General features: G+C 69.3%; 52 protein-coding genes and 1 pseudogene (1 of these 53 only partly in view). 16 read left to right on the top strand and 37 right to left on the bottom strand.

What is annotated here, in order from left to right:
- From LAO51_04010 to LAO51_03930, 17 genes are all read right to left on the bottom strand, one after another.
- A protein-coding gene (locus tag LAO51_04010; protein MBZ5637904.1) for a bifunctional (p)ppGpp synthetase/guanosine-3',5'-bis(diphosphate) 3'-pyrophosphohydrolase crosses the window boundary here: on the bottom strand, positions 1–1,416 show its 5' portion. It extends 738 nt beyond the left edge of the window; the window shows 1,416 of its 2,154 coding nt (coding positions 1–1,416); it begins with the start codon at positions 1,414–1,416; the stop codon falls past the left edge of the window.
- Positions 1,417–1,490: 74 nt separating this feature from the next.
- Positions 1,491–2,678 carry a protein translocase subunit SecF gene (gene secF, locus LAO51_04005; GenBank protein MBZ5637903.1) on the bottom strand — a complete coding sequence of 396 codons (1,188 nt, stop codon included), beginning with the start codon at positions 2,676–2,678 and terminating at the stop codon, positions 1,491–1,493.
- 37 nt (positions 2,679–2,715) lie between these two features.
- Positions 2,716–4,323 carry a protein translocase subunit SecD gene (secD, locus tag LAO51_04000; GenBank protein ID MBZ5637902.1) on the bottom strand — a complete coding sequence of 536 codons (1,608 nt, stop codon included), beginning with the start codon at positions 4,321–4,323 and terminating at the stop codon, positions 2,716–2,718.
- A 52-nt stretch (positions 4,324–4,375) separates the two neighbouring features.
- Complete coding sequence (gene yajC, locus LAO51_03995; GenBank protein MBZ5637901.1) at positions 4,376–4,690, bottom strand: preprotein translocase subunit YajC; 315 nt, start codon at positions 4,688–4,690, stop codon at positions 4,376–4,378.
- A gap of 115 nt (positions 4,691–4,805) precedes the next feature.
- Positions 4,806–5,621, bottom strand: a complete 816-nt coding sequence (locus LAO51_03990) for a polyphenol oxidase family protein (protein ID MBZ5637900.1) — start codon at positions 5,619–5,621, stop codon at positions 4,806–4,808.
- On the bottom strand, positions 5,618–6,874 hold the full coding sequence (locus LAO51_03985; GenBank protein MBZ5637899.1) for a tetratricopeptide repeat protein: 1,257 nt from the start codon (positions 6,872–6,874) through the stop codon (positions 5,618–5,620). The genes LAO51_03990 and LAO51_03985 overlap by 4 nt, the downstream gene beginning before the upstream one ends.
- An 86-nt stretch (positions 6,875–6,960) precedes the next feature.
- Positions 6,961–7,635, bottom strand: a complete 675-nt coding sequence (locus LAO51_03980; protein MBZ5637898.1) for a metal-dependent transcriptional regulator — start codon at positions 7,633–7,635, stop codon at positions 6,961–6,963.
- Positions 7,632–7,955, bottom strand: a complete 324-nt coding sequence (locus LAO51_03975) for a hypothetical protein (GenBank protein ID MBZ5637897.1) — start codon at positions 7,953–7,955, stop codon at positions 7,632–7,634. Before LAO51_03975 ends, LAO51_03980 begins: the two co-directional genes overlap by 4 nt.
- Entirely contained in the window at positions 7,952–9,940 is a 1,989-nt protein-coding gene (gene feoB / locus LAO51_03970; protein ID MBZ5637896.1) for a ferrous iron transport protein B, read from the bottom strand. The genes LAO51_03975 and feoB overlap by 4 nt, the downstream gene beginning before the upstream one ends.
- A 109-nt stretch (positions 9,941–10,049) precedes the next feature.
- Complete coding sequence (locus tag LAO51_03965; protein MBZ5637895.1) at positions 10,050–11,612, bottom strand: Rne/Rng family ribonuclease; 1,563 nt, start codon at positions 11,610–11,612, stop codon at positions 10,050–10,052.
- Positions 11,590–14,298 carry a TIGR03960 family B12-binding radical SAM protein gene (locus LAO51_03960; protein MBZ5637894.1) on the bottom strand — a complete coding sequence of 903 codons (2,709 nt, stop codon included), beginning with the start codon at positions 14,296–14,298 and terminating at the stop codon, positions 11,590–11,592. The genes LAO51_03965 and LAO51_03960 overlap by 23 nt, the downstream gene beginning before the upstream one ends.
- A gap of 90 nt (positions 14,299–14,388) precedes the next feature.
- Entirely contained in the window at positions 14,389–15,480 is a 1,092-nt protein-coding gene (gene rodA, locus LAO51_03955) for a rod shape-determining protein RodA (protein ID MBZ5637893.1), read from the bottom strand.
- Positions 15,455–17,335, bottom strand: a complete 1,881-nt coding sequence (mrdA, locus tag LAO51_03950) for a penicillin-binding protein 2 (GenBank protein MBZ5637892.1) — start codon at positions 17,333–17,335, stop codon at positions 15,455–15,457. The genes rodA and mrdA overlap by 26 nt, the downstream gene beginning before the upstream one ends.
- Before the next feature lie 4 nt (positions 17,336–17,339).
- On the bottom strand, positions 17,340–17,837 hold the full coding sequence (gene mreD / locus LAO51_03945) for a rod shape-determining protein MreD (GenBank protein MBZ5637891.1): 498 nt from the start codon (positions 17,835–17,837) through the stop codon (positions 17,340–17,342).
- Complete coding sequence (gene mreC, locus LAO51_03940) at positions 17,834–18,691, bottom strand: rod shape-determining protein MreC (protein MBZ5637890.1); 858 nt, start codon at positions 18,689–18,691, stop codon at positions 17,834–17,836. Before mreC ends, mreD begins: the two co-directional genes overlap by 4 nt.
- Positions 18,692–18,724: 33 nt before the next feature.
- On the bottom strand, positions 18,725–19,756 hold the full coding sequence (locus LAO51_03935; GenBank protein MBZ5637889.1) for a rod shape-determining protein: 1,032 nt from the start codon (positions 19,754–19,756) through the stop codon (positions 18,725–18,727).
- 146 nt (positions 19,757–19,902) lie between these two features.
- Positions 19,903–21,360 carry a hypothetical protein gene (locus LAO51_03930; protein ID MBZ5637888.1) on the bottom strand — a complete coding sequence of 486 codons (1,458 nt, stop codon included), beginning with the start codon at positions 21,358–21,360 and terminating at the stop codon, positions 19,903–19,905.
- A 172-nt stretch (positions 21,361–21,532) separates the two neighbouring features.
- Between LAO51_03930 and LAO51_03925 the strand changes: the two genes are divergently transcribed.
- Together LAO51_03925 and LAO51_03920 are read left to right on the top strand one after the other, a co-directional pair.
- Positions 21,533–23,446 (top strand): peptidyl-prolyl cis-trans isomerase, encoded by a 1,914-nt coding sequence (locus LAO51_03925; GenBank protein MBZ5637887.1) that lies wholly within the window; start codon positions 21,533–21,535, stop codon positions 23,444–23,446.
- Positions 23,447–23,591: 145 nt separating this feature from the next.
- A complete protein-coding gene (locus LAO51_03920) occupies positions 23,592–24,083 on the top strand; it encodes a hypothetical protein (GenBank protein ID MBZ5637886.1) in 492 nt (163 codons plus the stop codon).
- Here LAO51_03920 and LAO51_03915 read toward each other — a convergent pair.
- The 10 genes and pseudogenes from LAO51_03915 to LAO51_03870 form a co-directional block, all read right to left on the bottom strand.
- Positions 24,080–24,451 (bottom strand): response regulator, encoded by a 372-nt coding sequence (locus LAO51_03915; GenBank protein MBZ5637885.1) that lies wholly within the window; start codon positions 24,449–24,451, stop codon positions 24,080–24,082. The two genes, LAO51_03920 and LAO51_03915, sit on opposite strands and share 4 nt — an antisense overlap.
- Before the next feature lie 117 nt (positions 24,452–24,568).
- Complete coding sequence (locus LAO51_03910) at positions 24,569–25,597, bottom strand: zinc-binding dehydrogenase (protein MBZ5637884.1); 1,029 nt, start codon at positions 25,595–25,597, stop codon at positions 24,569–24,571.
- Between the two features lie 36 nt (positions 25,598–25,633).
- Positions 25,634–26,788, bottom strand: a complete 1,155-nt coding sequence (locus LAO51_03905) for a deoxyguanosinetriphosphate triphosphohydrolase (GenBank protein MBZ5637883.1) — start codon at positions 26,786–26,788, stop codon at positions 25,634–25,636.
- Positions 26,789–26,876: 88 nt separating this feature from the next.
- Positions 26,877–27,200, bottom strand: a complete 324-nt coding sequence (gene erpA, locus LAO51_03900) for an iron-sulfur cluster insertion protein ErpA (protein ID MBZ5637882.1) — start codon at positions 27,198–27,200, stop codon at positions 26,877–26,879.
- A 177-nt stretch (positions 27,201–27,377) separates the two neighbouring features.
- Positions 27,378–28,564 (bottom strand): annotated as a pseudogene (locus LAO51_03895) (glycine C-acetyltransferase).
- A 13-nt stretch (positions 28,565–28,577) separates the two neighbouring features.
- On the bottom strand, positions 28,578–30,005 hold the full coding sequence (locus LAO51_03890; protein MBZ5637881.1) for an aldehyde dehydrogenase family protein: 1,428 nt from the start codon (positions 30,003–30,005) through the stop codon (positions 28,578–28,580).
- A 32-nt stretch (positions 30,006–30,037) separates the two neighbouring features.
- Positions 30,038–31,285 carry a glycine C-acetyltransferase gene (gene kbl / locus LAO51_03885; protein MBZ5637880.1) on the bottom strand — a complete coding sequence of 416 codons (1,248 nt, stop codon included), beginning with the start codon at positions 31,283–31,285 and terminating at the stop codon, positions 30,038–30,040.
- A 1-nt stretch (position 31,286) separates the two neighbouring features.
- Positions 31,287–31,538 carry an acyl carrier protein gene (locus LAO51_03880; GenBank protein MBZ5637879.1) on the bottom strand — a complete coding sequence of 84 codons (252 nt, stop codon included), beginning with the start codon at positions 31,536–31,538 and terminating at the stop codon, positions 31,287–31,289.
- Positions 31,539–31,574: 36 nt separating this feature from the next.
- On the bottom strand, positions 31,575–33,278 hold the full coding sequence (gene acsA / locus LAO51_03875) for an acetate--CoA ligase (GenBank protein MBZ5637878.1): 1,704 nt from the start codon (positions 33,276–33,278) through the stop codon (positions 31,575–31,577).
- Positions 33,279–33,426: 148 nt separating this feature from the next.
- Entirely contained in the window at positions 33,427–33,666 is a 240-nt protein-coding gene (locus LAO51_03870) for a Fe(2+)-trafficking protein (protein ID MBZ5637877.1), read from the bottom strand.
- Between the two features lie 136 nt (positions 33,667–33,802).
- Here LAO51_03870 and LAO51_03865 point away from each other — a divergent pair, with 136 nt between their 5' ends.
- Entirely contained in the window at positions 33,803–34,144 is a 342-nt protein-coding gene (locus LAO51_03865) for an STAS domain-containing protein (protein ID MBZ5637876.1), read from the top strand.
- Between the two features lie 19 nt (positions 34,145–34,163).
- On the top strand, positions 34,164–34,442 hold the full coding sequence (locus LAO51_03860) for a DUF3467 domain-containing protein (protein MBZ5637875.1): 279 nt from the start codon (positions 34,164–34,166) through the stop codon (positions 34,440–34,442).
- A 47-nt stretch (positions 34,443–34,489) separates the two neighbouring features.
- Here the strand turns inward: LAO51_03860 and dxs are convergent, their stop codons facing one another.
- The 4 genes from dxs to LAO51_03840 form a co-directional block, all read right to left on the bottom strand.
- Entirely contained in the window at positions 34,490–36,493 is a 2,004-nt protein-coding gene (gene dxs / locus LAO51_03855) for a 1-deoxy-D-xylulose-5-phosphate synthase (GenBank protein MBZ5637874.1), read from the bottom strand.
- 36 nt (positions 36,494–36,529) lie between these two features.
- Complete coding sequence (gene nadA, locus LAO51_03850; GenBank protein MBZ5637873.1) at positions 36,530–37,663, bottom strand: quinolinate synthase NadA; 1,134 nt, start codon at positions 37,661–37,663, stop codon at positions 36,530–36,532.
- A 61-nt stretch (positions 37,664–37,724) separates the two neighbouring features.
- Positions 37,725–38,267: a dephospho-CoA kinase gene (locus tag LAO51_03845; GenBank protein ID MBZ5637872.1), complete on the bottom strand. Its 543-nt coding sequence runs from the start codon at positions 38,265–38,267 to the stop codon at positions 37,725–37,727.
- A 37-nt stretch (positions 38,268–38,304) separates the two neighbouring features.
- The gene (locus tag LAO51_03840; GenBank protein MBZ5637871.1) at positions 38,305–38,994 is read right to left on the bottom strand and encodes a hypothetical protein; all 690 of its coding nucleotides are present in this window, start codon (positions 38,992–38,994) and stop codon (positions 38,305–38,307) included.
- A gap of 237 nt (positions 38,995–39,231) precedes the next feature.
- Here LAO51_03840 and LAO51_03835 point away from each other — a divergent pair, with 237 nt between their 5' ends.
- Positions 39,232–39,609 carry a hypothetical protein gene (locus LAO51_03835; GenBank protein ID MBZ5637870.1) on the top strand — a complete coding sequence of 126 codons (378 nt, stop codon included), beginning with the start codon at positions 39,232–39,234 and terminating at the stop codon, positions 39,607–39,609.
- On the opposite strand, the gene LAO51_03830 is transcribed toward LAO51_03835, so the two are convergent.
- The 5 genes from LAO51_03830 to LAO51_03810 are packed head-to-tail and all read right to left on the bottom strand — an operon-like array spanning position 39,584 to position 45,595.
- Positions 39,584–40,627 (bottom strand): GHMP kinase, encoded by a 1,044-nt coding sequence (locus LAO51_03830; protein ID MBZ5637869.1) that lies wholly within the window; start codon positions 40,625–40,627, stop codon positions 39,584–39,586. The two genes, LAO51_03835 and LAO51_03830, sit on opposite strands and share 26 nt — an antisense overlap.
- Positions 40,624–40,917, bottom strand: coding sequence for a DUF2007 domain-containing protein (locus LAO51_03825; GenBank protein MBZ5637868.1), 294 nt, complete (start codon positions 40,915–40,917; stop codon positions 40,624–40,626). The genes LAO51_03830 and LAO51_03825 overlap by 4 nt, the downstream gene beginning before the upstream one ends.
- 53 nt (positions 40,918–40,970) lie before the next feature.
- The gene (locus LAO51_03820) at positions 40,971–42,167 is read right to left on the bottom strand and encodes a nicotinate phosphoribosyltransferase (GenBank protein ID MBZ5637867.1); all 1,197 of its coding nucleotides are present in this window, start codon (positions 42,165–42,167) and stop codon (positions 40,971–40,973) included.
- Between the two features lie 56 nt (positions 42,168–42,223).
- Positions 42,224–42,937 (bottom strand): PilZ domain-containing protein, encoded by a 714-nt coding sequence (locus tag LAO51_03815; protein MBZ5637866.1) that lies wholly within the window; start codon positions 42,935–42,937, stop codon positions 42,224–42,226.
- 57 nt (positions 42,938–42,994) lie between these two features.
- Positions 42,995–45,595: an insulinase family protein gene (locus LAO51_03810; protein MBZ5637865.1), complete on the bottom strand. Its 2,601-nt coding sequence runs from the start codon at positions 45,593–45,595 to the stop codon at positions 42,995–42,997.
- Positions 45,596–45,678: 83 nt separating this feature from the next.
- Between LAO51_03810 and LAO51_03805 the strand changes: the two genes are divergently transcribed.
- The 4 genes from LAO51_03805 (at position 45,679) to LAO51_03790 (ending at position 50,309) form a co-directional block, all read left to right on the top strand.
- Positions 45,679–47,286 (top strand): M20/M25/M40 family metallo-hydrolase, encoded by a 1,608-nt coding sequence (locus tag LAO51_03805; GenBank protein ID MBZ5637864.1) that lies wholly within the window; start codon positions 45,679–45,681, stop codon positions 47,284–47,286.
- A 272-nt stretch (positions 47,287–47,558) separates the two neighbouring features.
- Positions 47,559–47,795, top strand: a complete 237-nt coding sequence (locus LAO51_03800; protein ID MBZ5637863.1) for a 4Fe-4S binding protein — start codon at positions 47,559–47,561, stop codon at positions 47,793–47,795.
- Positions 47,796–47,818: 23 nt separating this feature from the next.
- Positions 47,819–48,892 carry a 3-methyl-2-oxobutanoate dehydrogenase subunit VorB gene (locus LAO51_03795; GenBank protein ID MBZ5637862.1) on the top strand — a complete coding sequence of 358 codons (1,074 nt, stop codon included), beginning with the start codon at positions 47,819–47,821 and terminating at the stop codon, positions 48,890–48,892.
- Entirely contained in the window at positions 48,870–50,309 is a 1,440-nt protein-coding gene (locus LAO51_03790; protein MBZ5637861.1) for a 2-oxoacid:acceptor oxidoreductase family protein, read from the top strand. Before LAO51_03795 ends, LAO51_03790 begins: the two co-directional genes overlap by 23 nt.
- Positions 50,310–50,408: 99 nt before the next feature.
- Here the strand turns inward: LAO51_03790 and LAO51_03785 are convergent, their stop codons facing one another.
- Complete coding sequence (locus tag LAO51_03785; GenBank protein MBZ5637860.1) at positions 50,409–51,047, bottom strand: CoA pyrophosphatase; 639 nt, start codon at positions 51,045–51,047, stop codon at positions 50,409–50,411.
- Positions 51,048–51,173: 126 nt separating this feature from the next.
- On the opposite strand from LAO51_03785, the gene LAO51_03780 reads away from it, so the two are divergent.
- From LAO51_03780 to LAO51_03750, 7 genes are all read left to right on the top strand, one after another.
- On the top strand, positions 51,174–51,434 hold the full coding sequence (locus LAO51_03780; GenBank protein ID MBZ5637859.1) for a hypothetical protein: 261 nt from the start codon (positions 51,174–51,176) through the stop codon (positions 51,432–51,434).
- The gene (locus LAO51_03775) at positions 51,434–53,176 is read left to right on the top strand and encodes an amino acid permease (GenBank protein MBZ5637858.1); all 1,743 of its coding nucleotides are present in this window, start codon (positions 51,434–51,436) and stop codon (positions 53,174–53,176) included. Before LAO51_03780 ends, LAO51_03775 begins: the two co-directional genes overlap by 1 nt.
- Before the next feature lie 290 nt (positions 53,177–53,466).
- Positions 53,467–54,309, top strand: a complete 843-nt coding sequence (locus LAO51_03770) for a hypothetical protein (protein MBZ5637857.1) — start codon at positions 53,467–53,469, stop codon at positions 54,307–54,309.
- 24 nt (positions 54,310–54,333) lie between these two features.
- Entirely contained in the window at positions 54,334–55,092 is a 759-nt protein-coding gene (locus tag LAO51_03765; GenBank protein ID MBZ5637856.1) for an energy transducer TonB, read from the top strand.
- A 44-nt stretch (positions 55,093–55,136) separates the two neighbouring features.
- Entirely contained in the window at positions 55,137–55,814 is a 678-nt protein-coding gene (locus LAO51_03760) for a MotA/TolQ/ExbB proton channel family protein (protein MBZ5637855.1), read from the top strand.
- Between the two features lie 28 nt (positions 55,815–55,842).
- A complete protein-coding gene (locus LAO51_03755) occupies positions 55,843–56,214 on the top strand; it encodes a biopolymer transporter ExbD (GenBank protein MBZ5637854.1) in 372 nt (123 codons plus the stop codon).
- A gap of 15 nt (positions 56,215–56,229) precedes the next feature.
- Positions 56,230–56,715 (top strand): biopolymer transporter ExbD, encoded by a 486-nt coding sequence (locus tag LAO51_03750; protein MBZ5637853.1) that lies wholly within the window; start codon positions 56,230–56,232, stop codon positions 56,713–56,715.
- Positions 56,716–56,826: the final 111 nt, after the last annotated feature.

Raw genomic sequence — 56,826 nt, 5'->3', positions numbered from 1 at the left:
CCAGGCCCGGATCTTGCTCCGCGCCCGGGTCGTCCGGGCCAGCGCGAGCCAGTCGCGGCTCGGGTTGTGGCCGGGCTGGGTCATGATCTCGACGATGTCGCCGTTCTGGAGCTGGCTCCTCAAGGGAACGATCCGCCCGTTGACCTTGGCCCCGACGCAGTGGTGGCCGACCTCCGTGTGAATCGCGTAGGCGAAATCCACCGGGGACGCCCCCCGCGGGAACGAGAGCACCCTTCCCTTGGGGGTGAACGTGTAGACTTCCTCCGGGTAGAGGTCCACCTTGACCATTTCGAGGAACTCCCGGGGGTCCTTGAGATCCTGCTGCCACTCGAGGAGCTGCCTGAGCCACGCGACGCGGTCCGAGTCCTGCCCGGAGAGGCGCCCACCCTCCTTGTAGTGCCAGTGCGCGGCGATCCCCTCCTCCGCGATGCGGTGCATCTCGTGGGTCCTGATCTGCACCTCGAACGGCTGTCCCTTGTCGGTCATCACGGAGGTGTGGAGGGACTGGTACATGTTCGGCTTGGGCATCGCGATGAAATCCTTGATCCGCCCGGGGACCGGACGCCACTCGGAGTGCACGATCCCCAGCGCGCCGTAGCAGTCCTTCACCGACGACGTCAGGATGCGGAAGGCCACGTAGTCGTAGATCTGCTCGACCTCGATCCGCTGCCGCTTGATCTTGCGCTGCATCGAGGCGGTGCTCTTGATCCGGCCGCGGATCTCCGCCTCGATCCCCGCCTGCTCGAGCGCCGCCGCGAGCTTCGCGCGGATTTCCTCGATGAAGTCGCCGGTGACCTTCCGCCGGGCCTCGAGCGCCTCGGTCAGCGCGCGGTGGGCGTCGGGCTCGAGATGCTGGAACGCGAGGTCTTCGAGCTCCGTCTTGATCCGGCCGATCCCCAGCCGGTTCGCGATGGGGGCGTAGATCTCGGACGTCTCCCGGGCGATCCTCTCCCGGCGTACCGGGTCCAGGAACTCCAGCGTCCGCATGTTGTGAAGACGGTCCGCGAGCTTGACGAGAATCACGCGGATGTCGTCCACCATGGCCAGGATCATCTTGCGGAGGTTCTCGGCCTCCGCCTGCTCGGCGGATGCGAACTGGAGCTTCGAGATCTTGGTGACCCCGGCGACGATGTGGGACACGTCCTCGCCGAAATACTCGCCGACCGTGTCGATGGAGGTGAGGGTGTCCTCGACGACGTCGTGGAGGAGCCCGGCGACGAGGCTCGACGTGTCCAGGCGCAGCTCCGCCAGCGTGTACGCGACCTCGAGGGGGTGGGTGAGGTACGGCTCGCCGGACTGCCTAACCTGGCTCCGGTGCTCGCGGGCGGAGAAGACATACGCCCGCCGCAAGAGCCCGAAGTCCGCGCCGGGATTGTACTCCTCGACGCGCTCCAGGATGTCCTCGAACCGCCGCACCATGGGGCCGTCGTCCTCCCGCTCGGGGGATTATAGCGAGCGGGCGAGCGCGGTGCGGGTCGTCCCGCCGGGGCTCAGGAGGCCCGGACCTTCCGGGCGCCCGGCCGGGCCCCGGTGGCCGCGAACTTCCCCTTCTTCTTGAAGTAGTGCTTCCAGACGACAAGGATCGGGCTGGCGATGTAGATCGACGAGTAGGTCCCGACGATGATCCCGATCGTCATGACGAACGAGAACGGTCGGAGCGCCTCGCCGCCCAGCGCGAGAAGGGCCACCACGACAACCCAGGTCAGGCCGGACGTGATGATGGTCCGGCTCAGCGTCTGGTTGATCGAGTCGTTGATGAGGCCGATCAGGTCCTCGCCCCCCCGGAGCTTCAGGTTCTCCCGGATCCGGTCGAACACGACGACGGTGTCGTTGGTCGAGTAGCCGACGAGGGTCAGGAACGCCGCGACCACCGGAAGGCTCATCTCGTAGCCGGAGAGCGAGAAGAGCAGCAGGGACACCGCGGTGTCGTGGACCAGGGCCACCACCGCCGCGAGCCCCCACTGGAACTCGAACCGGAACCAGATGTAGGCCAGCATCCCCACCATCGAGCCCAGGATCGCCAGCAGCGCCTTCTTGACGAGCTCGCGGCCGATCGCGGGGCCGATGTAGGACTCGCTCCGCACCGCGAAGGGACCGGTGAAGGCCCGCTGGCGCAGGACCTCCATCGCCGGGGGCTTCATTCCCGGCACCCCCGCGAGGTCGTCCACCGATCGGAAGATCGCCTTCTCCTTCCGGGCCTCCACGATGCCCGCGGCGATCTTCTGTGCATCCTCGCGGGCCAGGTCGGGCGAGGATTCGAGGAGGGTCTTGAGCGAAGACTCGTCGGCGTTGTTGAGGTCGACCCCGTGGGACTCGATCCGCCGCCTCACGTCCTCGGCCCTGAGGGCCGTGACCACCTTCGGGGTGAGGTTCTCCTCCTTCACCGCGGAGACCAGGCCCAGCCGGATGTAGACCTCGTTCTCCTCGGGCTTCCCGATGGTCGTCACCAGGTGGTTCGTGAACCCCGCGCGGTCCAGCTCCGACCGTATCGCGCCGAGATTGGGCGAGGTCGCGTACTTGACCTGCACCTCGGTCCCGCCGGTGAACTCGATCCCCATCTTGATGCCGTGGATCGGCACGACGATCGCCGAGCCCAGCACCACCGCGATGGACAGCCCCACCCAGAGGCTGCGCTTTCCCATGAAGTCGATCTTGGGATTCCTGAAGATCTGCAGCACGACCCACTCCCGGCTCCGCGCGTGGAGCCCTCCGGCATCAGATGCTGAGCGACTCGACCGGCCGGCCTTCTCCCAGCACCAGATCGAAGATGACCCGCGACACGAAAACGGCCGTGAACATCGAGAAGATCAGCCCGACGGTCAGCGTGACGGCGAAACCCTTGACCGGCCCCGTCCCGTAGGTGAAGAGGAAGAACGAGGAAACCAGCGTGGTCACGTGGGTGTCCACGATGGTCATGAAGGCCCGGCTGAATCCGAGGTCCACGGCCGAGCGCACGGTCTTCCCCAGGTGCAGCTCCTCCCGGATCCTCTCGAAGATGAGGACGTTGCTGTCCACCGCCATGCCCACCGTGAGGATCAGCCCCGCGATCCCGGGGAGCGTGAGGGTCGCCTTGAAGTACCCCATCGCTCCCATGACCAGCACCACGTTCAGCATGAGCGCCACCACCGCGTTGATCCCGGAGCCGCGGTAGTAGACCAGCATGAAGAGCATCACTCCCACGAAGCCGACGAGCGAGGCGACGATGCCGGCCTTGATCGAGTCCCGGCCCAGAGACGGGCCGACGGTCCGCTCCTCGATGATGGTCACATCGGTCGGGATCGACCCGGACCGCAGCTTGAGCGCCAGATCCTCCGCCGAGTTGGTGTCGAAGCTCCCGTGGATCTGCCCCCGGTCGCGGATCACGTCCTCGATCACCGGCGCGGAGATCACCTGCTTGCTCTGGACCCCCCCCAGCACGATCGCCATCTTCTTGTGGATGTTCTCCCGGGTCGCGGTCTCGAATCGCCTTCCGGCGTCCTGGCTCAGCTGGAAGCCGACGGTGGCCTCGCCCCACTGGTTCTGCTCACGGATGGCGTTCTTGAGGTCGTTGCCGACGATCGTGGAGATCTTGTTGAGCGGCCACCAGAGGGTGGTGGTGCCGGTGCCGTCCCGAGCCGCGACGCGCTGGGGGTAGAGCACCGTGTCCGGCGGAAGCTGCCCGCCGAACAGCTTGGTGGCCTCCTCCTGCGAGGTCGGCGGAATCCAGTTCTGGTAGTCCGTGACCCCGGGCGGGTAGATGACGGTCTTCCACTCGAGGACCGCGGGATCCTGCATCACCTCTTTCGCACGCTCGGGATCCTCGACACCGGGAAGCTGGATCAGGATGCGGTCTCCCTTGATCCCTTCTTTCTGGACGATCGGCTCACGCACCCCCAGCTCGTCGATCCGGTTCCGGATGGTGGTGAGCGTCGTCTCCACCGCGTTGACCTCGATGGTGTTCTGGATCATCGGGGGCATCGCGACCCGCCAGCTCCCCGAGCCGAGGTCTCGAATGTCCCACTGCCCGACGTAATCGTCGAGGACCCGGCGGACGTCGCCCCTGCGGGCGGGATCGGTGCCCTTGAGCTCGAGGACGCCCGGCGTCGGGGTCGCCATTCCGGCAAACGGAAGACCCTTGTCCTTGAAGGCCTGGCCGATCCGGCTGACCGTCAGATCCATCTCGTACTTGACCGCGGACTGGGTCTCCACCTGCATGATGATGTGGGACCCGCCGCGGAGGTCGAGCCCCAGGTTGATGCGGTCCTTGGGGGGGTAGAGGTAGAAACCCGCGAGCCCCACGACCACCACGATGAGGGGGACCTTCCATCTCATGTTCTTGGACATCGAATCGACCTCTCTCCCGCCGCCAGCCCTCGGGCCACGGGGCGTTGACGCCTCACTGCACCTTGTCCGTGATCGACCGCTTGTCCACCTCGACCTTGACCTGATCGGCGATCTTGAGCTGGACGACGGCATCGCTCACGCCAGAAATGGTACCGTGGATCCCCCCCTGGGTGATTACGCGGTCCCCCGGCTTGAGATCGTTGAGCATTTCCTGGTGCCGCTTCTGTTTCTTCCGTGCCGGCGCGATGAGAAGGAAATAGAAGATGACGAAAACCAGAACGACGGGGCCGAACGTCCACCAGAGCGGCTGCGGCTGCGCCCCGGGCGGCGGCGCGGCGGCCAGGAATCCAGAGAGGACTGGGCTCATGGGTGTTGATCTCCTCGGGCGCACTCGACCCTCTCGCGGAAGGGCGTCTTCGGCCCTCGCCGATCGCGGCATCTCGGGACGAAGTCGGGGATTGTGACGCACCGGGGCGTCGGCGTCAAGGATCTCCCCGGCGGGGGGCCTGGACGGCCGGTCCGATGCACGCCATCATTCGCCCTGCGTTGGCCCCTTGCCGCCGGTACGAGTGGAAGAGGTCGGCGCGACATCGGGTGCACCAAGGGGCACAGTGGATCGCCCCCTCGGGCACGCCGGACGCGACAAGTTGCCAGCGGATCGTGGCGTGGAGATCTGCCTTGATCCTCCCCCGTGAGTCAGTGCGTGACACGTCTCCGCCACGGCCGGCGGGGACCGAGGCGCCCAAGGCCTCCTCGACCTCCCATCCGATCTCGTAGCAGCACCCGAGGATCGCGGGGCCCAAGGCCGCTACCAGGTCCGAGGGTGGGATCCCCCCGGCCGCCAGCTCCTCGACTGCCTTCGAAGCCATCCCCGCCGCCGCCCCTCTCCACCCCGCATGAAGCGCGGCGGCGGCCCGACCCCGACGTTCGGCCATCAGGATCGGGACGCAGTCCGCGGTGCGCACCGCCGGGATGCGACCCACGGGCTCGCCCGAGTGCCACGCCACCCCATCGGCCTCCGGCTCGGAGGCGGTATCGGAGGCGCGGACCACCCGCGTGCCGTGAACCTGGCGGACGATCGCCGCGGTGCAACCCACGAATCCTGCCGCCGCCAGGAATCGCTCCCGGCGCGACTGGACCGAAGGATCCCCGGCGTGCGCGGTGCCGAGGTCGAACCCCGCGGAGACCCCCTCCCTCGCCGTCGAGAACGCGTGGAGGATTCCCGGGATGGCCGCGAGGGCGCGGCACCTGACGAGCAGGAGCCCGTCCACCTCCTCGAGCTCGAACGCGCCGGTCACTTCCTCTTCGTCAGGCTCTTGACGACGGACTGGATCTCGGCGGCGTCGGAGGCCTTCGGCTCCAGCTGCAGGTACCGCTCCAGCTCCTTGCGGGCGCCTTCCGAGTCGCCGGTCCTCAGGAACGCGTAGGCCAGCTCCCGGTGAGCCGCGGCGTAGTCGGGCTTGAGCTCGACCGCCTTGCGCAACGCCTCGACGATCTTCCGGTTGTCCGCGTCGGAGGGGTCGGGCTTGTTCGCCAGGACCGCGCCGATGTTGTAGAAGGTCTGCGCGGCGTTGGACGGATCGAGATCGACGACCTTCCGGAACGCCCGCTCCGATTTCTCCAGCTCGTTCTTTTGGGCGTAGAGGCTGCCCAGCGTGATCCACCCCTCCGGGTCGTCGGGCTTGAGACGCGTCAACGTCTCGGCGGCCACGATGGCCTCGTCCGTCTTTCCCATCTCGGACCCGAGCGATGCGACTCGCTCGAGAACGCCGACGTTCTCCGGCGCGAGCTTCGCCTCTTTCTCGATCGCGTCCCACGCCTTCGCGTTGTCCCCTTTCTTTCTGTAGATCTCCGCCAGGACCAGATTCGCCCCTGCCTTGTCGGGCGCGAGCTGCGCGGCTCGCGCGGCCTGCGCCTCCGCCTCCGGCAGGCGATCGAGCCGGACCAGCGCAGCGGCGAACAGGTAGCGCCGCTCCGCCTCCTCCGGCTTGGCCTCGATCGCTTTCTGGAACGGCTCGACCGCTCCCTCGTAGTCGCCGCTCTGGAACTTCGCCCGCGCGACGTCGAAGGGATCCTCGACGACCGCGGCGGTCTTGGAAGGCGCCTCCTGGAGCGCCTCCTTGGAAAGCGTGAAATCCACCGTCGCCTGGCCGAGGCCCGAGATGAGCACTTCCACCGGCAGGCCGCCGATGCGGATCTTCGTCTCGAACGGGTCGGCGACGAGGGTCCTGTCGGCGTGTCGGCTCTCGATCTTCACCTTCGCGGTCGTGTACCCGTCGGCGTTGATCGTCACCCTCCACTTGCCCAGGCCGCTCTTGTCGAACGGCTGGTGGAGGAGATTCGGCATCCAGAATCGACCCTTCTTGTCGGTTTTCTGGGTGTAGACGCGGTTCGGCGGCATGAAGTTGGTGAACACGATCTCCGCGCCGACGACCGGGTTGCCGTCACCGTCGACGACCAGCCCCTTTGCCTCCGAGACCCCCTGGGCGAGCGCGGGAGCGAGCGGCCACACCGCGAGTGCGAGCACGAACAGGATCGCTCTGGCTCTCATAGGCTTCTCTCGTCCCTCCCAACCCTTCTCGTCCGGATTATAGGGGCGAAGGTCGAGGCGTGGCAACGGCGGGGCTCGCGAGCAGCCTATTCCTCGAAGCGCTTGACGAAGATCTCCCCGGAGATCTCCGGATCGACGGCGAGAGTGGTCTCGCCGATCCTCAGGACCGTCGCCGGGGCTTTCTGCTGGAGCTTGAGCGTGGCGCCGGGGACGACGCCGAGCGTGGACAGGCGCACGAGGCGCTCGGCATCCCGGGGGACGATGTAGACGATCCGTGCCGTCGATCCGACCGCGAGTCGGGCCAACGGCTGGACCAGCGGCTCGATGGCGTTCGAGAAGGAGCGGCAGCATCGGCCCGACGGGATCGGCCTCCCGTGCGGGCAGAACTTCGGGTGACCCAGGAACGCGCAGACCGAGTCGGTGACCGCCGCGCCGAGCACGTGCTCCATCACGCAAGCGCTCCGCTCGACCGCCTGTTCGTCGCCGACCTCGAGGACCGTGGACAGGAGGAGCTCCGCCAGCCGGTGCCGCCGGACCTGTCGCTCCGCAAGTTCCCGCCCCTGCGCGGTGAGGATGACCCCGCCGTCCGCGACCTCGGCGAGGCCCAGTTCCCGGGCGCGCCCGAGGAGAGCGTCGAGGTCCGCCGCGTCGCTCTCGCGGCGGAGATCCTCCAGCCGATCGGTGCCCCCCTCCTCGAGGTGCCAGAGCGTCTCCGCCAGCTCCTCGATCTCGTGCCCGGCGAGGTCCTTGTGGTGGCTCACGATCGGTCTCCCCGGGCTCGCCGCAGCCAGCGGCGCGCCCAGTCGACGAGCCGCGACGAGCGAGGAAACTGGAAGCCGCAGTTGGGACAATGGACGATCTCGCAGCCGAGGTTCAAGGGGCAGGCGGAACAGGCGAGCCCTCCGTGGGCGAATCGCATCCCGCAGAGCGGACAGCCGAACACCGACGCGTTTCCTGGCTCGTCCGGCGCCGGCGAGAACGGCAGGTCGGCGGGGGCGGCCGCGTGGTCCAAGGCGGCGACGTCGAGAGAGGCCGGCTTTCCGACGATCCCGCCCGGGACGGGAGGGCCCGCGCTGCTCATCTTAGGGGGAGCGGGAACACGCGCAGCAGCCAGTTGAGCGCGGTCCCGACGGCGAGGGCGAACGGGAAAATGAACGACGCGATGGCGATCCCCGTTTTCCAGCCACGCTCCTTGACCATCATGAAGAAGTTCGCGATGCAGGGGATGAACAGGGTGATCGTGACCACCGCGACGAGGACCTGGGCCGGGGTGAGCTGGCCGGCCCCCGCCATGTGGTAGAGCCCGGCGGCCCCGAAGTCGCGGCGCAGGAACCCGATCACGAACGCCTCGGCGGTCTCTCTGGGAAGGCCGAGGAGCCCCGAGAGGACGGGCTCCGCCGCGCGCTCCATCGCTCCCAGCAGATTCAGGCGGTCCAGGGCGAAGAGGATCAGCGTCCCGAGGACGAACAGCGGGACCGCCTCCTTGAGGTACCACTCGATCCTCGCCAGCGTCTTCACGACGATGTTGCCCGGCCGCGGGATCCTGAGGGGCGGAAGCTCAAGGACGAAGTCGCTGCCCCGCCCCGGGAGGACCCGGGCCGCGAGCATCCCCACCAGGAAGATCACCCCCAGCACGACGCCGAGCCAGATCGCGGTCGCGAGAAGGGAGAGCGACCCGAGCATCGCGAGCACGACCGTCAGCTGGGCGGAGCAGGGAACCCCGAGCGCGAGGAGCAGGATGACGATGAGCCGCTCCTTGCGCGTCTCGAGAATCCGCGTCGTCAGGGTCGCCATCGTGTCGCATCCGAGCCCGAGGACCATCGGGAGGACCGCCTTGCCGTTCAGCCCCATCCGCTTGAAGACCCGGTTCACCATCACCGCGAGACGTGGAAGGTAGCCGGAATCCTCCAGGACTCCGAAGGCGATGAAGAACGTCCCCACGATGGGGAGGACCAGGGCGAGCGCGTAGGTGATCGCCATGGTGAGGAATCCGTAAGGCCCGACGACGAGGTCCCTCAAGAAAGCCCAGGGAATCGTCCGGTTCGCGATGGCGATCGCCCATGGGTTGATCCATCTCCCGAACAGGCCGTTCTCGAGCAGGTTGACGAGCGTCCCTGCGCCGAGCTTCCCGACGAAGAGGTAGGCGACGTAGAGAACGCCCAGGAGGACCGGAAGGCCCCACAGCGGATGCGTCGTGAGCGTCTCGGCCCGCGAGGCCAGGGCGCCCCGTGGTGAAAGCTCCTCGCGCGTGCGTCCGCGCACCTGAGCGGCGATCTTCCAGGCGGCGCGAAGGCGAGCCTGGTTGATCACGTAGTTCAGCGGCTCCCGGTAGGCCCGGCGCGTCCGCTGGCGGATCTCCTCCACCGAGTGCAGGGCCTCGGCGCTGACGCGCTCGCGGAGCCAGCCGGCCAGCGTCTCGTCCCCCGCCAGGACCATCAGGGCGAGCGCGCGGCGCGACACCGGGGCATCGGGCATCAGGATGGCCAGCGCGTCGGCGGCCGCGCGCACCGGTTCGGGGTACTCGGTCGGCGCGCTCCCGATCCTGGCGCGCCCCATCGCCTCGACGAGCTCGGCGATCCCCTGGCGCCGTGTGGCGACGGTTCCGACGACCTCGACCCCGAGGAGGCCCCCGAGCCGCTCCGCGTCCACGACGATGCCGCGCGCATCCGCCTCGTCCAGCATGTTGAGGCAGAGCACCGTCGGCACCGACATCTCGCACAGCTGCAGTGCCAGCAGGATCGTCCTCTCGAGGTTCTTGGCGTCCCCGACCGCCACCACCGCGTTCGGCCGTTCCACCAAGAGGATGTCGCGCGTGACCCGCTCGTCCTCCGAGGACGGGATGAACGAGTTCGTCCCCGGCGTGTCGCGGATCGGCTGCTTCAAGGCCCCCCAGCTCAGCGTCCCCGACGTGATCTCGACGGTGGTGCCCGGGTAGTTCGACACCGTCACGTATCTGCCGGTCAGCGCTCCGAACAGAGCGCTCTTCCCGACGTTGGGGTTGCCTACGAGGACCACGCCGCTGCGGGCGTCGTCGCTTGCGCGCGATCTACACTCCGCCGTGGCCAGGGCTCGACGCACCGCGCTCTCCCTAGTTGCGACTAATTCTCAACTAGTGATGTCAATCTATCGGAGCCCGCCAGCGTTGTCAAGGCGATGGGGCGCGCCACGGCCCTTCTCAGAGCGCGAGAACATCGAATCGATCCGGCCGGACGCCGGGATCTTCCTCGATGCGGACCCGGGCGGCCTGCGTCAGCAGGAGGAGGGGCCCGGCGGTTTCCAAGGCGATCCGGAGCGCGGATGCGACGTCAGGATGGACTCGAACGACCACCGCTTGCTCTTCGAGCCCCGGCAGCAAGCGCAGGACCTCGGAAAGCGCCTCGCGTGCGAGGGTCTCGGGGGCCTTCACCCGCCCGTGGCCTCCGCAGAGAGGGCAGGAGCGCGTCAGGGATGCCGCGACTCCCGGCCGCGTGCGCTTGCGGGTCAGCTGGACGAGACCCAGCTCGCTCAGCCCGACGACCTTCGTCCGCGCTCGATCCCGCCTCAGGGCCGCTTCCAGCGCATCGAGCACCTGCTTCCGGTTCTCCGGGGACTCCATGTCGATGAAGTCCACGACGATGATCCCGCCCAGGTCCCTGAGTCTGAGCTGCCGCCCGATCTCCGCCGCCGCCTCGAGGTTCGTCCGGAGCACGGTCTCCTCGGGCCTTGATGTGCCCACGAATTTTCCCGTGTTGACGTCGATGCTGACCAGGGCCTCGGTCTGCTGAATGACCAGGTAGCCTCCCGACCTGAGCCACACCTTCGGCCGGAGCGCTCTCTCGATCTCCTGGTCGATCCCGAACGACTCCAAGAGGGGGGCGGGGCCCGCGTGGAGCCGTACGCGAACGGCGAGCGCGGGCGCCAGCGTCGACAGGTACGCGATGGCCCGATCGTGGTAGTCCGGATCGTCCAGCACGATGCGATCGAGTCCCTGGCGCGGGGCGTCCCGGAGCAGCCGCAGCAGCAAGTCGAGCTCGGTGTGGACCACCGACGGGGCGTGACACGCGGCGGCACGCTCCTGGATCACCTCCCATTCCGCGCGGAGCATGGCCGCGTCGGCGCGGAACGCGGTCTCCTCCGCCCCCTCCCCCGCCGTCCGAACGATGAAGCCGCCCGGCGACGGCGGGAGCGCGTCGAGAACCGCGCGAAGGCGGGTGCGCTCCTCTGCGTCAGTGATCTTCCTCGATATCCCGCGGAACGAGAGCTGCGGCATGTAGACGAGGTAGCGGCCGGGAAGCGCGACGAAGCAGGTAACCCGGGCGCCCTTCGTCCCGATCCCCTCCCTCGCGACCTGAACGAGCAGCTCCCGACCCTCCCTGAGACGGTCCTCGATCGGTCCCGCCCGCACCTTGGGCCTCGGCCGAGGATCCCCGCGGACGAGATCGTCTCCCTCCTCGCTCTCCTCCGCGTCGTCGTCGCCGGTGGGCGCGATCTCGAGTTCGGCTTCGGGGACCAGCTCCGATGGACGCTCGCCGGGAAGCATGAGATCCCCCACGTGGAGGAACGCGTCGCGCCCGGAACCGACGTCGAGGAACGCCGACTGGATCCCCGGGAGGACGCGCGTCACTCGCCCCTTGACGATGCGCCCTACCGCTCCGCGGTCTCCCTCGCGCTCGACGCGCAGTTCCACGGTGGCCCCGTCCTCGCGGAGGGCCGCCCAGGTCATCCCGCCGAGACGACTAACCAGGAGCTCGCTTGCCATCGGATGCCGCCACGGTTGCCGCGAGGAGCGGATTCAGGAACCGGCCGCCCCAGTCGAGGAGAAGATCCTCGCGGATGACGTCCAGGTCGCCGGCGCGCTCCCCGAAGATCTCGGTCAGTACGTCGTCCGGCCGGATCGAGGCCTCCCCGCCTCCCAGCGCGAGCGTGAGCCGCAGCCGGTCGGCGCCAGTACGCTCCAGCGACAGTATCTGCTCACCGAGGTCCCAGGATTTCAGCCTGCCGTTGCGCTCGCGCCTCACGGTCACGCTTCCGCGCGCTCGGAAGGCCTCCAGGGCGCCGCCGACGTCGATCCCGTCGCCGCCCAGGACCCGGTAGCGCGCCGCCCGGACCATTCCTCCCAGCGCCGGAACGTCGCGCCGAATCTCCCGGAGCACCGTGAACCGGACGCCGTCGGGCAGCGAATCGTTGAGCCGCGCGACCGCCTCGTCGGGGTCGAGGCGCGCCCGCGTCTCGAGATCGAGATACTCCCCCTCGGACCCCACACCCACCGGAAGCGCGGGTCCGAACGAGACGCGAGGCTTCGGGTTGAATCCCCGGGAATAGACGAGCGGGAAGCGCGCCCGCCGCATCCCTCGCAAGATCGCTCGGCTCAAATCGAGGTGACCCAGGTACCGAAGCCGACCGCTCTTACGGAACCGGGCGCGGTAACGGTACGAAGGGGCATCCGCCGCGACTCGAGCCTCGATGTCCGTCTCACCTCCGGGAACCGGAGGAAGGGCGTCCTCCGCGCCGACGGCGTCCCCCTGGCCGGAAGACGACGGGGTGGAGAGCAACGGGATCGATGGGTCCAGGGTCCGGCGTGCGGCGGCCGCCACGCCTCCGCCAACGCACTCGCCCGCGAACGGTCCGCAACCGTGGCACGCGTCGGGTGCGCACGGGGGACGCGATTCGCCGGCCATCGCCAGCCGAAGCTCCCGCACCAGCCAGTCTCTGTCGACGCGCGAGTCCGTCACGTCCCATGGGAGGCGCCAATCGGGTTCCCAGTCCCCGTGCGCGTACCGCTCGGGATCGATGCCCTCCACGCGGAACGCCTCCCGCCAGGCCGCCGGGCGGAACTGCTCCGCCCACCCGTCGAAGCGCGCTCCGCTCCGCCAGGCCCGCTCGAGGACTCGGCCGAGAGCGCGGTCGCCCCGGGAGAAGACCGCCTCGAGGAAGCTGGTCTCTCCATCGTGGTGCTTGAACCGAATCCCTCCGCGGATGCGGGCGCCGATACGCTCCTGCTTCCGGCGCAGGTTGGGGAGACGGTCCATGCCGAGCCACTGGAACGGAGACACCGCCTTCGGGACGAACGACGAGGCGGCCAGGGTGATCTCGACCCGGCGCCCCTTCGCGGCCCGTCGACCGATCCCGAGGATCTCGTGGGCCAGGTCGACGATCCCATCGACGTCGGCATCGGTCTCCGTGGGGAGGCCGATCATGAAGTAGAGCTTGAGCAGGTCCCACCCGGCCTCGAACGCGAGCCGGCAGGCCTCCAGGATCTGTGCTCCGGTCAAATTCTTGTTCACCACGTCCCGAAGGCGCTGTGTCCCCGCCTCGGGGGCGATGGTGAACCCCGATTTCCTCACGCGGCGGATCTGCTCGGCCAGCTCACGGGTCATCGTGGAGGCGTGGAGCGAGGAGAGGGAGACCGAGACCGACTCGCGCTCGAATCGGCCCATGAGGTCGGACAGGAGCCCATGAACGGCCCGGTACTCGCCCGAGTTGAGCGAGGCGAGGGAGAACTCGTCGTAGCCGGTGGCCCGGATTGAGCGGATGACCGTGTCGCGGACTTGATTGGGGTCGCGGGCCCTCGTCGGCCGATAGACGTACCCCGCCTGGCAGAACCGGCATCCGACGGGACAGCCCCGCATGAGCTCCACCGAGACCCTGTCGTGGACGATCTCGCCGTGAGGGACCACGATCCGGTCGGGAAAGGGAAAGCGGTCGAGGTCGTAGGCGATCCGCCGCCGCACGGGCCACGGCGCGAGCCCCGAGTCCACCGGGATCAGCAGGCCGTGACCGGGCTCGCGCTCGAGCCGGTAGAGGGACGGGGCGTAGATCCCCTCGATCCGGGACAGCTCGCGGATCCTCTCTTCCCGCGGAGCGCGCGCGGCGACGAGCCCTTTCAGCCGATCTAGGGTCTCCGGAAGCGCCTCCTCGGCGTCGCCGATCAGCACCAGGTCGAGGTACTCCGCGAGCGGCTCGCAGTTGAACGTCACCGGTCCGCCCGCGATCACGAGGGGATCGCGATCGCTCCGGTCGGCGGCCCGGAGCGGGATCCCGCCCAGGTCGAGCATCTCGAGCACGTTCGTGAAGGCCATCTCGTACTGCAGCGAGAACCCCAGGACGGTGAGCTCGCGGAGCGGTGTCCCGGTCTCCAGGGTCGCAAGCGGGGCACGGTGCCGGCGCAGGGAGTCCGCCATGTCGGGCCAGGGGCAGAACACCCGCTCGGCGGCGGTGTCTTCGCGGCGGTTCAGGAGCGCATACAGGATCCGGAACCCCAAGTGGGACATCCCGATCTCGTAGACGTCGGGGAACGCGAGGCCGAAGGTCAGGTCCACCTTCCGGTGGTCCTTGACGATGGAGTTCCACTCGCCCCCGATGTACCGGGAGGGACGCTGGACTCCTCCCAGGATCCGCCGGAGCAGCGCCTCGTCCACGTTCCCCCGGCGGCCGTCCTCCTCCATGCGTTGCTCCGTGAGGAACCGTGCCGAAGGGCCCATGTTAACAGATCGGGGGTCCGCCCCCCCCGGGGCCGCGCGAGAGGCCGAGCCCGCTCAGTTCACGAAACGGCGGGATCGGACGTTGACGATCAGGCCGACGCCGGCCAGGACCGATACGAGGGCGGTCCCGCCGTACGACATGAGGGGGAGCGGCACGCCGATGGTGGGCATCAGGCCGAGGACCATGCCGACGTTGATTGCAAGCTGCCCGGTGATCCACGCCAGCACCAGAAGGCTGAGGTAACTCCCGAGCCGGTCCTGCGCAGAACGCGCCGCCAGCACGCCGCGGTAGAGGAGCGCGTAGAAGAGGGCAAGCACGGTCGCCGCGCCCGCGAAGCCGAGTTCCTCCGAGACGACCGCGAGAATGAAGTCGGTGTGCTGCGCGGGGAGGAAGTTCAGATGGCTTTGGGTCCCCCGGAACAACCCCTTGCCGGTGAGCTTGCCCGAGCCCACCGCGATCTTGGACTGGCGGGTCTGGTAACCGATGCCGGACGGGTCGCGCTCGGGGTCCAGGACATTCAGGATCCGCTCTTTCTGGTACTCCTTGAGGTGCCCCCATCCCACGGGAGCGAGCAGCGCTCCGAGCAGCAGCACGATCAGGATCACCTTCCACCGCAGCCCGCCCAGCAACAGCGCCGCCAGGTAGATCGGGACGAAGGTCAGCGCCGTGCCGGTATCGGGCTGTGCCGCGACGAGCCCCGTCGGGAGGCCGACGATCACTCCCATCTCCACGATCTGGCGGAGCCCCATGCTCCCCCGGACCCGCTCCGACAGGTACGCGGCGAGGACGAGACACGTCGACCACTTGGCGACCTCGGAGGGCTGGAAGCTCAGGGGGCCGACCACGAGCCAGGAGCGATTGCCGGCCACCTCGCGGCCGAAGAAGAGCACGGTCACGAGGGCGATGACGACCAAGCCATGCACCACGAGGGAGAACTCCGCCCACACGTGGTAATCGACGCCCACCACGACGAGAGCGGCGACGGTACCGATCGCGAGCCAGACGAGCTGGACATGCCAGAGCCCGATCCGCGCCGGCTGTCCCAGCGTGGCGGAGGCGATCGCGAGCACGCCGAGCCCCCCCAGCGCCAGCGCGACGAGCATCGTGGGGAAGTCGAAGCTATCGAGGAAGCGGCGTGTCAGCACGCGCTGCCTCCGCGCGGCGGTCGAGGCCCGCCTCGAGGGCCCCGGGGGGCTGCTTCGGCGGAAGGCGATCGGCGAAGAAGGCCTCGAGGACCTTCTTGACGATGGGGGCGGCGGTGGTGCCGCCGTGCCCGCCGTGCTCCACGACGACGGCGAACGCGATCTCCGGACGGTCGGCCGGGGCGTACCCGGCGAACCAGGCGTGGTCGCGCTCGTCCTTCGGCAGCTTGTCCGCGTCGATCCCCGCGGACTTCTTGTAGACCTGCGCGGTGCCGGTCTTGCCGGCGACGGAGATGGTTCCCAGCGAGGCCTTTCGGCCGGTCCCCTCCTCCACCACGTCTTGGAGCGCGCTCCTCACGATCGCGAACGTGCCGAGCGACACGGCGAGCGGCTTCGGCTCCGAGGGCCGATCCGTCCTTACCAACCGGGGACTCGGGAGCTGCCCGGTCGCGACCCCCGACATGAGGACCGCCATCTGGACCGGTGTCACGCCCAGAATGCCCTGCCCGATCGACACCGAGATCGTCTCTCCGGCGTACCAGGGCTCCCCACGCGTCCGCATCTTCCAGGCAGGCGACGGCAGCACCCCGGCGGCTTCGCCGGGCAGATCGATCCCGGTCGGCCTCCCGAGGTTGAACATGTCGGCGTAGCGAGCGATGGTCTCGATCCCGGTCGATCGACCGACCTGGTAGAAGAACACGTTGCAGGATTGGACCAGCGCTCGGTGGACGTCCACCGAGCCGTGCCCCCCCTTCTTCCAGCAGAGGAACGGTCGGCCGTACATGTTGATCGATCCCCCGCAGTGGAGGATCGTCGAAGGGGAGATCGCCCCCGACTCGAGCCCCGCGATCGACATCAGCACCTTGAACGTCGAGCCCGGCGCGTAGAAGCTGCCGATGGCACGGTCCTGGAGCGGATGCTTCGGATCGTGGACCAGCGACTGCCAGATCGTCGGGGTGACGTGGGAGGCGAACACGTTCGGGTCGTACGCGGGCGACGAGGCCAGGGCGAGCACGTCACCCGTCCACGGGTCGAGGAACACCCCGGCGCCCGCGTCCTCCCCCAGCCCTTCCATGAGCGCGCGTTGGAGCCTCAGGTCGAGGGTGACCCGGACCTGGCGGCCGTCCTCCGGCGCACGCCCGTTCTGCGCCTCGCCGAGCTGTCGGCCGAGGCTGTTCACGGTGACGAGCTTCCATCCCCTCCGGCCCCGAAGGAGATCGTCGTAGGACTTCTCCACGCCGGACTTGCCGACGATGTCGCCCAGCTCGAGTGTTCCGTTGGTGGGCTGCGCAAGGAGCTGCGTCTCGCCCACCTCTCCGACGTAGCCCACCGCGTGCGCGACCGACTGGCGGTCGGGGTAGTCCCGGCGCGCGGTCTGCTCCACCTCCACCGACGGGAACCACTCCCTCCGCGCCTCGATCTTCGCCAGGTCCCCCAGGTCCACGTCCTCCTTGACCACGAGCGGCTCGAACGTCGGACGATCCTCCATGTCGAGGAGGCCGTCGTGCAGCTCCGCGTAGGGGACGCCGAGAACCGATTCGAGGCGCCGGAGCTGCCCTTCGGCGTCCTTGAGCCCGTCGCGCCTCAGGACGAGATTCAGGGAGGGGCGGGTGGAAGCGACCACCTCGTTGCGGCGATCGAAGATCACCCCGCGCGTGGGCGGCATCGGGATCCGCCGCAGCCGGTTGTTCTCGGCCAGCTGGGCGTACTCGGCTCCCCGGACCACCTGGAGGTACCAGAAGGTCAGCAGGTAGGCCAGGAGAAGGAGGACGATTCCGACGTGGAACACGGTCACGCGCCGGACGAGCCGGCGCTCGAGCAGGTACTCCTTGTGCTCCCACCGCTCCCGGTAGTCCATCCGCTCAGCCGGTCCTGCGCCGGACTGCCTCCTTGCCCCTCACACGATCCAAGATGGCAAAGACGAGGACGACGAGCAACCCGCCGGCCACGGCCCGGACCAGAAGCTCCAGCGGGACGAGAGGGCCCGCGGCCCGGTCCAGGAGCTTGAGGAGGCCGACTTCGAGGATGCGGCCGGCCACCGAGAGCACGGCCCCCGCCACCATCCGAGCCGCCGCCTGGTTGAGGTCGAACCTCCCCCCCAGCCCGCCGAGGGCCCAGCCGAGCAGGGTCTTCACGAACCCGTTGATACCGAACGCCCCGGTTTCGAACCAGGCGTCCTGGAGGAGTCCCGCCATGCATCCTGCGAACATCGCGGCACGCTGAGAGCGCACGATGCCGTACCAGGCGACCGGAACCATCATGACGTCCACGTAAGCGCGGATCGAAGGAGCCCACCGACCGATCGCGATCTCGACGGCGAGGGCGAGGGCGAGCGCCGATACGGCGCGGATCAGCGTCAACGCGCCCCCTCCCCGTCGGGCGGCGCCAGAACGGAGCCTCCCGCCGGCTGCAGGAGCACGAGCACCTCCTCGAGCGATCCGAATTCCACCTCGGGCTCGAGGCGGATCGCCTTGGTCGTTCCGGCCACGTCCGCCACGAGGGTCACCCGTCCCACGCCGAAACCCCGGGGGAACACCCCGTCGAGCCCGGAAGTCACGATACGGTCTCCGATCACCACGTCGGCGTACTTCGGAACGTAGAGCATCTCGAGAGACCCGTCGCCCCGCCCCAGGACCATCCCCGCCGCCCGGCTCCTCTGCACGAGGCCCGCGACCCCGCTGTTGGGGTCGGTGAGGAGCCGGACCTTGGCGAACTCCCCGCCCGCGAAGACGACGCGCCCCACCGCCCCTCCCCACGCGACCACCGCCTGGTCGGCCTTGACCCCCGCTTCGGCCCCCCGGTCCAGCACTACCATCCGGGTCTGGGAGGTCATGTGCGTCGTCACCACCGAGGCGGCCACCGACCTTGGAGCCAGGTCCTCCCGCATTCCGAGAAGGCGCCTCAGCCGCTGATTCTCCAGCGACTGCTCCCTGGAGCGCTCGAGCTCGGCGCGCACGCGCCCGAGCTCCGCCTTGAGGCGGACGTTCTCACCCCTCGCCGTGCGGACCTCCCTCCAGAATCCGAAGAACCCGGCGAACCCCGAGGAGAGCACCCGGGTCGCCCCGACCACCGGTCGGCTCACGCGGGCCAGCCCGTTCTCGAGCACGCTGGTTCCCGCGTCGTTCCTCGCGCTCCCGGACATCAGGAGGAGCTGGACGAAGAGGAGCGCCGCGAGCAGCAGCAGGTTCGTCCGGGCACGCGCCGGACCGGGCATGTCACTCCTCGTCCCCGCGGACGGCCCGGCGGCTCAGTCCAGGGCGACCCTTCGGAGCAGATTGAAGTCGGTGAGCATCTTGCCCGTGCCCATGACCACCGAGGTGAGGGGATCGTCCGCAACGGACACGGGGAGTCCGGTCTCCTCCCGGAGACGCTTGTCGAGATTCCTCAGCATCGCGCCGCCGCCGGTGATGACGATCCCGCGGTCGACGATGTCCGCGGAGAGCTCCGGCGGCGTCTGTTCGAGCGCCACCCGAACCGCCTCGATGATGGTGGCGACGGTCTCGGCCAACGATTCGCGGATCTCCTCGTCGGAGACCACGATGGTCTTCGGCACCCCTTCCACGAGATCGCGCCCCTTGATCTCCAGCGTGAGCTCCTCGTCCAGGGGAAACGCCGAGCCGAGCTTGATCTTCACCTCCTCCGCCGTTCTCTCGCCGATGAGGAGGTTGTACTTGCGCTTGATGTACTGGATGATCGCCTCGTCCATCTCGTTGCCGGCCACCCGGACGGACCTCGAGTAGACGATCCCCGCCATGGAGATCACCGCCACGTCCGTGGTCCCCCCGCCGATGTCCACCACCATGTTCCCCGTCGGCTCGGTGATCGGGAGTCCGGCGCCGATGGCCGCCATCATCGCCTGCTCGACGAGGTAGACCTCCGTCGCCTTCGCCTTCATGGCGGAGTCGCGCACCGCGCGCTTTTCGACCTGGGTGATCTCGCTCGGCACGCCGATCACGATTCGCGGCCGCACGCCGATCGAGCGGTTGTGCGCCTTCTTGATGAAGTAGTCGAGCATCTTCTCGGTGTGCTCGAAGTCGGCGATCACGCCGTCCTTCATCGGTCGGATGGCGATGATGTTCCCCGGCGTGCGGCCCAACATCTCCTTCGCCTCGCGACCGACCGCCTCGACCTTGCCGGTCTTCTGGTTCACGGCGACGATGGAGGGCTCGCTCACCACGATCCCCCGTCCCTTGCTGTACACGAGGGAGTTGGCCGTCCCGAGATCGATCGCCAGGTCGTTGGAGAAGACCGACAGAACGGACTTGGGGCTCCACGCCATGCTCGCCTCGCGCTGTCCGGTGCGCCCGGCCAGCCCCAGCCTCCGGCGGATCCGGCGGGCGCCCGGAAACCTTCGGCGGCCATCGGTTTCGAAACGCGAATCCTAGCGCGACGGCGCGACGTCCGGCAACCCGCGGATCGCCCGCGTCAATACGACTCCACGTAGGCCCGATGGGTCAGCCGCGCCTCGTTCCCGGCGGCATCCTGCGCCACGAAATGGAGCTCGTTGACGCCCTCCTTCCGGAGACGGATTACGGCGTAGAACGAGCCGTCCTCGTACACGTCCACCTTCTCGCTGTCGATCCAGAGCAAGGCGCCGGGCTCGGTCTTCCCGTTGATGATCAGCATCGGGCCGGTCTGGACGAAATCCGTGATCTCGAGCTTGGGCGGTGTCGTGTCCTCCCGGTCGCGGATCCTCTCGCTCGTCACCCGGAAGTGCCGCGGCTCGCTGAACGGCCCGCGGACGCCCGAAGCGGATACCGCCGCCACCTTCCAGTAGTAGGAGCCCGAGGCCACCCCGTCGATCACGACGGATGTTTCGTCGCGCTCGGCGTCGTACAGCTTCTGGGTGAAGAGCACCTTGTCGGAGATCATGAGATGGTATCTCGGGGCCCCCGGGATCTTCTCCCAGCTCAGCGTGGTCGTTGCCTTGGCCGGATCGTCGTAAGCGAAGACCCGCTGGTCCGACGGCGCGATGAGCCGCGGGACGCCGGGAAGCACGTCCTTGGCCGACAGCCCGCCCCCCACCGAAGCCTGGACCCGCTCGCCGGGGTCGAGCATCTCGCGACGGGCCGGCCCCGCCACCTCGACGCGGCCGGAGAACGCGTCGAACGTCGCCTTCTTCGAGTCCTTGTCGTAGGCGATCCGGAACTCGCCGGCGTCCCCGGTCCTCGCGGACGCCGCCTCGGTCGCCACCTCGTGGAATGACCCCTCGACGTTCCTCCTCTGGGTCGAGGCGGTCGCCTCGCCCCAATTCAATTTCTCCGTCACCTTTCGGACCTTGGTGGCCGGATCTTCGGACAGATCGCGGATCTCGAGGAGGGAGCCGGCCTGGATCGTCGTCAGCGTGCCGTCGAAATAGATGAGCTGCACCGACGCCGAGGCCGCCGTCTTGACCTGGTCGCCCAGGTGCAGCACCATCTTCCGGTCAGCCGACTCCCAGGCGAACTCTCCCGCCCGCTTCACGCGAACGTCCCCCTCGATCCGGTAGAACCGCACCTCCTGCGACACGAGCCCCTGCCCCCTGGCCATGTCGATGGCCTTCTGCGACAGGTTCTCGGACCGGATCGCGGCCACACGGGAGGTGTCCCAGCGCTTGCCGTCGAACTCGGTGCGCGCTTCGTCCAGCGCTGCGCGGGCGCTCGCCCTCACCTCGTCGAGCCGCTCGTCTCCCCGGTACGTGGACGCCTCGGAAAGCCTCGATGCGGCGCGGCCGATCGCCTCTTCGGCCTCGGCCTTCGGGCCGGCCCCGGCGAAGTAGAACCAGTAAGCCGCCAGGGCGACCGCGGCGAGCGCCGTCACGACGGCAGCCGCCAACCCCAGGCTCCGATAGGTGACGTTGAACCAGTCGAGGACGACCTTCGACTTCTGGCGTTGTAGGGTCATTCAGGCCGACCAGCCTCCGGACCGCCACCGGCGTTGTACGGGGCGGAATCTAACACGCGGAAGGTGCCGAGGCCACCTGAAAATCGAACCTTCGACCGCCCTGACCTTGCCGCATCTTCATGCCTGCGCTAGACTTCGTCGGTTTCGGGCCGACGGCAAGGGAGAGGGACAGATGCTCAATGTCATGCGGGAGAACCTCAAGCACCTCAAGTGGGTCCTGTGGATCGTCGCAGTGTCCATGGTGCTCTACCTCGGGGTGTACTTCACCGGCAGCTCGCGCCGCGGCGGTGCGGACGCGGACTGGGCGGCGAAGGTGGACGGCCAGACGATCTCCACCCGGGAGTTCCTCGAGGTCGCGCGCCGGATGGACGAGTACTACCGGAAGGTGCTGGGCGCGCAATACGACCAGCTCAAGCCCCAGCTCCAGCTCGGGCGCCAGGTGATCCAGCAACTCGTCGACGAGCAGCTGATCCTGGCGGAGGCGCGGAAGCTCGGGCTCGCGGCCTCTCCCTCGGAGATCTCGCGCCAGATCCTGGCGGATCCGCAGTTCCACGACGCAAACGGCCGCTTCGTCGGACGGGACAAGTATGCCGCGGTGATGGAGCGGATGTGGCCGGGGGGCGTTGCGGCTTACGAGCGGAAGGTCGCCGACGAGATCAGCATCGCCAAGTGGCGAGGCCTCGTGACCGAGCCGGTCGAGGTTTCCGACGTGGAGGTCCGGGACCTCTACCGGAGCCGGAGCGACAAGGCGGCGATCGACTACGTGGTGGTTCCCAGCGTGAAGCAGCAGCTTTCGACGAAGGTCTCGGACGCCGAGGTGAAGGCCTGGTACGACGCCCACAAGGATGGCTACCGGCGAGGCGAGGGGCGGCGCATCCGCTACGCGGTGGTGGAGCGCCAGGCTCAGCTGCCGAAGGTCAAGGTCACCGACGACGACGTGAAGAGCTTCTACGAGGCGAACAGGGCCCAGTACGACCGGCCCGAGCAGCGTCGCGCGAGCCACATCCTGTTCCGGGTGGACAAGGACGCCGCCCCGGAGGCGAAGGAGCAGGCGCGGAAGCAGGCCGAGGACGCGCTGGCCCGGCTGAAGAGGGGAGAGGACTTCGCCACCCTGGCGCGCACGCTTTCCCAGGACAAGGCCTCGGCGGAGAAGGGCGGCGACCTCGGGTTCTTCGGTCGTGGCCAGATGGTCGGTCCGTTCGACAAGGCGGCGTTCGACACGCCCGTGGGAGAGCTGGCCCCGGTGGTCGAGACGGATTTCGGTTTTCACGTGCTCCGGGTGACCGACTCGCGGCCTGCCGGCGTGGCTCCGCTCGATGCGCTTCGCGACGGGATCCGTCGCCAGATCGAGTTCCAGAAGGCCCAGCAGCTCGTCCAGTCGGAAGCTCAGAGGATCCGCGCCGAGATCTCCGCAGCGAAGGACCTGGACGCGGTCGCCAGGAAGGAAGGTCTGACGGTCCAGGAAGCGGCCTTCACCCGGGAGGAGATGCCGCGGGACCTCGGGCCCTCCCCGGAGTTCGCGGACGCGGTCTACGCGCTCGCCGCCGGAAGCGTGGGCCAGCCCGTCGGGGTCGCCAAGGGCATGGCGATCGTGGCGTCGATTGCCACGGTCCCGCCCGCCGTGCCGCCGCTCCAGGAGATCCAGGACCGCGTTCGCACGGAGCTGCTCAACGCGCGCGAGCGGGACGCCGCGCTGGCCGAGGCGCGGAAGGCGTTCGCGAGCCAGAAGGACCTCGCCTCCATGGCCAAGGCCCTCGGGCAGCAGGTCCGAAACGCCGCCGATCTCGCGCCCGGCCACAGCCTTCCCGGCGCCGGTCGCGTGCCGGATCTCGACCGTGCGTTGTTCTCGCCCGGAACCAAGGTCGGAGACCGCGGCGTCGTGTCCGCGCCGGCCGGCGCGGTGATCTACTCGGTGACCAAGCGCGACACCTTCGATCCCGCGGCCTTCGAGACGTCGAAGCCCGATCTCCGCTCCGAGCTCCTTTCCCAGCGGCGCTCGGCGGTGCTCCAGTCGATCCTGGAGGGGGTGAGGCAGAAGCACAAGGTCGAGATCAACAACGAGCTGGTGAACGGCCTGAAGGCTTGACGGAGCGCCCGACCGGCCGACCCCGCCGCCGCGACCTCGATCGTCGGGGATCACGATCCCGTCATTGGGGCCACGGAAATCGGCGTGGCGGGCCAAGCGCGCGAGCCCGATATTCACCTCGTCGTACGGGGGGTGAGGGCTCGGTATGCTGGTCCGTCCCGCCGAGGAGAGCTTCCGCAACGGGATCGAGTCGCTGCAGAGGGGGCGTGGAATCGAGGCGCTGGCCTTTCTCGAGGCCGCGCTCCTGATCGAGCGGCGCCAGGGAGTCGAGCGGCCTCAGGCGCGCTATCTGTCCTTCTACGGCTTCTGCCTAGGGCTCGAGACGAAGCGCCTGGCCGAGGGAATTCGGTACTGCCGTGACGCCCTGGAGCTGGAGTTCTTCAACGCCGACCTGTCCTGGAACCTGGGACGCCTCCTGGTGAAGGCCGACGAGCGGGCCGAGGCGTACGCCGCGTTCCAGAAGGGGTTGGACATCCAGCCCGGCCACCCGGGGATCGTCCGCGAGCTCCGGCGCATGGGAACGAGACGCCGGCCTCCCCTGCTGTTCCTCGCGCGGAACAACCCGGTCAACGTGGTCCTGGGCCGGCTGACGTACGCGGGTCACGACCGGCAAAAGAACGGCGCGGCGAGCCGCTAGGCGGACTCGATCAGGCCGCGGATCGCGCCCAGGACGTCCCGGATGTCGAACGGTTTCGACAGGAACCCGCCGCTGTACGACGTGTAGTAGCCCAGGTTGTCGTCGGACTGCACCAGCCCCGACATGAAGATGCAATGCCGGGCCAGATCCTCGTCCATCTGCCGTATCCGGTGGTGCAGCATCACGCCGTCCATGTCCGGCAGGTTGAAGTCGAGCATGGCGGCATCGTAGATGTTGGCTTTGATGAACTCGAGGGCGGACTCGGCGTCGAACGCCGCGTCGACCTCGAACCCCTCCGACGTGAGAATGTCCCGAAGGAGCTCGACGATCTCCGCTTCGTCGTCCACGACCAGGATGCGCTTGCTCAACGTCCCACCCGCCGCCTCGCTCGCCCGCCCGGCACGTGCGGCTCGTGACGCGGCGCGCTAGCTTACCCCAGATGCACGGGATCGAAAAGCCGCCGCGGCGGCGGCGCGGCGTCCCCGTCACCCGACCAGCACGGTCTTTCCGAAGCCCTCGCGGCTCTCGAGGTGGCGGTGCGCCGCGGCCACCTGCTCGAGCGGGAACACCCGATCCACCACCGGCCGGAGATCGCCGGCCGCGACGTGATCGAGCACCCGCGCGAGCTCGTGACCCGCACCCATCGTCGAGCCGAGGATCGAGAGGCTCCGGAAGAACACCCGCCGGAAGTCGGTCTTCATCTCGAATCCCGAGGTGGCGCCGCAGGTGACGTAGCGCCCGCCTTTCGCGAGGCATCGGAGCGTCCGCTCGAACGTCTCCGCCCCCACATGGTCCAGGGCCACGTCCACGCCCCGGCCTTCCGACCACTCCTTCGCCGCGCGCGAGAAATCCGCGGCGCGGTAGTTCACCGCCACCGCCGCACCCAGCTCGACGGCGCGGGCGCACTTCTCGTCCGACCCCGCGGTCGCCAGGACGCGCGCGCCGAGCAGGCGTGCGATCTGGATCGCCGCGGAGGACACACCGGACCCCGCGGCATGGACGAGCACCCGCTCGCCGGGCCGCACCGCGGCGCGGTCGACCAGCATGTGCCACGCGGTAAGGAATGCGAGCGGAACCGCCGCCGCGGCGGGAAAATCCAGGGACGGCGGCTTCGGGAAGAGGTTCAATGCGGGGACCACGAGGAAGTCCGCGCAGCCGCCGTCCCGCGATTCGCCGAGGATCGCGTAATCGGCGCACAGGGGGTCGCGCCCCGACCGGCACGCCGGACAGATCCCGCACGAGATTCCGGGGCCCACCACGACGGGATCGCCTTCGCGCACCCCGCGCGCGCCCACCCCCAAAGCATCGACGATCCCGGCCACGTCCGATCCCGGCACCAGGGGCAGGGGGAACGTGTGACCCGGCACTCCCTTCCTGACCCACAGGTCGAGGTGGTTGAGCCCGACGGCGCAGACGCGCACCCGCGCCTCGCCGGGACCCGGCACGGGGACATCCCTCTCCTCGACGCGGAGGACATCCAGCCCGCCGTGCTCCCGGATCAAGACCGCCCGCATCCGCGTCTCCCTCGAGGGCGGCTCCCCGCGCCTCCCTCAGACCCGCACCGTCGGATCGAACAGCCTCTGGTACTCCTCGGTCGCGTACCGATCGGTCATCCCCGCGATGTAGTCCGCGATGGTCCGCTCGACGCCGTCCACCACGATCCGGCGCCTCGTGTCGTCGGGCAGGAGCCTCGGATTCGCATGATAGCGGTCGAACAGCGCCTCGAGCACCCTCCGGGCCTTGTCCTTCATACGCTCGATCCTGTGATGGCGGTAGAGGTGCTCGTGGAGGTAGGCCTTGAGCGTGCGGTTGCGCTCGCCAACGGCGGCGGAGAGACCCACCAGGGGTCGTGGAGCGCCGCGGACCTCCTCGATGGAGACGATCCCCGCCTCCCTGACGTTGCGCTCCGCGGTCGTGATCAGATCGGTGACCAGCTCGTTGATGAGCCCCCGGAGCGCCTCGTTCCGGAACTGCCTGAGGTCGGACGCCCGGTGGCGTCCGAGAGCCACCCTGAGCGGCTCGCCGAAGATCGGAACCGCGGATGCCAGCGCTTCCATGTCCAGAATGCCCGACTCCAAGCCGTCGTCGATGTCGTGGTGGTTGTACGCGATCTCGTCCACGGGGTCGATGAGCTGGGCCTCGAGGGGCGGCATCAGCCCCGGATCGTAATCCGCGAATTCCGGTGCCGCCTCGAGGTCGATCGGCCCGGAGTGCTTGGCGATCCCCTCGCGGACCTCGAAGGTGAGGTTGAGTCCGGGAAAGTCGGGGTAGCGCTCCTCGAGGTGCTCGACGATCCGGAGCGTCTGTCGGTTGTGGTTGAATCCGCCGTGCCCGCGCAGGCGCTCCCCGAGCACGTCCTCGCCGAGGTGTCCGAACGGGGTGTGGCCCAGGTCGTGGGAGAGAGCGAGAGACTCCACCAGGTCCTCGTTGAGCCCTAGAGCGCGCGCGACGGTGCGGCCGATCTGGCTCACCTCGATGCTGTGGGTCAACCGGGTCCGGTAGTGATCCCCCTCGTGGTTCACGAAGACTTGGGTCTTGTACTCGAGCCGTCTGAAGGCCCGGCTGTGGATGATCCGGTCCCGGTCGCGCTGGTACGCGGACCGATACGGCGGCTCGTCTTCCTTGAAGCGGCGCCCGCGGGAGGCGGACGATCGCTGGGCGACCGGCGAGAGGAGCGACTCCGGCGCGATGGGGAAGTCCGGCATGCGGGGGAAGGTTAGCGGAGACGCTCCGGCGGCGTCAACGCGCCGGGCCGCCGGGGAGAGCCGGCGGCTCCGGCGCCGATCGGCAGGATCATCCCTGGAAGCTGTGGCCGCAGCCGCACGTCGCGGTGGCGTTGGGGTTGTCGATCTTGAACCCGGAACCCTCGAGGCTGTCCACGTAATCGATGTTCGCCCCGTCGAGGTACATCCCCGACGTCGCGTCCACGAACACCTTCAATCCGTTCACCTCCAGGATCTGGTCGTTGGCGTTCTCGGTGTTTTCGAAGGTCAGACGGTACTGGAACCCGGAGCATCCGCCCCCCTGGACGGCCACCCGGAGCCCGAAGCCTTCGCGATTCTCCGCCGCCAGCAGTGCCTTCACCTTGCTGACCGCGGCCGTCGTCACCTGGATCATCGTCTTCCCTCCCTCGCGGCGTGTGCCGGTGGGGCCATCGCCTTGTTCGAGCCGCCTTGGCCCGCCTCATCACGTTAAGCCACCGCGGCCGGCGTGTCAAAACCCGGAGGCCCGGACGCTTGACTTGTGCCGGGTTCCGGGGCATTTCGATTGCCGATCGTGTCGGGGCGCCCGGGATCAGATGAGCTCGAGCTCCGTGCCGACCTTGCTAAACGCGCCGAGGGCCTGGTCCAGATCCTCTCTCGTGTGGGCCGCGGAGAGCTGGCACCTCAGGCGCGCCTTTCCGTGCGGAACCACCGGGTAGCCGAAACCGGTCACGAACACCCCCTCGTCGAGCAGCCTTTCGCTGCACCGGATCGCCTTGGCGGTATCGCCGACGAGGATCGGTACGATCGGGGTCTCGCCGGGCATCGGCCGGAACCCGACCTCGAGGAGGCCCTCCCGGAAGTAGCGCGTGTTCTCGCGGAGCCGCTCCACCACGTCCGGATGCGCTTCGATGTGGCGCAGCGCTGCGAGGGCGCCGCCGGCGACCGCGGGGGGCAGCGCGTTCGAGAACAGCTGCGGCCGCGCGCGCTGGACCAGGTACTCCACCACGGGCCGGGCGGCCGCGGTGAAGCCGCCTGCGGCCCCGCCGAGGGCCTTCCCCAGCGTGGAGGTCACGATGTCCACCTCGCCCACCATCCCGTAGTGCTCGGCGGTCCCCCGCCCCGACGCGCCCAGGACCCCCGTGCCATGGGAGTCGTCGACGACCACGACCGCGCCGTGGCGCCTCGCCAGATCCACGATGTCGGGGAGCCTCGCGACGTCGCCGTCCATGCTGAACACTCCGTCGGTGACGATCATGAGGACGCGGGCCGAGGCGCACGCCTCGAGGACCGAGCGCAGACCGTCCATGTCGGAGTGCGGGTAGACCCGGCGGGCCGCGCGGCAGAGACGGACGCTGTCGATGATGCTGGCGTGGTTCAGCGCGTCGCTGATGACCACGTCGCTCTCGTCGAGGAGCGTGGGCATCAGCCCCTCGTTCGCTGTCCAGCAGGACACGTAGGTGAGCGCAGCCTCGGCCCCGACGAACCGCGCCAGGGCCCGCTCGAGCTCGACGTGGATCCCGAACGTCCCGCAGATGAACCGCACCGAGGCGGTTCCGGCCCCCAGCGATCGAGAGCTTCCTTGCCGGCGAGGACGACCTCGGGCTCCGCGGCGAGGCCGAGGTAGTTGTTCGAGGAGAGCACGAGGACCTCGCCCCGTCCCTCCATGCTCACGCGAGCCCCCTGGGGGCCCTCGAGCACGTTGAGGCGTTTCAGGACGCCGTCGCGGCGAAGCTGCTCGACCTGCCCGCGGATCCGCTCCGTGAAGCCGCTCTCCATCCGTCGCCCCGGCTCAGAAATTGCGATGGTACAGCACGCGGATCGCGTCGGCATCCACCTTCTCGTCGAGCCACGTCCGCCGCTGGATGTCCAGCCAATTGAAGTTCGGACGCATCCGTGCCACGCGGTGGATGTTCGTCAGGTGGTCGATGGTGATGTTGTCCGTCGTGAAGTTGCCCGCACCCGTACCGCACGCGAGGGTGAGGGACGGCGGGGGATGGTTGAAGATTCCGCCGAGCGCCCCTTCGGTGGTCGGGGTGTTCACGAGAATCCTCGCCGCGTCCATGTCCGCGAAATCGGCGATCACCCTCTCGTCGTTGCAGTGCACCCCCACGGTATGGCCGACCCCACCCAGCCGGGTCACCGCACGGCAGGTCTCGATCGCGGCCGGGTAATCCATGGCCCTGAAGAGCGCCAGCACCGGGGCCAGGATCTCGTAGGAGAGCGGGTGCCCCGGTCCTACGCCGTCCTGCTCCGCCACGAGGAGGCGCGTCCCGTGCGGGACCGGGAACCCAGCCCGTCCCGCGATGACGCTGGCGGGGCGCCCGACCACGTCGGCACGCATGGTCTCGTTCGCCGTGTCGAAGCAAACGGGCCCCAGCGCCAGCGACTGCTCCCTCGTGCAGAAGTAAGCCCCCTGCTTCTCCATGAGCGGGCGGATCGCGGCGCCGACCCCCGGCTCCGCCACGAGCGCCTGCTCGCTGGCGCAGACGGTACCGTTGTCGAACGTCTTCGAGTGCACGATCATTCGCGCGGCGAAGGCGAGGTCCGCGGAGTGGTGGACGTACACCGGGACGTTGCCGGGGCCCACGCCGAGTGTGGGGGTCCCGGACTGCTGGGCCTTGCGCACCAGGGGGACCGTCGCGGTCGCGAGGATCAGGGCCAGCTTGCGATGGCGCATCACCGCGTCAACGATCTCGTTCCGAAAGGGCTCGATCCATTGGATCGAGTGGGCCGGGGCCCCCGCCGCCTCGGCGGCTCTCGCGAGGATCCGCGCCGTCTCGCGGCAGCACCTCCGCGCGCCGCGATGGAAGCTGAAGATCACCGGGTTCCGGGTCTTGAGGCAGATCAGCGCCTTGAAGATCACCGTCGAGGTCGGATTGGTGACGGGGGTCAGCGCCAGCACGGGGCCGATGGGCTGGGCGATCTCGGCGATCCCCCGCTCCGAGTCGTGCGAGAGCATCCCCACGGTCCGTCGCGACCTGATGTCCTCGTAGACCCGAAGGCTCGCCCACGCGTTCTTGATGACCTTGTGCTCGAAGACGCCGATCCTGGTCTCCTCGACCGCGAGCCGTGCCAACTCGATCCGCGCGTCGAACGCGGCGCGGAATACCGCCTCCACGATCCGATCGGTGCCTTCCTGATCGAGCCGGCGGAACGACTCGGCCGCGTCGCGGGAGCGCCCCACGACCGCGTCGGCGTAAGCTTCAACGTCGCCCATCGGAGCCACTCGCGCGTCCGCCTCGTCGGCGGTCAGCTCCCGTACTTCGCGATGATCCCCTTCTTGTCCAAGCCGAGAATCCCGTGCTTCTCACCGACCTTCCTGAACGCCTCGAGCGCCCCCTCGAGCATCGGGAGATCGTGGTCCGCCGAGAGCTGGGTCCGGATGCGCGCCTGGCCGGCGGGAACCACCGGGAAGAAGAAGCCGACGGCGTACACCCCCTCCCGGAACAGGTCGCGCGAGACGTCCTGGCTCAGCTTCGCGTTGAACAGCATGATCGGAACGATCGGGCTCTCGCCGTCCTTGATCACGAAGCCGGTCTCCTTGAGTCCCCGTCGCCAGAACGTCGTGTTGGCCTCGAGCTTGTCCCGGCGCTCCGGGGTGGAGCTCAGAATCTCCAGCACCTTGAGAGCGGCGAACGCGATCGGAGGGGGCACGGCGTTGCTGAAGAGGTAGGGGCGGGCCCGCTGCCGGCAGAGCTCGACGATCTCCTTCCGTCCCGAGACGCAGCCGCCGCTGGCCCCGCCGAGCCCCTTGCCCAGGGTGGTGGTGATGATGTCGATCTTCCCGACCACGCCGAAGTGCTCGTGGGTCCCCCGGCCGGTCCTCCCGATGAACCCGCTGGCGTGGCTGTCGTCCACGAAGACCATGGCATCGTGCTTCTCCGCCAGGGCCACGATCCGGTCGAGCGGCGCGAGGTCGCCGTCCATTGAGAACACCCCGTCGGTGATGATCAAACGGACCCGCCGGTCCCGGTGCTCCTCGAGCTTCTGCTCCAGGTGGGCCAGGTCGGCGTGCTTGTACGTGTCGTGCATCGCCTTGCAGAGACGGATGCCGTCGATGATGCTGGCGTGCACCAGCCGGTCCGAGATCATCACGTCGTCGGGCCCGAGGATCGCCTCGAACACGCCGGCGTTGGCGTCCATGCAGCTGGGGAACAGGATGGTGTCCTCGGTTCCCAGGAACCGCGTGATCGCGCCCTCCAGCTCCCGGTGCACGTCCTGCGTCCCGCAGATGAACCGGACGCTGGACATCCCGTAGCCCCTCTCCTCGAGGCCGCGGTGCGCCGCCGCGATCACTTCCGGATGGCTCGACAACCCCAGGTAGTTGTTGGAGCAGAGGTTCACGACCCTTTTCGGCTCGGCGCCCGCCGGGAATTCCACCAGGATGCCGGACGACTGCGGCGAGTGGATGTACCGCTCTTCCTTGAAGAGACCCTGCCCGCGGATGGACTGAAGCTCCGTCCTGAAGGCCTGCTGCACCGCGTCCGGGTAGGCCATGTCAGGCGTCCTTTCGGATGCGGCGGACCAGCTCCATGATCCGGCTCACGGTGTCGAACGCTTCGGGGGTCGCCTGGTCGTCCGGGATGCTGATCGCGTATTTCCTCTCGAGGAATCGCTTGAGGCTGACCATGCTGAAGCTGTCGACGATGCCGCTCGAGATCAGCGGCGTCTCCTCGTCGAGCTCAAGGTCCTCGGCGTCCTCCTCGTCGAGGTACTCCTTCCGGATGTAGTCCAGGATCGTGTCCTTCATGGGTCGTCTCCTATCGGGGCGCCGGGGCGGCCTCCGTCAGTCATCGTCCAGCGTGCTGGTGTCCCCCACGTCCTGCCCCATCTCCTTCGCCTTCAGCATCCGCCGCATGATCTTCCCGCTGCGAGTCTTCGGAAGCCGGTCCAGGAACTCGATCTCCTGGGGCATGGCGAGGGGGGACAGCCGCTTGCGGATGAAGTTCATGATGTCGAGTTCCAGGTCGGACCCCGGCTCGAAACCCGGGCGGAGCGCGACGAAGGCCTTGACCACCTCCATGTTGATGGGATCGGGTTTGCCGATCGCCGCCGACTCCGCCACCGCGGGGTGTTCCAAGAGGGCGCTCTCGATCTCGAACGGTCCGACCAGGTGCCCGCCGGTGTTGATCACGTCGTCGTCGCGGCCGGAGAACCAGAAGTACCCGTCGGCGTCCAGGCTCGCGCGATCGCCGCAGATGTACCATCCGTTCACGAACTTCCTCAGGTAGGTCGCGGTGTTGTTCCAGTAAGTCCGCATCATGCTGGGCCAGGGGGGACGGACCGCGATCATTCCCACGCGTCCCGGCGCCTCGATCTCCTCCCCGGTCGCGGGGTCCACCACCGCCGCGACCAGCGCCGGGAAGGGCCTCCCCATGCTTCCGGGCTTGACCGGCATGCCGGGTAGGTTCGTGACCACGATCGCGCCGGTCTCGGTCTGCCAGAACGTGTCGTGGAAGTCCAGGCCGAACGCGGCGCGCCCCCAGTGGACCCCCTCGGGGTTGAGCGGCTCGCCGACGCTGCACATGTGGCGGAGCGACGACAGGTCCCGGCGCTTGACCGGCTCGACGCCGTCCTTCATCAGCATCCGAATGGCGGTGGGGGCCGTGTACCAGACGGTCACCCGGTGCTTCTCCATCGTCTCGTACCAGCGATCGCTCGAGAATCCGGCGTCGAGCACCACCTGCGTCACGCCGAGCGACCACGGGCCGATGATCCCGTAGCTCGTCCCGGTGACCCATCCCGGGTCGGCGGTGCACCAGTAGACGTCGTCGTCCTTGAGGTCGAGCACCGTCTTCGAGGTCAGATACTGCGCCAGGATGCTGGAGTGGACGTGGAGCGCGCCCTTGGGCTTCCCGGTGGTGCCGCTGGTGTAGTGGAGCACGCTCGGGCTCTCCCCGTACGTGCGGAACACCGGGAACTCGTCGATCCCGTGGTCCATCATCGAGAACGCGATCTCGCCCTCGTGGAGCCTCCGCCTCGCCGCGTCGTGGTCCACGACGATCACGGTTTTGAGGTCCGGAAGGCGCTCGCGGATCTTGCGCACCTTCCCGAGATGCTTGTGCTGCGTGACGACCGCGACGGCACGGCTGTCGTCCGCACGCTGGAAGAACGCCTCCTCGCCGAACGCGGAGAAGAGCGGCTGCACCACCGCGCCGACCTTCAGGATCCCCATGAACGAGATGTACAGCTCCGGGATCCGCTCGAGGAGGACGCAGACGCGGTCCAGGTCGCGGATCCCCTGGAGCGCCAGGAATTCGGCCCAGCCGTTGCTCAGCCGCATCACGTCCCGGTAGGTGAAGCGACGCACCTCCCCCGCGTGGTTCTCGTGGACGAGGGCGATCTTCTCGCCGCGCCCGAGCGCCACGTTGCGATCCACGCAGAGGTGGCTGAGGTTGAGCGGCGCTCCCTCGCTCAGGCCCAGCTCGCGCCGGGCGACGTCCCACGTGATCTCGCGCCTCAGTCGCTCGTAGTCGAAGGACTCGCTCAAGGCCGTCTCCCCCGTCAAAGGCCGATCCGCGCCGGGCGCAGACCTTAGCACAGACGCGCCGACCGGCAAAGGAAGCAGAGGGTGGCGGGCGAGGGGGACACGGGCGCGGCCGGCGTGGTCGTGCCGGACCGGCGATCCATCCCCGGCGTCAATCGTCCTTGAGATTCAAGAAGGCCTTCATCTGGGCCAGCAGGTACTCGTACTGCTGCGGCTCGGCCGGCACCAACCGGTACTCGTTGATGACCCGGACCTGCATGCCGAGCCACTCGCGCCAGCAAGCCGGACACACGCGCTCCCTCACCTTCTCGCCGACCGGGCCGGGAAGCGGGGCCCGCTCGAGACGAGTGAAAGGCGCGACGCCGCAGCGGGAACAGCCGATGTCCTCCATCTCTCACCCCCGAGCCCGCCGGCGCGCCCAAGCGGCGCGCGGGGCGCCTAAGTTAGAGCGTCCGGCATGGCATTGCAAGGCGCTCCCGGGGCGCCGCGGGAACGATGTATGATTCTCGCGGCCGGGAGGGTGGGACATGCGCGTGGACCGGCAGGAGTTCGAGGCCATCGCGGTGGTCTCGGTGGCCGAGCCGCTCGAGGTGGATCTCGGGAACGCCGACGAGTTCAAGTCGAAGGTGCTCGAGGCCATGGGGGACACCCGGCTCGTGATCCTGGACGCGGCGCGGGTGGAGTTCTTCGACTCCGCGGGGATGGCCGCCCTCCTCTCGCTCCAGAAGCGGCTCGCGATCCGCGACGGGAAGCTGGTGCTGGCTGGCCTCAACCGCTCGATCCTCGAGATCTTCAGGATGGTCGGATTCGACGTGGTCTTCGAGACCTATCCGGACGTCCCGCGGGCCGTGGCCGCGCTCGGCGGTTAGGGTCGCACAGGAGGGCACGGTGGCGGACGAGCGCGAGATCCCCGTCAAGATCCCGGACGACGTCCTGCGCGGGGCGTACGCGAACCAGATGGTCGTGGCCCACACCCGTGAGGAGTTCGTGCTGGACTTCATCAGCCTCTTTCCCCCCGGCGGGTTGGTGAACGCGCGAATCGTCGTGAGTCCGGGGCACCTGAAGCGGATGATCCGGGCACTCCAGGACAACCTCGCGCGCTACGAAGGGGAGTTCGGCCCGCTCAACGAGGCGCCCCCGCCGGGACCCGGAGAGTACAAGCACTGAGGCGGGTCGGGAACGGGAGCGGTGGAATCGCGTCGTCCCGCGCTCCGTCAGGCGGGCGCGGCCTGCGGTCCCCGGCCACCCCCGGCCAGCGCGTCGAGCGCCCGCTCCTCGAGACCCCTCGGCGAGAGACCGACGTGGTCCAGGAGCTGGGCCCGGCCGCCGTGGGTCGTAAAGCCGTCGGGGATGCCGAGCCGTACGACCCCGTCCATCGGAAGACCCGCCCCCTCGAGGGCCTCGAGGACGCCGTCCCCGAAGCCGCCGGTCAGGGTGTTCTCCTCCACGGTGATCAAGAGCGGGAACCGCTGGCGGAGCCTCGGCAGCATCGTGGCATCCACGGGCTTCACGAAGCGGCAGTTGATCACCGCAGCCCTGATGCCGCGAGCTTCCAGCCCGCGCCTCGCCTCGAGGGCGGATTCGACCATGGCGCCCACGGCGAGGAAGGCGATACCCGACCCGTCGTGGAGCTCCTCCCACGAGCCGATCGGTAGGATCTTGGGCGGCCTCGACGGATCGTAGCCCGGCGGCGCGGCTTCCCGCGGGAAGCGGAACGCGAACGGCCCGTCCTCCTGCGACAGCGCCGTCCACAGCAGGTCGCGGAGCTCGTTCCCGTCGCGCGGCGCCGCGAGGACCATCCCGGGAACCGCCCTCATGTAGGCGAGGTCCAGCACGCCGTGATGCGTGGAGCCGTCGGCGCCGACCAGACCGCCGCGGTCGAGGGCGAACACCACCGGCAGCCGCTGCAGCGCGACGTCGTGGACCACCTGGTCGAAAGCTCTCTGCAGGAAGGTGGAGTACACCGTGACGACGGGGCGAATCCCGTCGCACGCCATCCCTGCGGCGAAGCAGACCGCGTGCGCCTCGGCGATGCCCACGTCGAAGAAACGCCGCGGGTGCATCTCCTTGAAAGGGGCCAGGCCCGTGCCCGACGCCATCGCCGCCGTGATGGCGACCATGCGCGGGAACCTGTCGGCCGCCTCGATCATCGCCCTGCCGAACACGGCGGTGTAGGACGGACCCGGGACCGCGGGCGCGGCCAGGGTCTTGCCCGTCGCCCGGTCGAAAGGGGTCACCCCGTGGAACGATTCGTCGTCCTCCTCCGCGGCGGTGAGCCCTTTGCCCTTGCGGGTGAGGACGTGGAGCAGCACCGGTCCCGGCCGTTCCAGGACTTTCGGGATCAGGTGCATCAGGAGGTTCAGGTCGTGGCCGTCCACCGGCCCGAAGTAGTTGAACCCCAGGGACTGGAATACGCCGCCGGGCGCCAGAGCCGAGTTGATCGCGGCCTCGACGCGCTCCGCCGCGCCCCGCATCTGCCCGCCGGCGGGGAGCTTGCGCAGGAGGTTCAGCCCCTCGTCGCGGAGCTTCTTGAGGCGCGGGCTCATCTTGATGCTGGTCAGGTACTGCGCCACCGCGCCGACGTTCGGCGAGATCGACATCCCGTTGTCGTTGAGCACGACGAGGAGATTCCTCCCCGAGTGCCCCGCGTTGTTCAGGGCTTCGTAGGCCAGCCCGCCGGTCATCGCGCCGTCCCCCACGACGGCCACCACGCGGTGGCGCTCGCCGGCGAGATCGCGCGCGGCCGCCATGCCGAGCGCGGCGGAAATGGCCGTGGACGCGTGCCCCGCGCCGAACGCGTCGTAGGGGCTCTCGTCCCGCTTCAAGAAGCCCGAAATCCCTCCGAACTGGCGGATCGTCCAGAGCGCCTCGCGCCGCCCGGTGAGCACCTTGTGAACGTAGGCCTGGTGACCGGTGTCCCACACCAGCCGGTCGCGCGGAAGATCGAGGCAAGCTTCGAGCGCCACCGTGAGTTCGACGACTCCGAGGCTCGCCCCGAGGTGCCCCCCTTTTCGCGACACCACCTCGATGACGAAGTCCCGAACCTCGTCGCACAGCCTGGCGAGTTCTTCCCGGCTCAGCCCCTTGAGGTCGGACGGCGAGGTGATCCGGTCGAGCACGGCGCGGGGTCTGGCCGGTGGCGCGCCGGCGCGATCCGACGCCCGGTCCGCGGAAGCGTCCGCCGGCGGCAGAGCCTTCTCGCGGATCACCTCTTCCATGCTCGGCACCCCACTCGCCCAGGCGCTCGGGCCACTCTATCGAATGCCGCCGTCGACCGCCAACGGCGCCGGCGCCGTCTCGGCGCGCCGGGAGATCTCCAGCATTCGCGTCAGCGCCACCCGTGCCGGCCTCGCGATGTCCTCGGGGACCTCGACCTCGTTGATGATCCGCTCCGCGGCGAGCTCGTCCAGCACGAAGAGCAGGTGTTGCGGATCGATGCGGTTCATGGTCGCGCAGACGCAGGTTCCGGTGACCAGCGGCAGGACTCGCCTGTCCGTGTGGGCCCTGGCGAGGCGGGACACGAGGTGCAACTCCGTCCCGATGGCGATGACCGAGCCTGCCGGCGCCTCCTCCACCCGCCGGATGATGTCGGAGGTGGATCCCACGTCGTCGGCGGCCCGTACCACGTCGAGGCTGCATTCCCAATGGACGAGCACGAGGATCCCGGGGTGGCTCGCGCGCAGCGCCTCGATCTGGCCGACCGCGAAGCGCGCGTGGACCTGGCAATGCCCCTTCCAAAGCAGGACCCGGGCCTCCCCGATTTCTCCGCGGGTCAGGCCGCCCGATTCGAGGGTGGGATCCCACAGGCGCATCCGGTCCAGCGGGATGCCCTTGGCGGCCCCCATGTTCCTGCCGAGGTGCTGGTCCGGTAGGAAGAAGAGGGACTTCCCCTGGGACAGGGCCCAGTCGTAGATCGCGCCGGCGTTCGAAGAGGTGCAAACCGTTCCGCCCCGCGTGCCGACGAACGCCTTCACCGCCGCGGACGAGTTGACGTAGGTGACCGGCACGACGCCATCGGGTTCGCGGGCGGTCGCCATCTCCTCCCACGCCACCTCCACGGAGTCGATCTCCGCCATGTCGGCCATGGAGCAGCCGGCCTCGAGGTCGGGGAGGATCACGCGCTGCTCCGGCGCGGCGAGGATGTCGGCGGTCTCGGCCATGAAGTGCACGCCGCAGAACACGATCCATCGCGCGTCGGCGCGGGCCGCGGAGGCCTTGGCCAGGCCGTAGGAGTCGCCCGTGAAGTCCGCGAACGCGACGACCTCGTCCCGCTGGTAGTGGTGGCCGAGTATCAGCACGTCCCTTCCGAGCCGCTCGCGAGTTGCCGCGATCCGGCGCACCGCCTCGGCATCGGTCATCGACGCGTAGGGCTCGGGGAGGATCTGCATCGGGGGCGGCTCCAGGGCCTCCGGCGGAGCCTCTCCGCCGGGCTCTCGCCGGACCGATCGATTATAGCAACCGCTCGGGCGCCAGCGCCCGGTCGACCTCGCGACGGAGCGCCTCGAGCGTGCCTTCGTTCCGGACGATCCGGTCCGCGAGGAGGAGCGTCGCGCGAAGCTGCTGCGCGTCCGGGTCGGAGGAGTTCTCCTGGCGCTCGCGCTCCTCGAACGCCTCGAACGTCGCCGGGTCGCCAGGGCGAGATCGCGCGAGCGACCTATCGAAGCGCACCCGGGCGGGCGCGTCGACGCCCAGGAGGAGGAATCCGGGAATGCGGCGGAGGACGCCGACCTCCGCGGGGTTCCGGATCGAGTCCACGACGTCGCGAACGCCGATCCTCGCGAGGATCCGCTCCGCGAGGATCCCGGGACCCCCCGCGCGCCTCAGCTCGTTTCCGGTCCGGATCAAGTGCTCACGGTCGAGAGGGAATCCGCGGGCGGCCGCCTCCTCCCTCACGACGTCCGAGAGCGAGTGGACCGCGAAGCCGAGGACTCGAAAGTGGGCGGCGACCTCCCCTTTCCCGGCGGCGTTGGGCCCGGTCAGGCCGACGACCATCCGTCTCCCCGGAATCGGACCGACGGGAGATCGATCGTCAACTCCCACTCGGCGGGTCCGCCGGCGGGTTGTCTTCGGGTGGGGTTTGCGTGTCCGGCGGCGGCTCCTCCGCGGGGGGCTGCGTGTCCCCCGGGGCCGGCGCGGTCGTTGGGGTCGGCGCTGCGGTGCCGTCTCGCCGCACGTCGACATGGATCATGCCGCCCCTCCGGCCGGCGCCGCCCTGGCCGGGCGGCGTAATGGGCGCGGGCAGCCCCGAGCGCTGGAGGGAGTCCGCCAGCGCCGAGCGGTTGCCGACCTTCGTCGCGAGCCTCGCGGAACCGGTCGCGCCGACGGCGCTCCCCTGCTGAGCCGCGCCGTCGCCCAGGGACTTCCCGGCGAGCTGGTTCCTCCAACGCGCAGGCATGCTCGGGGTGCCGGTGATGGGATACGACCCCGCGTTCGACACCCCTCCGCCGACCGGCCCGGCGAGTGCCTGATTCGCGGGATGATAGACCGGATTGAGGTAGACGCTTTGCCCGGAGGATTCGATCTTGTCCACCATGGAGACCGGGAACCCCATCTTGGAGTTCGCTCCCAGCTCCACCGAGATCATGTCCTTCTCGACGGTGTGGGACGTGATGGGAAGGGTCGTACCGTTGGTAAAGTAGATGATCTCGTCCGCCATCGCGGGCGCCGCGATCAGGACGCCGAGGACGCACAACCCAGAAAGCGATCGCCCGACTCGCATGACGCCCTCCTCGCCCTCACCTGGCGACGCCCTCGCGCGGAGGAAGTGTACCCTCATACCCCGTCTGCGACAACCGGAGCGGCGGCCGGATCGCCGTGCGCGGCGGTTGCGCCCACGGGCGCCGCTCCGTAGAATCGACCCATGCGCAACGGAATTCCGCCCCTTTCCCTGGCCCTGCTCGTCAGCGCCGCGCTGCCTGTGGCGGCCGCGCCGTCGAGACCGTCGCCGGAAGACGCCGTGAAAATCGAGATCGGTGTCGCGCCGAAGCCCGTGGCGCCCGGAGGAGTAGCCGAGGTCACGGTGCAGCTTTCGGTGAATCCTGGCTTCAAGCTCAACAAGTACCCGAAGATCAAGCTCGCCGTTCCCGCCGTCGCGGGGCTCGTTTCGGGCGGCGAGACGTCCCAGGGAACCGACGCGGCGCCGCCACCGGACCGACTCGACACGAATTACTTCAAGTCGCTGGACCCGCTGCGGCTCAAGCTCGACGTCACGCCGTCGGCTGCGCCGGGCCTCCACGACCTCGACGCCAGGCTCTCGTATTTCTATTGCGTGGCGGCGAGTGGCTACTGCGCCCCGGCGAAGATCTCGCTCAAGATCCCCCTCGTCGTTCGGTGATCCGAGCTCCCCTCGGCGGCCCGACCCTTACGCCCGCGCGCGCGATCCTGAATTCGAGGACGCGGGCGCCCGTCGCCCCGAGCGCCCTCGAGACGTCCCGAGCCTTTCCGGCCCGCGCGAACGCCACGAGGCAGCCGCCGCCTCCCGCGCCGCAGGCTTTCACTCCGGCCGCCCCGGCGCGGCGGGCCGCCTCCCCGGCACGAAGCAGGGCCGGGGTCGCCACCGAGGGGGCGAGCCGGTAGCGCAGCCGGCCCTCCTCGCCCAGTATCCTCCCCGCCGAATCGAGGTCCCGTTCGCGGAGCGCGGCGTGGAGCTCCCGCGCCAGCGAGGCGATCGCCTCGAGTCCCCTCGTGGTCTGCCGCTCCCGCTCGATCGCCCTCCGGAACATGTCCCAATTGCTGATCCCCGAACCTCGGGGCTCGCCGGTGTACGCGAGCACGAGCCGTTCCTCGAGCCCCGCCGGGATCGCGAGCGCCTCCCGTGCGGTCCCGTCGAATCCGTGGTGGTACGCCGCGAGCCCGCCGTGAATTGCCGCCAGGTAGTCCTGGTTGCCGGTCGGCGTGGCGATCTCGGCCGCTTCCACGTTCATCACCCTGCGGAGCAGCGCTTCGCGGCGGAGCCCGGCGCCGGTGAATCGGCTCAGGGCGGCGCCGACCGCGATCCCGAGAGCCGACGATCCGCCGAGCCCCGCGCCCGCGGGCGCGTCGGCCTCGGTCACGAGGGTCAGTCCCTCGCCGGGCTCGAACGCCGCAGCCAACCGGAGGAGGAGCGAGAGCGGTCCTCGGCCCTCGCCCGGGTTAAGAGGCAGCTTCCTCGTGACGCGGAGCCCTCGGTCCCGCGAGACGACCACCACCAGGCGGTCCTTGCGTGGCGCGACGAAGGCTCGGGCCCTGAGATCCACCGCGAGGTTGACGGTGATCGCTCCCGGGATCAGGAGCGACAGCGGCCAGATGTCGAGAGTTCCGCCCGCGAGGTCGATTCGGGTCGGAGCGGACGCCTCAATCGCGCCGGATCTCATCGGGGCTCCTGCGAAGCGTCGTCGTCCTCGGCGGATCCCGCGCCTTCGGACTCTCCCTCGGAGTCCTCGCCGCCGGAGACCGGATCGAACCCCCGGCGGCGGTGCTCCGCGAGGAGGCCGACGGCCTCCTCGAGACTCGACGCCGGAACGAGGATCCGGATCTCGCCGAGGCCATCGACGGTGAGCGGCAACAACATGTGCGTGACGTCCGAGACGACCTGGCAGGGGATACCGTACGCCTCGAGGAGGTGCCGGACGATCTCCGCCTCGCCGTCGCTCCAGGTCCTCATGAGGAGGGCGCCATCCTCGGGGCCGCCGCGGGGGCCGGAATTCTCTAAGGAGCTCATCGCTGCGTCGTCCGTCCCGCGCGTCCGAGCGCTCCCGCGCGCAGGCCGGCGAGAACCCTCGCGCGGGCCGACACGGCGTCCTCCCGCGGCACCCGGCGTTCTCCCCCGTGGTACACCTGCGTCAGGAGGTCGGTCCTTGCCCCCCCGCACGGACACGGCACCGGCGCCGCGTCGCCGAGCGGAGACAGAAGGTCGGCGCCGCACGCGCCGCAGCGCCAGAGGGATTTCGGCCCGGAGAGCTTCCCGCGCTTCGACGCGGCGCGACCCTCGATCTCCACCAGGTCCATCGAGACGTCCACCGGTGGAGCCGCGGTGATGTACGTCCCGACGCCGTACGCGTCCGCCGCCGGGTTGAGCTCCAGGATGTCGCTCTCCCCGAGCCCGCCGGACACGAACAGCTTCACGTGGCGGAACCCCCTGAGGTCGAGCTCCCACCGAACCTCGCGGAGGATCGCGAGCAGGTCCCCGCGCCTCGAGGCCGGGGTGTCGAGTCGTACACCCGCCAGAACCGGCCCCAGCGCCTCGGCAACGCGGAGCGCCTCGAATCGCTCGTCGTGAAACGTGTCCACGAGCACGATCCGGGGGACGTCCGGCGGCAGGGCCTCGTGGAACGCCTTCGCCGCCTCCACCGTGTCGCCGAAGAGGAGCACGAGCGCATGGGGCATCGTGCCGGAGGGCTCGATCCCGATCCGCTCCGCCGACAGGATCGCGGCGACCCCGTCGGCGCCGCCGATCCATGCCCACCGCTCCACGGCAGGCGCGAGGATCGGGTGGACCCTCCTCGCGCCGAAGCAGACGACCGGTCGCGGGCCGGCGGCGAGGCGGCACCGCGCCGCTCTCGTCGCGACCCCGCTGGCCTGGCACATCAGGCCGAGGAACGCGGTCTCGTGCCGGCCGAACTCGAGGTACCGGCCCTCGATCTCCAGCACGGGCTCCCCCGCACGGAAGAGCGTGCCGTCCGGCAGAGCGCGGACGCCGACATCGAGCGCCAGCTCCTCGATCATCGCGACGACGTCGTCCGCGCCGCACAGCACGGCCCACTCGCCGTCGCCCGGAAGCCGCTTGACGAAGAACTCCGCGCGGACGCGGCGGTCGATCCCGCGCGCCCTAAGGGTCCGTTCGGTCCTCTCGAAGTAGACGTCGGTGACTCGACCCCTCAGGACGTCCGCGGGATCGGCGGTGTGAAATTCCATGACGCTCCCGCTTCGATTCTACGCGGCGGACCGGCGGGCCACAACGACGCCCGGCGTCACGGGAGCTCCACCGGCCGGGACAGGCGATCACGCACGAAGCGCGAGAGGCGAAAGCGGTCCGACGGGATCATGTGATCGAATTCGACGCCGAATCCGACCGAGCCCCCGGCGCCTCGTCCCGGACCCCTCGGCCCCCGGACCACGCCGTCGCAGGCGATTTCGTTCTCGTCTCCGGGGAGGCGGAGGCGCAGCGGGATCCTGGCCCCCGGCGGAGGGAGGCGGGTCGAGCGCAGGAACGCGCCGGTCTCGGACAGATCCTGGCTGAACGTCTCGATCTCTTCGCGCTCGTGGACGAACGCGATCCTGACGCGGACCGGGTATCGCGCGCTCCGGCGCTCCCGCACCGCGAGAAGACCGCGAACGACCTCGAGGAACTCCCTCTGGACCAGCGGCTTGAACACCAGCGCGTCGGCGCCCGACGACTCGGCCTCCCGGCGCAGGGTCGGGGTGCTCAAGAGAAGCACCGGGATCCCGTCGAGGGCGCGATCGGATTTCACCTCTCGGCAGATTCTCAGGCTCTCCGGGTTCGATGCGTGGATTCCCACGACCAGGAGGTCCGGCCGCTCGCGGCGGAGCGCGGCGAGCAGCTCCTCTCCGCGCGGCGCCTCGACGAAGCGGATCTCGGGACGCTCCAGGAAGGTCTTCTCGAAGTCGAGGCCGAGATCGTCGCCGTCCAGGAGGAGGATCTTCTTGTCCGCCTCGCCTCCCATCCCCCCGTCCCGGCGAGGCGGGTCGTCTCGTGTGCGCCTCCCCGCCCGCTCTTCCGATCAGCGCACGATCAGTGTAGCGCACGCTCCCGGATCGAGGTACGCCTTCGCGACGCGGGCGACGTCGTCCGGGCGGACCCGCGGCAGGGCGTCCAGGCGTTTCTTCCCGTCCCCGGCCTCGCGTCCCGCCATGAGGTCGAGGGCGGCGAAGTACGCCTGGTTGATCCGGGTCATTCGCCGCATCAGGAGGCGCCCGCGGAGCGCGTTGACGGCGCGCTCGACGTGCCCGGGGTCGGGCGTCGCCGCGGCGAACTCCGCGATCCCGTCGCGGAGACCCCGGAGCGCCTCGTCGACGTTCGCCTGCCGCGTGCCCATGTTCACCTCGAGCTTCTCGCGCCCCGCGAGCCGCGTGACCGAGGCGGACATCGAGTAGGCGAGCCCTTTCTCCTCGCGGAGGTGGAACGACAGCCGGTCTCCCAGCATCGCTCCCGCCACCGCGAGCGCCGCTTCGTCCGACGGATCGGCGTCGAAGAGCCGCGCAATGACGATCTGGGCCATCCCCTTCCCGACCGCCGCGTCGGCCGCGAGGCCCGCGGGGGTGACGGGCGGCTGCGCGACCGGAGACGGCTCGGGGCCCGGGGGCAGGTCCCCGAGCGCCCCCCGCGCCGCCGTCAGGACCTCCGCGGGATCCACGGGACCGACCGCGGTGAGCACCATCCGGCGGCCCGAGACGTACTCGCGGTGGAACGCCCGGAGATCGTCGACGGTCACGGACGCGATCGAGGCCGGGGTGCCGAGCACCGGCCTCGACAGCGGGTGCCCAGGGTAGAGCGTCCGCGCCGCCAGTTCCTGGGCGACCGCGCGGGTGGACTCCGACTGCCTCTTCTGGAGGTCGATCATCTCCTTGCGCACCGCCTCGACGTCGTCCGGTGCGAGCCGCGGGTAGCGGACGATCTCCCCGAGCAGGGCCATCGCCTCGCGCCACCGCTCCGCCGGCACCTCGAGGCGCACGAAGGAGTACTCCGGCGTCGTGTAGTAGTCGTCGTACGGGATCGCCGGGTCGTCCACGAGCTTGATCCTCGCTCCGAGCGCGTCCAGTGCGGCGGACAGCGCCGCCGCGTCGCGGATCATCGTGCCCCGGAGGAGCATGCGGTGGAGGAAATCGGCGATCCCCTCCTTTCCGGCCGGCTCCGACGCCGAGCGGGGCGTGAGCGCGAGATGCACCGCGAACACCTGCGAGTCCCCGCTCCGCGCCGCCCACGCCCTGAGACCGGAGGGGAAGGTCTCCGACGCCTCTCCTCGCGGTGTCGGGGTCGGAGACGCCGGGGAGGGAGCCCAGGCCGCGGTTCCTTCGGCGAGGGACGGCCCCGAGATCGAGGCGCGGAGGGTGGGGAGCGCGGCGCGGATCGAGGACGCGGCGTCCTCGATCGGCTCCGCGGGAGAGGGAGCGCTCCCCAGGCGCCGCGCGAGTTCGTCCTTCGGCGATCCGAACAGGTACGCGGAGCGCGTCATCGCGTAGTACTGGATGTTGTCGGCGGTCAGCGCCTCGTCCGCTCGCTCTGCGGTCCTCGCCAGCGGGATCCGGTCCCACGCGGCCCCCCCGGGCTGCAGGGACCGGAGCCCTCCCACCAGCGCGTCGAGCACGGGACGGGGATCGCGGCCTTTCTCCAGAACCGCCTCGAACTCGATGGTGGACCAACCGTGGGCCCGCGGACTGGCCGAGAGGGAGAACGACTGGACCAGGGGATCCGCGCCCGACGTGAGCGCCAGGGAAAGCGGCGCGTCCTTTCCTGCGGAGAGCGCCGACAGCAGGAGCTCGACCGCGCCCATCCTCGGATCGTACGGCTCGATCGAGAGCGGGAGCGCCGCGTGGAGATACGAGCGACCCGCCTCGAGGGGAGACGTGGCGAGGTTCCGGTCCGGGACCTCAGGCCACGCCGCGTTCGAGGGCGGAGGGAGCTTTCCCTTGGGGGCGGCGCCGAAGGTCCTCCGCACCTCCTCGAGCATGCCGCCGGCCTCGAAATCCCCCATCACCACCAGCACCATGTTCGCCGGAACGTACCGCGCCTTGTAGTACGCGAGCACGGCGTCGCGGCTCATCCCCTTGATCGAAGCCTCGCTCCCCAGCACGGGCCGGGAGAGCGGCGTTCCGGCGTACGCGAATCCGCGGAAGGCGTCGCCCGCCAGGTAGTCCGGGTCGTTCCGGTCGCGGGCCAGCTCCTCGAGCACGATCCCCTTTTCCTTCTCGAACTTGTCCGGCGGCAGCGTGGAGTGGAACAGCATGTCCGCCTGGATCTCGAGTCCCTTCGACAGGAACTCCTTCTGGATCAGGAGCGTGAAGAGCGTGTGGTCCTCCCGGGTCGTCGCGTTGTTGTACGCTCCGTACCGGTCCACCTCGTCGTACAGCTCCCGCTGGGTCCGGGTCGCCGTCCCGTTGAACAGAAGGTGCTCGAGGAAGTGCGAGGCCCCGTTCAGGCCGTCGGGCTCGTCGACCACTCCCGTCCCGACGATCACCGACGAGCAGACCATCGGGTTCGCCCGATGCTCCACCAGGACGACCCGAAGGCCGTTCGACAGGACTTCCTCTCGGTACGCAGCGAGGGACGGCAGGGCGGCGAGCGCGACCACCGCCGCGACGGCGAGACCTCGGGAGCGAGCCATCGGACACCTCCTTGGGATGCGAGCGCGGCGCGTATGCTACACCTCCCTGGGAACGCCGCGGCCGGGCCGCGTGGGGAGGTGCGATGCGACGGACGATCTCGACGATGCTGGCCGCGGCGCTGCTCGCCCAGCTCGCCTGGGCGGAAGCGGGGGACGGCGCGGTGCGCGAAGAGGACGTCGCCGCAGCGATCCGTTTTCTCGCGTCTCCCGAGCTCGAGGGTCGACACGCCGCGGAGCGCGGAGGCGCGGTCGCCTCCGCCTTCGTGGCGGAGCGCCTCGAGGCCATGGGCTTTCTTCCCGCCGGTGACGAGACGCCGGCAGGGCGCTCCTTCTTCCAAACGGTCCCCGGGGTCGCCGCGGCGTACGATCCGGCGGCGTCGAGTCTCGTCGCGTCGGGAGGCGCGGGGCCGGACGCGCGACAGGAAGGGACCACCGGGCGATTCCTCGTCGTGCCCGATCGCGCGGAATCGGCGTCGGCGGACGGCGCCCTGGCGTTCGCGGGATTCGGGATCCGCGCACCGGAGTACGGCCACGACGACTACGCGGGGCTCGACGTCTCGGGGAAGATCGTCCTGGTGCTCTCCGGGGAGCCGGGCGAGACCGATCCCGCCTCGAAATGGAACGGGACCCGACCCACGCGACACGCGATCTCCGCGGCGAAGGCCCGCCTGGCGCAGTCGCTGGGGGCCGCGGCCCTCCTCGTGGTGCCGAATCCCGCCGGGCGGGCGCGCAGCGCGGCGGACCTCCTCGCGGGACGGAAGGACGAGCTGAATCGCCCCTTCCTCGGCCTCGATGGCGCCCCTCCTCCGCTCCCCGTCGCCTACCTCGATCCGGCGGCGGCGGCGGCGATCGTGGCGGGGACCGGCCTCGACCTCGGCGCGGCTTCGGCGGATCTCGAGGCGGGGCGCCAAGCGTCGCGCGTCCTCGCGGGGCGGAAGATCTCGCTCGCGCTCGCCTACGCCGACCGCAGGAAGGTGACGCTCCGAAACGTCGTCGCGCGGCTCGGCGCCGGAAGGGGGCTCGAGGGCGAGGTGGTGGTGCTCGGAGCTCACTTCGACCACCTCGGCGCGCCGAACGGCACGCTCTATCCCGGCGCGGACGACAACGCGTCGGGCGTCGCGGGGCTCCTCGCCGCCGCGGCGGGGCTCAAGGCGGCGCCGCCCCGAGGGGCCGCGGAGATCGTGGTCGCCTCATGGACCGGCGAGGAGGAGGGGCGCCTCGGATCCATCGCGTTCCTGGACCGGCCCCCGGTGCCGAGGGAGCGGATCCGAGCCGTCGTCAACCTCGACGTGCTCGGGCGACCGAATCTCGACCGGGCGGCCTACCGCCGAACGCTCCAGGTACTCTACAGCGCGGCGGCGCCCCTGCTCCGCGAGCTCGCCGTCGCCGCCGACCTGGGGCTCGGCCTCGATCTCCGGTTCTACGGCGGACTGCGATTCCAGCCCGTCAGCGACCACTACACCTTCTTCGAGGCCGGCATCCCCATCGTCTACCCGTTCGCCGGGTACATCGAGGACTACCACCGCCCGGGCGACACCGTGGACAAGATCGACGCGGGCCTCGTCACGGCGTCGGCGCGCTTCGTCGCGCGCCTCGTCCGCCTCGTCGCCGACCACGACGGCCCAGTTCGGCTGGATCCGGCGATCCAGGCCGCGCCGACTCCGGACCCGTTCGACCGCCCCGACTTCTGAGGCTCGGTCAGCAATCGCGCCCACGTCCCTGGACACGGGGTGCTCGGTGTGCGTACAATGGCGCATCCCGCGGCGAGGTGTGCGATGCTTCGCGGACGGGCGCGCCCGGGGCGCGTGCCGTCCTTCCGGTGTCCCCGGTTTTCTCGCAGTCGATGCCGCTGTCGTCCCGCGCTCCCGTGGCACGTTGGATGCACTAGCATCGCCTCGGGGCCGCCAGACCCGGCGCCGGGGTGTGGTCGAGGAGCGCGGATTCGGCACGGGAGGGATCTTTCATGGCGAAGCGCAGCGGTACCGTCACCGTCGAGGCGAACAAGTGCAAGGGGTGCGGCCTCTGCGTCGCGGCCTGCCCCACCAAGTCGCTGCGCCTCGGCGCGTCCTTGAACCGCCTGGGGTTCCACCCGGCCGAGTTCCTCGAGGGCACCGGCTGCACGGGGTGCGGGGTCTGCTACTACGCGTGCCCTGAGCCGGCGGCGATCAGCGTGTTCCACGTGGTGGACGAGGTGGCTTGACGCCACCGACCGGGGGACCTCCCATGGCCTACCAGCTCATCAAAGGAAACGAGGCGATCGTCAAGGGGGCGATCCTCGCGGGATGCCGCTCGTTCTACGGCTACCCGATCACACCTGCCAGCGAGATCGCCGAGGCCGCCGCGAAGTACTTCCCGCCCGCGGGCGGGACCTTCGTCCAAGCGGAGTCGGAGACTGCGGCGATCAACATGGTGTTCGGCGCGGCGGCCGCCGGCGAGCGCAGCATGACCGGCTCGTCCGGCCCCGGCCTGTCGCTCATGCAGGAAGGGCTCTCCTACCTCGCGGGGGCCGAGCTGCCGTGCGTGGTCGCGGACATCATGCGGGGCGGCCCCGGCCTCGGGAACATCGGGCCGGAGCAGGGCGACTACAACCAGATGGTCAAGGGCGGCGGCCACGGAAACTACCACAACGTCGTCTACGCGCCGGCCTTCGCCCAGGAGATGTGCGACTTCACCATGAAGGCGTTCGACGTCGCGGACCGTTTCCGGAACCCCGTGATCATCCTCACCGACGGGTTCACCGGCCAGATGATGGAGCCGGTGAACTTCCCCGCCGCGGCGACCGCGCCTCCTCGTCACGACTGGGCCACCCGCGGGGACGCCGAGACGCGAAAGAACCTGATCACGTCGATCTTCCTGTCGCACGAGGACCTCGAGGCGCACAACCGGAAGCTGATGGCGAAATACGCCCGGGTCGTCGCCGAGCTGCAGGAATGGCGATCCTACCGAATGGAGGACGCCGAGGTGGCGCTCGTGGGGTACGGGATCGTCGGGCGGGTGCTCCGCACCACCGTCGATCTCGCGCGCAAGGAGGGGATCAAGGCCGGCCTCATCCGGCCGGTGACGCTCTTCCCCTTCCCGACCCGGGCGATCGACGACGCGGCCGGCAGGGTGAAGCGCTTCCTGGTCGTGGAGCTGTCGGACGGCCAGATGGTCATGGACGTTCGCCTCGCCGCCAGGGAGCGTCGCCCCGTAGGGTTCTACGGGAGGCAGGGAGGGATGGTCCCCACACCCACGGAGATCCTCGAGGTCCTTCAGGGCACCCGGGAGGAAGACCATGTCCATCACGCCGGCGTTTAGCTGCCCCGACACCTTCTACGACTCGTTCGAGCGGAAGGACGGGGACAAGGGCTCCACGCACTACTGCCCCGGGTGCGGCCACGGGCACGTCCACAAGTACATCGCCGAGGCCCTGCACGATTTCGGGGTGAAGGACCGGACGGTCCTGGTGAACCCCGTAGGCTGCTCGGTGTTCGCGTACTACTACTTCGACGTCGGGAACATCCAGGTTCCGCACGGGCGCTGCCCTGCGGCGGCCACGGGGGTGAAGAGGGCCCACCCCGACGCGATCGTGCTGGGCTACCAGGGGGACGGCGACCTCGCCGCGATCGGCGGCAACGAGATCATGCAGGCGGCGAACCGCGGCGAGAACATCACGATCTTCTTCGTCAACAACGCGATCTACGGAATGACCGGCGGCCAGATGGCCCCGACCACGCCGGTGGACATGCGGACCACCACCTCCCCCCTCGGCCGCCACGTGCAGAACGAGGGGTTCCCGATCAAGGTCTGCGAGCTGCTGAACGCCCTCACGGCGCCTTACTACCTCGAGCGGGTCGCGGTGGGCGACAACAAGAACAATACGAGGGCGCGAAAGGCGATTCGGAAGGCGATCGGGAACCAGATCGAGAACAAGGGATTCTCGCTGGTGGAGATCCTCTCCCCGTGCCCCACCGGCTGGAAGATGCAGCCCGTGGACGCCGCGGCGTGGACGATCGCCAGCATGACCCAGGTGTTCCCGCTCGGCGTCGTCCGCGACGGTCACGACCACGATCTCGGCCACCCGCGCTACCGGCAGGCGACGCCGCTCGAGAAGATTCCGGAGATCCTGGGCATCAAAGGCGACGGTCAGGAGCCGGCGCTCCCCGACCGAGGTCGCTCGATCGAGGAGCAGAGGATCAAGATCGCCGGGTTCGGCGGGCAGGGCGTGCTGCTGATGGGCGTCGTGGTGGCGCAGGCGGGGATGCTCTCCGGCCGGCACGTCTCCTGGATGCCGTCGTACGGGCCGGAAATGCGGGGCGGGACCGCGTACGCCAGCGTCACCGTTTCCGATGAGGAGATCGGCTCGCCGCTGATCCAGCATCCGACCGCGCTGGTGGCGATGAACGGTCCCAGCCTCGAGCGGTTCGGGCGGGACGTCGTGCCGGGCGGCACCATCTTCTACAATTCGTCGCTGATCCCGGAGGGCCCGAAGCGCGCCGACGTGCACGTCGTCGCCGTGGCCGCCAGCGAGGTCGCCGATCGCCTCGGCAACCCGAAGGTGGCCAACATGGTCATGCTCGGCGCCATGCTGGCCCACGACATCGGGGTCTCGAAGGAGGCGATCGTCGCCGCCTTGCCGGCCGCCGTGAAGGCCCACGCCCAGCTCATCGAGCTGAACCGGAAGGCGATCGACGCCGGGATCGAGGCCGCGAAAGGAGCTCCGGCCGGAGCGTAACCCCTTCCCCTCTCAGACGGCCCCTCGCGCTCCGGCCCCGTGCCACCCCCCGGGATATCGCTCCCGGGGGGTGGTTCTCCACGGGCCGAACTCGCGACGCTACGGACGCCCCCCGGTGTCCCGGAGCAGCGACGCGAGCTCCGCGAGGACCATCGCGGTCGCCCCCCACACCTTGTGCCCCTCGAGGAAGAAGAACGGGACCCGGTAATCCCGCCCCTCGAGGATGCGGTGCTCCACCCCGAGGCTCGACGGATCGAGGAGGTCGCGGAGCGGCGCCTCGAGGATCGCCTCGACCTCGCCGCAGGACCGGTGCATTCGAAAGCGAGCCATCGCGACCGCGGCCACGGGATGGATCACGAACCCGCTGACGGGAACGTGGAGCGGCGTGAGGCGGCCGAGCAGGCGGATCGCGCCGGGGTCCGCCCCGATCTCCTCTCGGGCCTCGCGGAGCGCGGCGTCCTCCACCGACTCGCCGGGCTCCACGGCGCCACCGGGCAACGACACCTGCCCACCGTGACGCGCGAGGCTCTCCGGGCGCAGCGTCAGGACGAGGCCGGCCGCGCCGCGACCGTCCGGATAGAGGAGCACGAGCCCCGCCGCCGCCCGCGAGGCTCCCGGCACCTCCCCCGGCCGCCATCCTCTCCGCGGGCTCGACGCCAGGAGCGCGTGGGCCACCTCCCCCGGGAGGGGGCCCGCGAGGGCCTTCGCGAGGCGCCGCTCGGCGTCGGCCAGGTCCATGCCAGCTCCCTCCACCGCCGACTCATGTTGAGCGAGCCCCGCGGGACGGTCAACCTCGCGCGACCCTCAGGGCACCCGTCCCGGAACCCGCTTGCCGGACGGACCGGTTCAACTTACTCTTCGCGGGTGGCGGACCTCTCGTTTCCCGTCGTCCCCGCGGCGCCCGTCGCGACGCCCACCCCGGTCGAGCAGGTGGTGCACCGGGACCCCCTCTCCGCGATCCGCGAGGTGCTCGCGATCTCCCTGGACGACCTGGTGAACGAGAGGCGGCTGAAGCACGCGGTCGATGACCTCTATCGCGCGACGCGGCGGATCGAGCGCGAGAGCCGACTCAGGCGGAGGCTCGCCGGGGCGGCCGCCGAGGCGTGGATCGCGGCGCACCTCTGATGGCGACCTCCGTCCGCGGGATCTTCCGGAAGAAGGGGCTGGATGACATCCTCGCGTCCGCGGAGGGCGGGTCGGTCCACCTGAGGCGGGCGCTGGGCCCGGTCCACGTCACGCTGCTCGGCATCGGCGCGATCATCGGGGCCGGGATCTTCGCGACCATCGGGACCGCCGCGGCCGGGGACGCGGCCCGGCCCGGCGCGGGCCCGTCGCTCATTCTCTCGTTCGCCATCACCGCGACGGTGTGCGCGTTCACGGCGCTCTGCTACGCGGAGTTCGCCTCGATGGTCCCGATCTCCGGCTCCGCGTACACGTACGCGTACTCGACCCTCGGCGAGGTGGTGGCCTGGATCATCGGCTGGGACCTGATCATCGAGTACGCGGTGGGGAACGTGGCGGTGGCCATCTCGTGGGCCAACTACTTCCGGACGCTGCTCGAGGGGTTCGGGATCCACCTCCCCCTCTGGCTGTGCACCGACTTCAGGACCGCGGCCCACATCCCCGGACTCTACGCGGGCGCTCCCCACGTCCTCGGCGTCCCGGTGGTATTCAATCTGGTGGCGTTCGGGATCGTGGCGCTGATCACCGTCGTCCTCGTCTGGGGCATAAGGGAATCGGCGAAGTTCAACGCGGTGATGGTCGGCATCAAGCTCCTCGTGCTCCTGTTCTTCATCGGCGTGGCGCTCTACTTCGTTCCTCCCGCGCGGATGGCGGAGAGCTGGGTTCCGTTCCAGCCCGCGGGCTGGGGTGGGACCCTCGCCGGCGCCGCCATCGTGTTCTTCGCCTACATCGGCTTCGACGCGGTCTCCACGGTGGCCGAGGAGACACGGAATCCTAGCCGCGACCTTCCCATCGGCATCCTGGCGTCGCTCGTGATCTGCACCGTCCTCTACGTCGCGGTGGCGGCGGTGTTCACCGGGCTCGTGCCGTACCCCGACCTCATCCGGCGCCTGTCGGTGGAGCAGGCGGAGCCGCTCACGATGGCGCTGCAGCACGTGGCCCCGTCCGCCGTGTGGGCCAGCACGATCGTGGCGTTCGGCTCGGTCGTCGCGCACACCGCCGTCCTGCTCGTCTTCCAGCTCGGCCAGCCCCGGATCTTCTTCTCGATCGCCAGGGACGGCCTGCTCCCTCCGGTGTTCGCCACGGTGCACCCCAGGTTCCGGACCCCGCACGTCACCACGATCCTCACCGGCGTGCTCGTGGGGAGCGTGGCGGCGTTCGCGAGCATCGACGAGATGGTGGACCTGACGAACATCGGGACCCTCTTCGCGTTCGTCCTCGTCTGCCTCGGGATCCCGATCCTCCGGTTCCGCGACCCGTCGCGCCATCGGCCGTTCCGGGTCCCGCTCGGCCCCCTTCTCTTTCCCTCCCTCGGCGTCGCGTCCTGCCTCGCGCTGATGGTGTACCTCCCGCCGGCGTCCTGGTGGCGATTCGTCGGATGGCTCACGCTGGGCCTCTCGATCTACACGTCGTACGGGTGGGCGCACAGCGCGGTGGGACGGCGGGACGGCCGGCCCGCGCGGACGCCGTGGCCCATGCAGGTCGGCGCCCTGGGGTTCCTCGCCGCCGCCGTCGGCCTCTTCGCGATGCCCCACGGGCTCGGGGTGTCCGGCATCGTGACCGCCGCCGCCCATCCGCTGGCCGAGGCGCACGGGCGCGCGCTCCTCGGCGTGCTCCTGGCGGGAGGGGGGGGCGCCGCGGGCCTGGCGGGCTCGCTGGCGGGCCTCCGCGGCGTGGGACGGTGAGGGGGCCCCGGCCCGGGTCTTCACCGACCGGCCGCTCCGGTGCTGTCTATGCCCCGCAGGAAGGCGCGCCGACGCCATCCCAGGATGGCAGCCCGCGCTTCGATTCTGCTAGAATTCCGGAGGAGGTCGGCGATTACAGTTCAACGATCGAGGATGACGCATCGCAAGTGGACCCAGTTCCCGTTCTCGAACGTGGAAGCGAGAACCGCTCTCCCGCCGGAGCCGAAGGGAACGTCCCGGCGGGACGTGACCTATCCAACGACCCCGCATCGCTGACCAAGGGAGCTTCCATGAGCCGCAGACTGGTCCCGTTCCTCGTGCTCGCCGCCCTCGGGCTCGCGCTGCCCGCCTGCGATTCCGTCAAGTTTCGCTACCACATGAACGAGGGGAACAAGGCGTACAAGTCCCAGCACTACGAGGATGCCATCGCCGAGTACCGGAAGGTCGTGTCGTTCCTTCCGAGCGACTGGAACGCGAACTACCAGATCGCGGTCTCCTATCTGGCCATGTACCATCCGAATTCGATCCACCCCAAGGACATCGAGTACTCCGAGAAGGCCGCCGCCGCCCTCGAGAAGCTCCTCACCATGAAGGCGCCGGACGCCGCCACGGTCGACAAGGTCCGCGGCTTCTACGTCGGCCTACTCACGGCCGCCAGCAAGTCGGACAAGGCCATCGCCTTCTACGAGGACCTGGTCAGGAAGGAGCCGAACAACCCGGTGTTCGCCGCGCAGCTCGCGCAGCTCTACGCCAAGAAGCCGGATTTCCCGCAGGCGCTCAAGTGGTTCACCCGCCGGGCCGAGATCGAGCCGAGCAACAAGGAGGCCTGGTACACGATCGGCGTGCTCTGCTGGGAGCGGTCGGCCAAGGGCGGCCTCCTGGTCTCGGACCAGGAGCGCGCCGATCAGCTCATACCCACGGGGATGAAAGCGCTCGAGAAGGCGATCTCTCTCGATCCCGATTACTTCGAATCGCTGGTGTACATGAACCTACTGTACCGGGAGAAGGCCAAGTTGGCGAGCGCCGCCGGCGACCAGGCCGCGTTCCAGGATTCGATGAACAAGTCCCAGGAGTTCACGAAGAGGGCCCAGGAGGCCCGCAAGAAGAACCTCGCCGCCGCCAAGGCGGCTTGAGGCTCGGGAAGGGCGGGCAATCCCATGTTCGAAGGAATGATCGAAAGCCGGAAGGGGTCGGGTGACAAGCAGAGCCCGTGGGCGTTTCCGGTCGCTCTCGGCCTGCACGTCATCCTGATCGGGGCGATCATCGGCGCGTCCTACATCATCGTCGAGGCGGTGCAGGACCCCGACCTGATGATCACGTTCACGGGGGCCGTGCCTCCGCCGCCCCCGCCTCCGCCGCCCCCGCCTCCGCCGAAGCGGCAGGTCACGCCGCAGACCGTCAAGCCGGTCGAGGTGAAGCCGATCATCCCCAATGAGATCGTCCAGCCGACCGTGGTGCCCAAGGAGGTTCCGAAGGCCCCCTCGGCGCCCGAGTCCGACGGGATCGACGGCGGCGTGGACGGCGGGGTCGAAGGCGGCGTCGAGGGTGGCGTGGTCGGCGGGGTCGTCGGCGGCGTCCTCGGCGGAACGATCGGAGGGGTCCTGGGCGGCGCCGAGGGCGGCAGCACCGAGCCGGTCCCGCTGGCGCCGGACATGGATCCGCCGGAGAGGATCCTGAAGGTCGATCCGGTCTACCCGGAGATGGCGCGCAAGGCGCGCATCCAGGGGCGGGTCGTGCTGCAGGCGATCATCAACGAGGAGGGGGACGTCGAGGGGGTGACCGTACTGAAGGCCAACCCCATGCTCGAGCAGGCGGCGATCGACGCGGTCAAGAAGTGGAAGTACAAGCCGGCGCGCCAGAACGGTCGTCCGGTGAAGATCTATTTCACGATCCAGGTCGAGTTTACGCTCAACTGACGGAAGCCGGCAGGAGCCGAGTCCTAAGGAGTCAGCCCATGAACATGTCCTTGACCCAGATGTTCGCCGAATCGGGTTGGGTGGCGAGAACGGTGATCATTTTCCTCCTGATCCTCTCGGTCTACTCCATCGCCGTCATGATCGAGAAGTTCATGACGTACCGGGCCGCCAAGAAGCAGTCGATCGAGTTCCTCCCGATCCTCGTGAAGTGCCTGAAGGACAACAACCTCCAGGGCGCCGTGGAAAAGTCGAAGCAGTACGGCAAGTCCCACATCGCGAGGGTGGTCTCGGCCGGTCTGCTGGAGTTCCTGAACCAGAAGTCCGAGGTCGCCGCGAGCTTCGACGTCGTCGGCGCCGTGACGCGCGCCCTCGAGCGGGAGACCGCGATCACCTCGGCCGAGATGAAGAAGGGGCTCGGCGGCCTGGCGACCATCGGCTCCACCGCCCCGTTCATCGGCCTCTTCGGCACCGTGTTCGGCATCATCAACGCGTTCACCGGCATGGCGCAGAGCGGCTCCGGCGGCCTCGCGGCGGTGTCCGCCGGTATCGCCGAGGCGCTGATCACGACGGCGTTCGGCCTCCTCGTCGCGATCCCCGCGGTGATGGCGTTCAACTACTTCACCAACCGTCTCGAGCGGTTCCAGATCGAGATGACGAACTCGTCCGCCGAGCTCATCGACTTCTTCCTCAAGAGGCACGGGGCGTCCTATGGTGCCCATTAAGGCCGCAGACGTAAAGTCGGACATCAACGTGACGCCCCTCGTGGACGTCGTGCTGGTCCTCCTGATCATCTTCATGGTCGTGACCCCGATGCTCCAGAAGGGTCAGGCCGTGAGGCTGCCTCAGACCGACAACCCCGACAAGAAGGCGGACGAGAAGAGCCAGATCATGGTGGCGGAGTCCGAGGGGAAGGACTTCTGGGTCGACAAGGTGAAGTGCACGGAGGCCCAGTTCCCGCAGACCATCAAGGAGGCCTTCGATCGCAATCAGAACTACAGCGTCCTCTTCAAGGCGGACGCCCATTTGACGTACGGCGACGTCAAGAAGACCATGATGAGGATCCGGGACGCCGGCTTCAACAACGTGGGCCTCGTCACGGAAAAACGACAGAAGACCTCGTAGCAGGACGGTGACACCATGGGAATGGCGGTAGGCGGCAAGGGTGGGCTCCAATCGGACATCAACGTGACGCCCCTCGTGGACGTCGTGCTGGTGCTCCTCATCATCTTCATGGTCATGACCCCGCTTTCCCAGCGGGGGTACGACGTGCAGATCCCGCGGGAGACGACGCAGATCACCCCGCCGGACCCCACGATCACGCAGGTCATCATGGGCATCTCGGAGAGCGATTGCCCCATCCTCCATGCCGTGGGCAATGCAGGGCTCCCGCCCGGCTGCGTGGTCAAGATCAACAAGGAGCCCGTCCGCGCGGACGCGCTCAAGTCGAAGATGGAAGAGATCTTCAAGAACCGGAAAGCGTCCGACAAGATCCTCTTCGTCGCCGCACAGGAGAAGCTCAACTACGAGGGGATCATGCAGATCCTCGACATCGCGAAGAGCGGCGTCGAAGGGCTCAAGATGGCCGTCGTGACCGACGAGAAGCTCGCTCTGGGACAGGAATGACTCGCTGAACTCGACCCGGCCCGGGGGCGCACTCCTCGCCTCCGGGCCCGGCTTCCCTCCCTCGAATTCCTCGGATCAGTGGTTCGTGCCAGCAACCGGGGGTTCCACCCC

This window comes from Terriglobia bacterium (genome assembly GCA_020073205.1).
Taxonomy (GTDB): Bacteria; Acidobacteriota; Polarisedimenticolia; order Polarisedimenticolales; family JAIQFR01; genus JAIQFR01.
This window is presented reverse-complemented; position numbering and strand designations above follow the sequence as displayed.

What these genes read in the sequence shown, in the direction of transcription:
- secD (MBZ5637902.1), bottom strand. Translation starts at nt 4,323, where the DNA reads ATGTCCAAGAACATGAGATGGAAGGTCCCCCTCATCGTGGTGGTCGTG.
- yajC (MBZ5637901.1), bottom strand. Translation starts at nt 4,690, where the DNA reads ATGAGCCCAGTCCTCTCTGGATTCCTGGCCGCCGCGCCGCCGCCCGGG.
- LAO51_03985 (MBZ5637899.1), bottom strand. Translation starts at nt 6,874, where the DNA reads ATGAGAGCCAGAGCGATCCTGTTCGTGCTCGCACTCGCGGTGTGGCCG.
- LAO51_03975 (MBZ5637897.1), bottom strand. Translation starts at nt 7,955, where the DNA reads ATGAGCAGCGCGGGCCCTCCCGTCCCGGGCGGGATCGTCGGAAAGCCG.
- LAO51_03965 (MBZ5637895.1), bottom strand. Translation starts at nt 11,612, where the DNA reads ATGGCAAGCGAGCTCCTGGTTAGTCGTCTCGGCGGGATGACCTGGGCG.
- LAO51_03960 (MBZ5637894.1), bottom strand. Translation starts at nt 14,298, where the DNA reads ATGGAGGAGGACGGCCGCCGGGGGAACGTGGACGAGGCGCTGCTCCGG.
- mrdA (MBZ5637892.1), bottom strand. Translation starts at nt 17,335, where the DNA reads ATGGACTACCGGGAGCGGTGGGAGCACAAGGAGTACCTGCTCGAGCGC.
- mreC (MBZ5637890.1), bottom strand. Translation starts at nt 18,691, where the DNA reads ATGCCCGGTCCGGCGCGTGCCCGGACGAACCTGCTGCTGCTCGCGGCG.
- LAO51_03935 (MBZ5637889.1), bottom strand. Translation starts at nt 19,756, where the DNA reads ATGGCGTGGAGCCCCAAGTCCGTTCTGTCGGTCTTCTCCAACGACCTG.
- LAO51_03930 (MBZ5637888.1), bottom strand. Translation starts at nt 21,360, where the DNA reads ATGACCCTACAACGCCAGAAGTCGAAGGTCGTCCTCGACTGGTTCAAC.
- LAO51_03925 (MBZ5637887.1), top strand. Translation starts at nt 21,533, where the DNA reads ATGCTCAATGTCATGCGGGAGAACCTCAAGCACCTCAAGTGGGTCCTG.
- LAO51_03920 (MBZ5637886.1), top strand. Translation starts at nt 23,592, where the DNA reads ATGCTGGTCCGTCCCGCCGAGGAGAGCTTCCGCAACGGGATCGAGTCG.
- LAO51_03910 (MBZ5637884.1), bottom strand. Translation starts at nt 25,597, where the DNA reads ATGCGGGCGGTCTTGATCCGGGAGCACGGCGGGCTGGATGTCCTCCGC.
- LAO51_03905 (MBZ5637883.1), bottom strand. Translation starts at nt 26,788, where the DNA reads ATGCCGGACTTCCCCATCGCGCCGGAGTCGCTCCTCTCGCCGGTCGCC.
- erpA (MBZ5637882.1), bottom strand. Translation starts at nt 27,200, where the DNA reads ATGATCCAGGTGACGACGGCCGCGGTCAGCAAGGTGAAGGCACTGCTG.
- LAO51_03890 (MBZ5637881.1), bottom strand. Translation starts at nt 30,005, where the DNA reads ATGGGCGACGTTGAAGCTTACGCCGACGCGGTCGTGGGGCGCTCCCGC.
- kbl (MBZ5637880.1), bottom strand. Translation starts at nt 31,285, where the DNA reads ATGGCCTACCCGGACGCGGTGCAGCAGGCCTTCAGGACGGAGCTTCAG.
- LAO51_03880 (MBZ5637879.1), bottom strand. Translation starts at nt 31,538, where the DNA reads ATGAAGGACACGATCCTGGACTACATCCGGAAGGAGTACCTCGACGAG.
- LAO51_03870 (MBZ5637877.1), bottom strand. Translation starts at nt 33,666, where the DNA reads ATGGAGGACATCGGCTGTTCCCGCTGCGGCGTCGCGCCTTTCACTCGT.
- LAO51_03865 (MBZ5637876.1), top strand. Translation starts at nt 33,803, where the DNA reads ATGCGCGTGGACCGGCAGGAGTTCGAGGCCATCGCGGTGGTCTCGGTG.
- dxs (MBZ5637874.1), bottom strand. Translation starts at nt 36,493, where the DNA reads ATGGAAGAGGTGATCCGCGAGAAGGCTCTGCCGCCGGCGGACGCTTCC.
- nadA (MBZ5637873.1), bottom strand. Translation starts at nt 37,663, where the DNA reads ATGCAGATCCTCCCCGAGCCCTACGCGTCGATGACCGATGCCGAGGCG.
- LAO51_03845 (MBZ5637872.1), bottom strand. Translation starts at nt 38,267, where the DNA reads ATGGTCGTCGGCCTGACCGGGCCCAACGCCGCCGGGAAAGGGGAGGTC.
- LAO51_03840 (MBZ5637871.1), bottom strand. Translation starts at nt 38,994, where the DNA reads ATGCGAGTCGGGCGATCGCTTTCTGGGTTGTGCGTCCTCGGCGTCCTG.
- LAO51_03830 (MBZ5637869.1), bottom strand. Translation starts at nt 40,627, where the DNA reads ATGAGATCCGGCGCGATTGAGGCGTCCGCTCCGACCCGAATCGACCTC.
- LAO51_03825 (MBZ5637868.1), bottom strand. Translation starts at nt 40,917, where the DNA reads ATGAGGACCTGGAGCGACGGCGAGGCGGAGATCGTCCGGCACCTCCTC.
- LAO51_03820 (MBZ5637867.1), bottom strand. Translation starts at nt 42,167, where the DNA reads ATGGAATTTCACACCGCCGATCCCGCGGACGTCCTGAGGGGTCGAGTC.
- LAO51_03815 (MBZ5637866.1), bottom strand. Translation starts at nt 42,937, where the DNA reads ATGGGAGGCGAGGCGGACAAGAAGATCCTCCTCCTGGACGGCGACGAT.
- LAO51_03810 (MBZ5637865.1), bottom strand. Translation starts at nt 45,595, where the DNA reads ATGGCTCGCTCCCGAGGTCTCGCCGTCGCGGCGGTGGTCGCGCTCGCC.
- LAO51_03805 (MBZ5637864.1), top strand. Translation starts at nt 45,679, where the DNA reads ATGCGACGGACGATCTCGACGATGCTGGCCGCGGCGCTGCTCGCCCAG.
- LAO51_03800 (MBZ5637863.1), top strand. Translation starts at nt 47,559, where the DNA reads ATGGCGAAGCGCAGCGGTACCGTCACCGTCGAGGCGAACAAGTGCAAG.
- LAO51_03795 (MBZ5637862.1), top strand. Translation starts at nt 47,819, where the DNA reads ATGGCCTACCAGCTCATCAAAGGAAACGAGGCGATCGTCAAGGGGGCG.
- LAO51_03790 (MBZ5637861.1), top strand. Translation starts at nt 48,870, where the DNA reads ATGTCCATCACGCCGGCGTTTAGCTGCCCCGACACCTTCTACGACTCG.
- LAO51_03785 (MBZ5637860.1), bottom strand. Translation starts at nt 51,047, where the DNA reads ATGGACCTGGCCGACGCCGAGCGGCGCCTCGCGAAGGCCCTCGCGGGC.
- LAO51_03775 (MBZ5637858.1), top strand. Translation starts at nt 51,434, where the DNA reads ATGGCGACCTCCGTCCGCGGGATCTTCCGGAAGAAGGGGCTGGATGAC.
- LAO51_03770 (MBZ5637857.1), top strand. Translation starts at nt 53,467, where the DNA reads ATGAGCCGCAGACTGGTCCCGTTCCTCGTGCTCGCCGCCCTCGGGCTC.
- LAO51_03765 (MBZ5637856.1), top strand. Translation starts at nt 54,334, where the DNA reads ATGTTCGAAGGAATGATCGAAAGCCGGAAGGGGTCGGGTGACAAGCAG.
- LAO51_03760 (MBZ5637855.1), top strand. Translation starts at nt 55,137, where the DNA reads ATGTCCTTGACCCAGATGTTCGCCGAATCGGGTTGGGTGGCGAGAACG.
- LAO51_03750 (MBZ5637853.1), top strand. Translation starts at nt 56,230, where the DNA reads ATGGGAATGGCGGTAGGCGGCAAGGGTGGGCTCCAATCGGACATCAAC.